The organism is Streptococcus sp. (genome assembly GCF_032481935.1).
Taxonomy (GTDB): domain Bacteria; phylum Bacillota; class Bacilli; order Lactobacillales; family Streptococcaceae; genus Streptococcus.
In genome coordinates this window covers 57672-106251 of sequence record NZ_JAWERU010000001.1, presented here as the reverse complement: position 1 = coordinate 106251, position 48580 = coordinate 57672, and the positions used below count along the sequence as shown (strand labels likewise).

Here is a 48580-nt window from a genome sequence, read left to right as displayed (position 1 = left end):
CCAAAACAACGATATTTGAAACTGAAAAATAAACATTTGTTAAAATAAGGGGCAAAACCCCAATAAATTGGAGGATCTAATGAAAAAATTAGGTACATTACTCGTTCTCTTTCTTTCCGTCATTGCTCTTGTAGCATGTGCTAGTGGAAAAAAAGATGCAGCTTCTGGTCAAAAACTAAAAGTTGTTGCCACAAACTCAATCATTGCTGATATTACTAAAAATATTGCTGGTGACAAGATTGATCTTCACAGTATCGTTCCTGTTGGTCAAGACCCACACGAATACGAACCACTACCTGAAGACGTCAAGAAAACTTCTCAAGCTGATTTGATTTTCTATAACGGTATCAACCTTGAAACAGGTGGCAATGCTTGGTTTACAAAATTGGTAGAAAATGCTAAGAAAACTGAAAACAAAGACTACTTTGCAGTCAGCGAAGGCGTTGATGTTATCTACCTTGAAGGTCAAAACGAAAAAGGAAAAGAAGACCCACACGCTTGGCTCAACCTTGAAAACGGGATCATCTATGCTCAAAATATTGCTAAGCAACTCATCGCTAAAGACCCTAGCAACAAGGAATTCTACGAAAAGAATCTCAAAGAATACACTGAAAAACTAGACAAGCTTGACAAGGAAGCCAAAGAGAAATTTAACGCTATTCCTGCTGACAAGAAACTCATCGTAACCAGCGAGGGATGCTTCAAATACTTCTCTAAAGCTTACGGTGTACCAAGTGCATACATTTGGGAAATCAACACTGAAGAAGAAGGAACACCTGACCAAATCAAGACTTTGGTTGAAAAACTTCGCCAAATGAAAGTTCCATCACTATTTGTTGAATCCAGTGTCGATGATCGTCCAATGAAGACTGTTTCAAAAGACACAAACATCCCAATCTATGCTCAAATCTTTACGGACTCAATCGCAGAACAAGGTAAAGAAGGCGATAGCTACTACAACATGATGAAATACAACCTTGACAAGATTGCTGAAGGTTTAGCTAAATAAATTTCTAAAAACGTCATTCTTTTTCCGAATTGGCGTTTTTTCTATGCCTACATTTCCAGTCAAATCATTGGAAAATTCTGACCGTTTCAGCTAAAATGAAAGAAAAAAGATTGGAGTAGCTTATGACTACATTCCTTGGAAACCCTGTTACGTTTACAGGAAAACAACTACAAGTAGGAGATAAAGCACTTGATTTCTCTCTCACAACGACTGACCTCTCTAAAAAAACACTGGCTGACTTTGAAGGCAAGAAAAAAATCTTGAGTGTCATCCCTTCTATCGATACAGGCATCTGCTCGCTACAGACTCGTCGCTTTAATCAAGAATTGGCTAGCTTAGACAACACTGTTGTCCTAACGGTATCTATGGACCTTCCTTTTGCCCAAAAACGTTGGTGTGGTGCTGAAGGTATTGAAAATGCCATCATGCTCTCAGACTATTTCGACCATTCCTTTGGACGTGATTATGCCCTCTTAATCAATGAATGGCATCTGCTCGCACGCGCAGTCTTTGTCCTTGATGCTGACAATATTATCCGTTATGTTGAGTATGTGGACAATATCAACAGCGAACCAAACTTTGAAGCAGCCATTGAGGTAGCAAAGTCGCTTGACTAAAAGAAAGCCCACTTGTAACAAGACAGAAAGCTAGAGAAATCTAGCTTTTTTTGGTATACTAGATGGAGATAATAAACAAGGAAATGCGAATGACACCAAATAAAGAAGACTACTTAAAATGTATTTATAAGATTGGCATGGAAGTTCCTAAAATTACCAACAAGGAAATCGCTGCTCGGATGCAGGTATCACCTCCTGCGGTAACTGAGATGATCAAGCGCATGCAATCCGAAAATCTTATATTAAAAAATAAAGAAAATGGCTATATACTAACGGATATTGGATTAAATCTGGTCTCTGAGCTTTATCGCAAGCATCGACTGATAGAAGTTTTTCTAGTTCACCATCTAGACTATACCAGCAATCAGATTCACGATGAGGCTGAGGTATTAGAGCATACAGTTTCAGATCTTTTTGTGGAGAGACTGGAGAGTATGTTAGGCTTTCCAAAGACCTGTCCCCATGGAGGAACCATTCCTGCTAAGGGTGAGCTTCTAGTTGAGGTTAATAACCTGCCACTTTCTGATATTAAAGAAGTAGGAAACTACCTTCTGACAAGAGTTCACGACAGCTTTGAAATCCTCCAATATTTGGATAAACATGCCATCCATATTGGAGAACAACTCCAAGTCAAGCAGTTCGATGGCTTCTCTAATACCTTTACCCTGATTCACAACAATGAAGAACTTCAAGTCAGCCTAGAAATCGCCAAACAACTCTATGTTGAAAAAATGAACTAATACTCAATGAAAATCAAAGAGCAAACTAGGAAACTAGCCACAGGCTGTACTTGAGTACGGCAAGGCGACGTTGACGCGGTTTGAATTTGATTTTCGAAGAGTATAAAATCTCTATCAGCAAAAAACCAGGCCCGCGAGCTTGGTTTTTCTTATCTGTTTTTGGTGTCAAGGATGATGGTTACTGGGCCATCATTGACCAGTTCTACCTGCATATCTGCTCCAAAGACTCCTGTCTCAACAGGAACTTCCTTGGCTAGTTCTTGGTTAAATTCTTGATAGAAAGCTTCCGCCATATCCGGTTTAGCTGCACCTGTAAAGGCTGGACGATTGCCTTTTTTGGTATCGGCAAACAAAGTAAACTGAGAGATGGAGAGGATTTCTCCTTGGATATCTTTAACAGAAAGGTTCATCTTGCCTTCAGCATCTGAGAAAATCCGCATATTGACAAGTTTTCTGACTGCATAATCCAAATCTTCTTTTTGATCCTCAGGGCCAACACCAACTAGGAGTAATAATCCCTGCTGGATTTTCCCATATACTTGACCCTCAATAGAAACTTGAGCTTTCTTGACACGCTGAACGATAATTCTCATTGCAATCCTTTCTGATTATATCAAACCAACTTAACCATTGGTCCGTTTAACAGAGTAGACTTCTGGTACACTCTTAATCTTATCAACTACAGTCGTCAGCATTGAAAGGTTAGAAATCCCAAATGAAACGTGAATATTCGCAAATTTCATATCTTTGGTAGGCTGGGCATTGACCGTTGAGATGTTTTTAGTTGTATTTGACAAGACCTGTAAAACATCGTTCAAAAGTCCAGTACGATTGAGACCGTAAATATCGATATGAGCCATATATTCCTTGCTTGAGAATTGGTCTTCCCATTCAACATCTAGTAGACGTTGTTCGTAGTTTTCCTGTGAACGAAGGTTCATACAGTCTACACGGTGGATGGCAACTCCGCGTCCTTTGGTAATATAGCCGACGATATCATCACCTGGAACAGGGTTACAACATTTGGCAATCCGGATCAAGAGCCCAGAAGCACCTTGGATGACTACTCCACCCTCATGCTTAACCTTAAGCGTGTCCTTGTTCTCCACCTTGACTTCGCCACCCTTAACCAATTCTTCAGCCTCTGCCTTAGCCTTGGCACGCTCTTCTTCACGACGTTCCTTCTCCGTCAAACGGTTAAAGACAGTGATGGCTCCGATTTCTCCAAAACCAATAGCCGCAAATAGCGCTTCTTCTGTCTTGTAGCTGGTTTTTTGAAGGACTTCATCCATGTGACGTTTGTCCATAAATTTATTAGCCACATAGCCGTTTTCTTGGAGCTGACTAATCAGCAATTCACGACCTTTATTGATGGACAATTCTTTGTCTTGGTTTTTAAAGAACTGACGAATTTTATTTCGAGCCTTGCTGGTCTTAACCATATTGAGCCAGTCACGGCTTGGTCCAAATGAATTTGGATTGGTGATGATTTCAACCTGGTCACCTGTTTTTAGCTTGGTAGTCAATGGTACCATGCGGCCATTAACCTTGGCACCTGTTGCTTTTTCCCCAATTTTAGTATGAATTTCATAAGCAAAATCAATCGGGCCAGAATCTTTTGGAAGTGAACGAACCGCGCCATCTGGAGTAAAGACATAAATCTCCTCAGCTAGATAGTTTTCTTTGACAGTATCTACAAATTCCTTGGCATCATCTGCTTGATCTTGGAGCTCCATCATCTCCTTGATCCAATTCATTCCAATGGTAGATTCCTTGCTATTAACCTGACCCTTGATTCCTTTTTTGTAGGCCCAGTGAGCCGCAACACCGTACTCAGCAACCTCATGCATTTCCTTGGTTCGAATCTGGAATTCAATCGGTCCCTTTGGCCCATAAACAGTTGTATGGATGGACTGGTAACCATTGGCCTTACGATTGGCAATATAATCTTTAAAACGTCCTGGCATTGGTTTCCATAGTTCATGAACGTAACCCAACATAGCATAGACATCACTCTGAGTGTCTAGGATACAACGAATGGCAATCAGATCGTAGATCTCCTCAAAGCGTTTTTTCTTGTCCTGCATCTTGCGATAAATAGAGTAGATATGCTTTGGACGGCCATAGATTTTCCCTGTAAGATGGCGCTCAGAAGAGTATTCCTCGAGTTTTGTCACAACTTCATCAACCAAGGCTTCGCGTTCTTGACGTTTTTCCTTCATCATGTGACTAATCTTGTAAAATTCAGTTGGATTCAGATAGCGGAAAGAGAGGTCTTCTAGTTCCCACTTAACACTTGAAATCCCCAAACGGTGAGCAAGTGGGGCATAGATTTCCATGGTTTCTCTAGAAATACGCTCCTGCTTGTCCTTACGAAGATGTTTGAGGGTGCGCATATTGTGCAGTCGGTCAGAAAGTTTGACCAAGATAACACGGATATCCTCTGACATGGCCATAAGCATCTTGCGATGATTTTCAGCCAGCTGCTCCTCGATAGACTTGTACTCAACCTTACCAAGTTTGGTAACACCGTCCACAATCACTCGAACATCATGGCCAAACTCACGCTCTAAGTCATCCAAGGTAGCTTCTGTGTCTTCTACCACGTCATGCAAAAAACCACAGGCAACTGTAACAGCATCTAGCTTAAGTTTAGCCAAAATTCCAGCTACCTGAATGGGATGAATAATGTAGGGCTCACCTGATTTACGATACTGGCCACTATGGCATTCAACAGCATAAACCAAGGCCTTATGGACAAAAGCCACATCTTCTTTCGATAAATATTTTTGCGTTAAAGCGACGACTTCATCGCCTGAATAAATTACTTCTTTCGGCATGCATACTCTCCAATTCTTCCTACCATTTTAACACTTTTTTGAGGATATGAAAACTAGTAAAGCCCATTATGTAAGAGTTTGCTAAACTTGATAAAAAAACACTACTAGAAAAACTCTAGTAGTGCTCATTGTTTAAAATCTATCTTAGTAAACTGTTCTTTCAGTTTCTACGTCGAAGAAGTGTGCTTTGTTCAAGTCAAATCCAAGTTCAACTGTTGCACCTGCTTGCAAGTAGTCACGAGCGTCAACTTTTGCAACGAATTCATCTTTACCAACTTGGCAGTATAGGTGAGATTCTGAACCAAGCAATTCTGATACAGAGATTGTTGCTTTCACAACTGATTCTGGGAATGTTTCAAGGAAAGCAGGTTCTGCATTTACGTCTTCTGGACGGATACCGAAGATCAATTCTTTTCCTTCGTAGCCTTTTTCACGAAGAACTTTCAAAGCACCTTCTGGAACTTTCAAAGTAAATCCGTCAGCAGCGATGTGGTCACCATTCAATTTAACGTTGATGAAGTTCATAGCTGGGCTTCCGATAAATCCTGCTACGAATTTGTTCACTGGGTTTTTGTAAACTTCTTGAGGAGTACCGATTTGTTCAACACGTCCGATAGTACCTGTACCAGCAGGGTTTTTAGTTGCTGACATGATAACGATACGGTCTGCAAGTGTCATCGCTTCTGTTTGGTCGTGAGTTACGTAGATAGTTGTAGCTCCGATACGACGGTGGATTTTAGCAATTTCAGCACGCATGGATACACGAAGTTTAGCATCCAAGTTTGACAAAGGTTCGTCCATCAAGAATACTTTTGCATCACGGACGATCGCACGACCCATGGCAACACGTTGACGTTGACCACCTGAAAGGTCAGCTGGTTTACGATCCAAGAATTCTTTCAAACCAAGAATTTCAGCTGCTTCTTGTACACGTTTGTCAATGTCTTCTTTGCTGTATTTACGCAATTTCAAACCAAAAGCCATGTTATCGTATACAGTCATGTGTGGGTAAAGAGCGTAGTTTTGGAATACCATGGCAATGTCACGGTCTTTTGGAGCCACGTCGTTGACAACCACGCCATCGATAGATGCAGTACCTTCTGTGATGTCTTCAAGACCTGCAATCATACGAAGTGTAGTTGATTTACCACATCCTGAAGGTCCTACGAAAACGATGAACTCTTTGTCTTTGATGTTCAAGTTGAAATCTTCAACTGAGTAGTGTTCGCTATTTGGATATTTTTTGTAAATATTTTTAAGATTTAATTCTACCATTTCGGTGAACTCCTTTTGTCATTTGATAGTTTTATTATAGATGAAAACGTTTTACTTTTCTATGGCAAGGTGACCAAAAAAATAAAAAAGTTCTGTGCAACTTGCACAAAACTTTAGATTATATCTGGTAAAATCAACTGATAACACAAGGTGAGGTCAGTCAATTCTTTCAACTGAAGACCGGTCAATTCTTCCCATTTATCAATCTTGTACTGGAGAGAATTGCGATGCAGATAGAGTTGTTGAGCTGTTTTTGTCAGGACTGCACTGTTTTCCCATAGTGAAAGGATGATTTCCTGAATCTGATCCTGGTCCACAATCATCCGATGCAGATACTCCTTGATCACTCGAAGATCCACAATTCTTTCACCCATACTCCACAGATAGAGTTGAGAAAAAGTATGGAAACCTTGATGCCCTTGTCGCCACCAGTTTTTGAACAAGTCACGTTCTGCTTTGATGAGATCTGACAGAACCTGATGTCCTGTCTGTGACCAGACCTGACCTAACATGATGGATAAACGTACTCCAAAGTCATATTCTACTGCTTCCAAGGTATCCATCAAAATAGAACGAACAGAGGTATATTTGTCCTGTTGGAGAACAAAAATGTAATCCTGCGCTCCCACCTGAAGCACTGTTTGACAATTTGGAAAAAGGGTTCCCATCATCTCTAACCAAGACGTCAAATTCTCCTGTTGGAAATAGGAGAGGTGGCAATAAACAAGCTGCAACTTTTTAAAGTTTTGCGGTGCCTGTCCCTTACCTTCGATCAGATAAGTATACCAAGGATTGAGGGAAATGGTTTGCTCCTGTTTGGTTAAGAGAGCTACCAGCTGTCTTTCACGCTCGCTAAGACTAGCTTCCTCAAGCAAAAGCCACTGATAATTTGACAGAGGTAGACTTAGATAACCCTCTTTATCAACTGGCTGATCTAAGATTTTACCATCAGGAAACCAATCCAGTAGTTCTTTTGCAATCATTTCTAGCCCTCCACTTTTTGGATGCACCAAGAAATCAAGGTTTCGAGGCGCTCCACATTTTCAGTCATATGAAGATAACCCATGACCGCTTCAAAACCCGTGGACATACGGTAGGTCACCACATCAGCATTTTTAGCCTTTGTGTGGCTATTGGTATTGCGACCACGTTTGTAGATTTCTTCCTCTTTTTCCGTTAGGACTTCTTCTTCCAGCATGAGGGAAATCAAGTGTGCCTGAGCCTTGGCTGACACATACTTGGTTGCCTCTTGGTGGAGTTTATTGGGCTTGGTCATGCCTTTGAGAATGAGATGGCGACGGATATACATAGAATAAACCGCATCTCCTTCAAAGGCTAGAGCAATCCCGTTAATGAGATTGACATCAATCACGTGTCCACCTCACTCCATCCTTGGTATCAAGCAATTTAATCCCTTGTGCAGCTAGTTGGTCACGGATTTGGTCAGCTGTTGTAAAGTCTTTATTTGCACGTGCTTCTTGACGTTTTTGGATCAAGGCTTCAATCTCTTCATCCAAAACTTCCTCAACAAAGACCACTCCAAAGACTTCTAACATAGCTGCAAGAGTCTCCTTGACAGCCGCATCATAGTTTCCTGAGTTGATCCACTTGGCCATTTCAAAGACAACGGTGATTCCGTTAGCTGTATTGAAATCTTCATCCATGGCAGCCACAAACTTGTCTTTGAAAGCCTGTAATTCTCCTTGATCAACAGTTCCAGTAAATGGTTGTTCATAGGTGTTCTTCAAATACTTGAGATTGGTCTCTGCATCACGCACTGCTTTTTCCGTAAAATTGATAGGCTTACGGTAGTGCTGAGTCGCAAAGAAGAATCGCAATACTTGACCGTCGATAGTTTTGAGAGCATCGTGTACCGTAATGAAGTTTCCTAAAGACTTAGACATCTTGACATTGTCGATATTGACAAATCCATTGTGCATCCAGTAGTTAGCGAAGGTCTTACCTGTTTTAGCTTCTGACTGGGCAATTTCGTTGGTATGGTGTGGAAACTCAAGGTCTGCTCCACCACCGTGAATATCGATGGTATCTCCTAAAATCTCAGTTGACATGACTGAACACTCGATGTGCCAGCCTGGGCGACCTGGTCCCCATGGACTATCCCAAGAAATCTCACCTGGTTTGGCAGATTTCCAGAGAGCAAAGTCCACAGGATTTTCCTTACGAGCAGTTTCTTCATCTGTACGACCTGAAGCACCGAGCTCCAAGTCTTCCAAGGTTTTATTGGCCAACTTAGCATAGTTATGAGATTTTTCTACACGAAAATAGACATCTCCTTGGCTCTCATAGGCATAGCCCTTTTCAATCAAGTCTTCTACAAAACGAATAATATCATCCATAAACTCGACTACACGAGGATGACGAGTTGCAGGTTTCACCCCCAAAGCCGTCACATCCTCACGAAAGGCAGCAATGTACTTGTCCGCTACTTCCTGAGGTGTGATGCCTTCTTCCTTGGCACGGTTGATAATCTTATCATCCACATCAGTGAAGTTGGAAATGTAGGCTACTTCATAGCCACGATATTCAAAATAGCGACGAATGGTATCGAAGGCTACTGTTGAGCGAGCATTCCCCACGTGGATATAGTTATAAACTGTCGGCCCACAGACATACATGAGAACCTCTCCCTTTGTAATCGGGACAAATTCTCGCAAATCACGAGACATGGTGTCATAGATTTTAATCATAAAATAATAGTCAGGAAAGCTAAAATTCATAAACAGATATTTTCATAACTAAACTGTTCAACTAAATTTTAGTCCGATTGCTAGTCACAAATCGGATTTCCTTGCTCCTTTCTAAACATAAAAGAAGAATACAGTAAAAAGATGAAGGGAGTCACTACGGAAGTTTTATTGCTATGTTTTCCGTTAGGCTCCCTTCCTTTCTTATTTCGAATTTATCGTAAAGACTAGTCTAAACTAACTCTTGAGCAATGACTAGGGCAATCTCAAAGAAAGTCATAGCATCCGCTTTTCTATCCTCGCGTCTAGCATCCCATTCATGATTGTGATGGTCGACATAGTCAGCTGTGTAGAAAAATTGATAGACATTGGCTTGTCGATATTGGGCCCAGGCCATGATAGCTGAAGCTTCCATATCTACAACTCTAGCTCCTGCTGCTAGTCTTCGTTTGACCTTAGCGGCTGTCTCACGATAGAAGGCATCTGTGGTCCAAGACTTTGTTCGAATATGCTCAATGCCAGCTTTATCCAAAGCTTTTTCCATAGTTAAGAGTAGAGATCGCTCATAAGCTATTTCATCACTTGCTGGAGCATAGTGATAACTAGTACCTTCATCACGTAAAGCCGAGCTTGGTAGGATAATCTTATCTGCTTGAATAGACTGGTCCAGAACTCCGCAAGATCCTAAAACGATAAAGTTTTTAAAACCTCTCGCTTTGAGTTCTTCTAATAGTCCAACAACCATTGGAGCACCTATCGTAGCCATAACAACTGCTACCTTACTCCCATCTTTTTCATAGATATACCATGGTAGTTTGCCATTTAGATTGGTAAGATAGCCACCTTCGTAGACACCATCTATCTGCTTTACTCGTTCAAGGATTTCTCCATTAAAAGACAAGATTATGGTATCACAGATTTCACCACCACTAAGAAGGCTTCGATCAGTTGGCTCGATAACAGCAGGTACATTTTCAAATTCATCTAATAGCATTTATTACTCTTTCGCATTCAGATAAACCACTTGGGTTTGTTTGACAAAGCCAATCTTTTCAAACGGACGAAATCAAATGTTAAAGCTCAGACGATCTATGACTGGCATCTCTCGCTTGCTCGAGTTTATTGACATAGTATTCCCGTTTTCCTTCAACTTCATGAATGGTTGGTTCATCCTTTTGCCCATGCACTCTGACAATCTTGGCTGGAATACCGACAACCGTTACATCGCTAGGAACATCTGCCACAACAACTGCTGCAGCACCGACCTTGGCATTTTCACCGATTTCTACAGGCCCGATAACTTGGGCATGTGCAGATATGAGAGCTCCCTTACGCACGGTCGGATGGCGTTTGCCAACATCCTTCCCTGTCCCACCAAGAGTTACCCCGTGGTAGAGAAGAACCCCTTTTTCAACGATAGCCGTCTCCCCAATCACAAGGCCAGAACCATGGTCGATAAAGACACCTGATTCGATCTGAGCTCCTGGGTGAATCTCAATCTGCGTCCAAAAACGCCAAAACTGGCTGTGCATACGAGCTAAGAGCTTAAAACCATGGTTCCAGAGAAAATGAGAGAGACGGTGGGCAGCCAAGGCTTTGACACCAGGATAGGTCAAAAGAACCTCCAAAGTGGTGCGAGCCGCTGGATCATTTTCTTTTACGATATCAATGGTTTCACGCCACCATCCCATACAATTCTCCTTTTCTTATTCTGAGTCTTTTGGTGTTTCAGTAAATTCTTTATTTGGTTTATGGTCCTTGTGGTGGTGACGAGGACGATCGCCATGACGATGCCCTTTATCCCCTTTTTCTTCTGAACGTTCAGGTTTTGGTGGACGTGGCAAGAGTGCCTTCATAGAAGCATCTACACGACCTTTTTCATCGATCTTAATAATCTTAACATCCACTTCATCACCAATGGCTACCAAGTCTTCGACACGGTTAGTACGAGTCCAAGCCATTTCAGAGATATGGACGAGGGCATCTGTCTTGTCAAAGAGGTTGACAAAGGCACCGAATTTTTCGATACGCACAACTTTGGCATGGTAAACTTCATCCACTTTAGCTTCACGAACCAAACCAGCAATGATTTCTTTAGCGCGGTTAATGGCAGCTTGGTCACTAGAGTAGATAGACACGTTACCTTCTTCGTCGATATCAATCTTAACGCCTGTTTCAGCGATGATCTTATCAATCGTTTCTCCACCTTTACCGATGACAATCTTAATCTTGTCCACATCAATCTTGATGGTATCAATTTTCGGAGCAGTTGGAGCCAATTCTGGACGAACTTCTGGAATGGTTGCTTCAATGACATCAAGGATTTCAAAACGAGCTTTCTTGGCTTGAGCAAGAGCCTCAGTCAAGATTTCAGCTGTAATCCCTTGGATCTTGATATCCATTTGAAGGGCTGTAATCCCATCGCGAGTACCTGCAACCTTAAAGTCCATATCCCCAAAGTGGTCTTCCAAACCTTGAATATCTGTCAATACTGTATAGTTGTTTCCATCAGAGATAAGTCCCATAGCAATACCAGCTACAGGTGCCTTGATTGGCACACCACCAGCCATAAGGGCAAGAGTACCCGCACAGATCGATGCTTGAGATGAAGAACCATTTGATTCCAAGACTTCTGCTACCAAACGGATAGCGTATGGGAATTCTTCCAAGCTTGGCAATACTTGAGCAAGAGCACGCTCACCGAGAGCACCGTGACCAATTTCACGACGACCTGGTGCACCGTAACGACCAGTTTCCCCTACAGAGTATTGTGGGAAGTTATAGTGGTGCATAAAGCGTTTCTTATACTCTGGATCCAAACCATCGATGATTTGCGTTTCACCCATTGGCGCCAAAGTCAAGATAGAAAGAGCCTGAGTTTGTCCACGAGTAAAGAGACCTGAACCATGTACGCGAGGAAGGAAGTCAACAACCGCATCCAAAGGACGAATTTCATCGACCTTACGACCGTCAGGACGAACCTTGTCTTCTGTGATCAAACGGCGCACTTCAGCATGTTCCATTTGTTCCAAGATTTCAGCCACATCACGCATAATACGGTCAAATTCTTCGTGGTCTGCATATTTTTCTTCGTAAACTGCTGTGACTTGGTCTTTAACTGCTTGAGTTGCAGCTTCACGCGCCAATTTTTCTTCAACTTGAACAGCTTTTTGAAGGTCGCTATTGTAGGCTGCGATGATTTCAGCTTGCAAGTCAGCATCTACATGAAGCAATTCTACTTCTGCTTTTTCCTTACCGACAGCAGCAACGATTTCTTCTTGGAAAGCAATCAATTCTTTGACTGCTTCGTGTCCTTTGAGAAGAGCTTCCAACATGATTTCTTCTGACAATTCTTTGGCACCAGATTCTACCATGTTGATAGCATGCTTAGTACCAGCTACTGTCAATTCAAGAAGAGAGCGCTCTGCTTGTTCTTGCGTTGGGTTGATGACGATTTCCCCGTCGACATAACCCACTTGTACCCCAGCGATTGGTCCGTCAAATGGAATATCTGAGATAGAAAGTGCCAATGATGAACCAAACATAGCTGCCATTGGTGCAGATGCATTTTCATCGTAAGAAAGAACTGTGTTGATGACTTGCACTTCGTTACGGAAACCTTCCGCAAACATCGGACGGATTGGACGGTCAATCAAACGTGCTGTCAAGGTCGCATCTGTTGAAGGACGTCCTTCACGTTTCATAAAGCCACCAGGAAATTTCCCAGCCGCATACATTTTTTCTTCGTAGTTGACTTGAAGTGGGAAGAAATCCCCAGTTGCCATCTTCTTAGACATAACGGCAGCAGTCAAGACAGTTGACTCACCATAACGCACGACAACAGAGCCATTTGCTTGCTTAGCAACTTGACCAGTCTCTACGATCAACTCACGACCCGCAAAAGTAGTTTGAAACACTTGTTTTGTCATTTTAATCCCCTTTGGATTGATAAAATTATACGCCTTGCCTACAAAAATCAGGATACAAAGGGCGTTAAGAATCCCGTATGAAAATAGGAGATTGACGCAGTGTGCGATGCACACCAGGAAATCTATCTTTTTCACTAGGGATTTAGCCCGTGTTCAACTCCGAAATTACTTTAGTTCTGATTCTTTAACTTACATCTCTTTGACATAAGATTAAGACTGCTTAAATATCGTTTATACCCTCATCTTTGTATCAAGTACGTACAGAGTCTATTTTATCATATTTTTCTTAAAAAGTGCTGGCTTTTCTATTAAAAAGGAACCATTCCTCCATGAAAAGAAGAATGGTTTGCTTTTTATTATCCTAAAGACTGGTGATTGAACAAGGCATGAGTTGCTTGGTGGATATATTGGGCAGTTTCTGCATTATTCATAGTGTAAAGATGCACACCTGCTACGTCTTGCGTTACCAAGTCCACGATTTGGTCTACAGCATAGGCAAGTCCTGCTGCTCTGAGTGACTCAGGGTCATTCTCATACTTGTCTAAGATAGCCTTAAACTTACGCGGGAGATGGATATTCTCACAAGTCTTCAAAAGACGAAGAGCTTGGTTACGGTTGAGGATTGGCATGATACCCGCATGAATAGGCACATCAATTCCAGCTAAGATACACTTGTCTTGGAAATCATAGAAACGCTCATTGTCAAAGAAGAGTTGCGTTACTAGACTAGAGCATCCTGCATCCACTTTTTTCTTAAGATTTTGGATATCTGAGATTTGGTTTGGCGAATCAGGGTGTCCTTCAGGATAACAAGCACCAATGATATCAAAGTGTGGGGCCTGTTCCTTGATGAACTCAATCAAGTCTGTCGCATAACGGAAGGCCTTTTGCGGTTCAACATCTGGAATGATATCTCCACGAAGGGCCAAGATTTTCTGTACTCCCACCTTATCCAAATCTACAATTGTCTCAGCCACCTTATCCTTAGTCAGATAAATAGCTGGCAAGTGAGCAATGGTTGGAATCGCCAAGTCATTTTGGATAAAATCAGCCAAACGAACCGTCGTTTCCTTGATATTAAATTTATTATTGCTGGCAGTCACACTGATAAAGTGTGGCGCCAAGTCCTGCATATCTTTCAGGGCCGCAATAATTTTGTCATTGCCTACTGCTGGGTTTGGAGGGAAAACTTCAAATGAGAGGGACGGTGTTTGACGTGACATAATGTATAAACCTTTTTCTAGTTGATTTCTTACTGATCAACCATGTATGGAGAACTGTCTTTTCTTACAATTTCTCACGCGCAGCTTTCGCAGCTTCTACAAGGCGGATCAAGCTTTCTTTCGTTTCTGGAATACCACGTGTTTTCAAACCACAGTCAGGGTTGATCCAAACTTTTCTGCTTGGTACTTTCGCAAGGATAGCTTCGATTGTGTGGTCGATTTCGCCTTCGTTAGGCACACGAGGTGAGTGGATATCGTAAACCCCAGGTCCCACTTCTGTTTGGAAGTTTTTCGCTTTGAGTTCGTCCAAGATTTCAAGGTTTGAACGGCTAGCCTCAAATGAGATAACGTCTGCATCCAAATTGTCGATAGCTGGGATGATATCTGTAAATTCTGAGTAACACATGTGAGTGTGGATTTGTGTGTCTGGTGCTACTGTTGAGTGTACCAAACGGAAGGCTGGGATAGCCCAATCAAGGTAGTCTTCGTACCAGTCGCTACGACGAAGTGGCAATTTCTCACGAAGAGCAGCCTCGTCGATTTGGATGATTTTCACGCCTGCAGCTTCAAGGTCAAGAACTTCATCCTTGATTGCAAGAGCGATTTGAAGAGTAGAATCCTTGATAGAGATGTCTTCACGTGGGAATGACCAGTTAAGGATGGTAACAGGTCCAGTCAACATACCTTTAACAGGTTTGTCCGTACGGCTTTGTGCGTAGCTAGACCATTTAACAGTGATTGGGTTGAGACGAGTCACATCACCCCAGATGATTGGTGGTTTAACCCCACGCATACCGTATGATTGTACCCAACCATTCTTAGAGAAGAGGTAACCTGACAAGTTTTGACCGAAGTACTCAACCATGTCATTACGCTCGAATTCACCGTGTACAAGCACGTCAAATCCTACTTCTTCTTGCCACTTGATCCATTCATCGATGGTTTCAGCAAGGAAGGCATCGTATTCTTCTTGTGACAATTCACCCTTACGGAAGGCCAAACGTTTAGCACGAACTTCCTTAGTTTGAGGGAATGAACCGATGGTTGTTGTTGGAAGAGCTGGAAGTTTGAAGGCATCTTCTTGGATAGCTTCACGTTCTGCAAAGGCTGGCAAACGAGTGTAGTCTGCATCTGTCAATCCTGCGATACGAGCACGAAGTTCCGCATTTTCACCAACACGTTCAGTCGCAAAGAGTTCTTTATTTGCTGCAAGTGCCTCTGCCCCTTGACCGTTGCGGATAGCATCCAAGTCACGGATCTCATCCAATTTTTCAACTGCAAAAGCAAAGTGGTTCAAGATAGCTGGTTCAAATTCTTCGTTAGCAGTTGTAAATGGCACATGAAGAAGTGAACATGAGCTAGTCAAAACGATATTATCAGCTGGGATTTGCTCAAGAACAGCCAAGCTCTTTTCGTAATTGTTGCGCCAGATGTTCTTACCATTAACAATACCTGCATAAAGAGTCTTGTCAGCTGGGAAGCCACCTTTAACGAGTTCAAGAGTTTTCTTACCTTCAACGAAGTCAAGACCGATCGCATCTACTGGCAATTTGACAAGGTCAGCGTAGACGTCACGAACGTCACCGAAGTAAGTTTGAAGCAAGACTTCAAGACCTTTTTTGTCAGCCAAGAGTTTGTTGTAGATGTTCAAGAAGAGGGCTTTTTCTTCTTCTGTCAAGTCTTTGACAAGAGCAGCTTCGTCGAGTTGAATACGAGTTGCACCAAGTTCAGCTAATTTTGCAAAAACATCTTGGTAAGCAGCTACTAAGCTATCTACGAAGTCTTCTGCTTTCACACCTTCTTCAAAGTCTGACAATTGAAGGAAAGTGAATGGACCTACAAGGACAGGACGAGTGTTGAGACCAAGTTCTTTAGCTTCTTGGAACTCATCAAAAATCTTGTGACCTGCAAGTTTCACTTGAGTGTCTTTTTCAAATTTAGGCACGATGTAGTGGTAGTTTGTGTTAAACCATTTCTTCATCGGAAGAGCACGAACATCCCCTTTTTCTCCTTGGTAACCACGTCCCAAAGCAAAGTAGCGTTCAAGGTCAGACAAGTCCAAGTTTTGTACTGAAGCAGGAACTACGTTGAAAAGGAAAGCTGCATCTAGGAAGTTGTCATAGTGAGAAAAGTCATTTGATGGAATTTCAGTGATGCCTTTTTCTTTGACGATGTTCCAGTGTTTTGCACGCAATTCTTTCGCAGCAGCCAAGAGTTCTTCTTCTGAGATTTCTTTTCTAAAGTATTTTTCAGTTGTAAATTTTAATTCGCGGAATTCACCCAAACGAGGGAAACCGATAATTGTAGTTGACATGTTTTGTCCTCCAAAAATTGTTGTTGAAACTATCTTAACAGAAAAGAAAGCGTCTGTATAATTGTAAAAAATTAGGCTTTGATATAGTTTGAAACTATATCGTTTCTCAAAGAACAAAAAAAGATTTGGAGAAGATTCCCCAAATCCTTTGATAGAAAACGATTCATAGACTTTTTAAATAGCTAGATTCAGAACAAAATATCAACAAATTGAAAGCTGACTATGGCTTGTTATTAGAAAAGACTATAAGTTGGTTTTCTTTTGTAATTCTGATATTTCCCTGATAAAGTGCGGACGGGAGGTAATATTATCCAGTGGATGATTTTAGCAAACCAAGTCATTCCATCCCTATCAACCTTTTTCCTGTTCAAGCGGGACTACTGCGAGTGTCTTGCCTAAACTGGCTAGAACTTTTAAGACGGTATCTAACTGAGGACTCGTCTTTCCTGTTTCCATCCTAGCTATGACAGGCTGGCTCACTCCACTGAGTTCTTCTAGTTTTTTCTGACTGATACCTTGATCATGTCTAGCTTCAATTAACTCACTCATGATAGCTACTCGCATATCACTTTCAAGGATTTCCTCCTTGGTAAAGAGTTGAGACCGAACATCCTTCCAGTTACTCCCAATGGCACTATTTTTCATCACTTACTCCTCTTTCTTTTAAGTCCTTCAGTTCACGCTTGGCCTTTTCAATCTCTCTCCTAGGAGTTTTCTGAGTCTTTTTAACAAAATGATGTAAAAGAACAAAACTCCCATCAAGCCAAGCTACAAATAAAATCCTATCCCTAAGAGGTCTTAATTCCCATATCTCATCTTCCAAATGTTTCATATAGGGTTCACCAGCTCTAGTCCCATGCTGACTAAGCAACTCAATATAGTCGTTTAGTTTATTCAGTTTAATGCGACTATCTTTACTTTTACGACTAGCCAATTCTCTCATATAATCCAAGACTGGCTCATTTCCATTTTTGTCCTTATAGAAGTAAATTGTGTGCACCAAGCAACCTCTTTTCAATTTAATTATAACTTAAAAGTTATTAAAAGTAAATCCAAATACTTACAAAAAGAAGACCTTAGAATCATTCTAAAGGTCTCATTTTTATTATTCGAAAAAATTACGAAAAGAGTTTTGAATTGGAGCAAATCCTTGCTATTACTCCAGCTCTACCCCCTTGTCACGGAGATTAGCCAGACACTCCTCATAGTAGGCAGCGTCATGCTCGCTATAGATAGGACTATTCAGCTTTTCCTCTGCTAAGTTTTCATAGGAAGGACAGGTCTTACCTCGGTAGTTCTTGTCCAGCCACTCTGGACTGACATTGTAGCCACGGTCAGCCATCTCCTCCATGATCAAACGATGATAGGCATAGAGACGATAGGGCGAGTGGGTAAAGACATAGTCAACCGTCGCATGCTTTTTGCCCCAGCCATTGCCACGAAGGGCGCAGCACTCTCGATGTTGTCCCAAGAGCTGAGGTCGGGGAAGTTGTGGTATCAAATCCTCATGCCAAAGTCTCATGAGAGTCTCCTTTCAGCAAGGTAGAATGTTGCAGATAAGCATTTGGGTAACGTTCAAGCAAATCTCGAGTCCTAGCAATCAAGTCTTGCTTGGAAGCCTGACCAAAGCGATAGCGATCCAGCAAGAGCATATAGTCTTTGCGCTCGTCAAGGCTGGCTTGCTTTTTAAAATAGCCCCAAATATGCTGAAAGGCATTGCAAACCTGACCTCTATGTTCTGGAATCTGGCAGGCACGGTCAATCATCTCTTGAACCTGACTCAGCTCCACCACTTCTTGCTTGAGATACTCGCGAATGTCCTTGTAAATATTGCTGGAATGGCTCAAAACAAGGTATTTATTTTCCGCCCAGAGTTGCTGACAAAGGGCACGTTGGTTGTTGTTTTCCATATTTCTCCTAACTTTCTACTAGTTCCCAGGAAATATGGAAACAAAGTTATATCTATAAAATGAGCGAATTAATTACTCCATCACCCTTTAAAGTTTTTCAAAAATTCTTTGAGCTCAGCATCGGCTTCTGGTGTGGTACCGTGGAGTTGGTTGAGCATTTCAAGTAGAGAAGCTGTTTGGCTTTCTATTGCTTGATTTGTCTCGTTAATCTTGCTGACGATGTCTGTCAATGGCTCTACTTCTTCTTCCTCAAAGGTATCTACATAGCGAGAGATATTGAGGTTATAGTCATTTTCGAAAATTTCTTCATAGCTTGCTAGGTGGGCAAACTTATCAATCTCCTCACGTGACTTGTAGGCTTCCAGAATCTTCTCGATATGGGCATCCGTCATGATATTTTGATTTTTCCCCTTATCAAACTCCTTAGAAGCATCGATAAAGTAAACATCACGGTTGGTACGGTTCTTTTTAAGAATGATAACCGTCGTAGGAATGCTGGTATTAAAGAAGATATTGGCAGGTAGACCGATAACCGTATCAATAGTTCCTTCTTCTAACAAGGCCTTACGAATGGTTCCTTCCGCATTTCCACGGAAGAGAACACCGTGAGGAAGGACGATAGCCATGACCCCATTATCCTGCTTGAGGTGGTAATACCCATGCAAGAGAAAGGCAAAGTCAGCCTTGGACTGGGGCGCCAGTTTCCCAAAAGGAGAGAAACGAGGGTCGTTCAGAAATCCAGAGCTTGCTGACCACTTAGCAGAGTATGGAGGGTTCATGAGAACACCGTCAAAGTTGGTCGGCTCTTGAGTCGGCCAGTCTTCATCCAGTGTATCCGCATTGTGTAGGAATTGATTCTCAACTGGAACACCGTGTAGGATCATGTTCATCCGAGCTAGATTATAGGTCGAGGTATTGAGCTCCTGACCAAAGTAGACAACTGTCTGCGGTTTATGAGAGTATTTCTTGGCATTGAGCAAGAGAGAGCCAGACCCCATGGTCGCATCATAGATGGTAAAGCCTTCCTGGTCTTCACGACCCAAAAATGCAATCTGAGTCATGAGCTTGGCAACAGGCTGAGGCGTATAGAACTCACCAGCCTTCTTACCCGAGTCGGTCGCAAACTGACCGATCAGATACTCATAGGCATCCCCCAGCATATCACCAGCATGACCAGCCACATCTAGCACGGCCAACTCTTTCATAACTGCTGCTACCGTTTGGTTTTGCTTTTGTGGAGTTGCCCCTAGCTTTTTAGAGTAGAGGTCGATATCTTCAAAGAGATTTTCATAGAGGTCGTCACTCTGCTCGATATCACGAAAACCTTGAGCCAGATCTTCCAGCTGGAAAGTCCCCTCATTGACACGTGCTACCAAAGCCGTAAAGGTCAAGTCTGGCTTGATGATATAGTTGAGTTCATTGTTCATGACAGAGACCAGATCCTCATGGGTCTCCGCATCCTCGTAGTAGTTGCGATAGACCTCAAGGGCATCTTCAAGACTATCTGTCCCCTCTTCCATGGTCTCAGCCACGAAAAATAGCATCTTGTCTGACAGATACTTATAAAAGACCATGCCCAAAAGATAGGATTTGTAGTCGTTGGCATCCATCTTAGAGCGGAGAACATCCGCTGAGTTCCACAGGGCTTGGTAGAGCGACTGGGAAGTTTGTGTTGTTTCCATAATGTTTCTTTCTAATTTTTGCAATTATTTTTAAACAGGCAATCATTTATAACCAATCACTTCTCTTTCTACCGTTTGAATCAAGTCCAAAGGAATATCAGAAATAGGAAGTTGATAAACGATATTTATTCGAGGGTTATAAAATCCAGACTTTCGATAGAAAGGAAATCAGAGCCTTTTGAAACAATTACCTTAGTTTTGGCTTTCTTTTGGGCTTTCTGAAGCTTGCTTCAATTTTATCAGCATTTTTCTTGTTTTCTAACAGTTCATTATAAGCCGTTTTATCAATTATTGTCTTGATTAAATTATCAAGTTCTGTATTTTCTGAGTAGTCAGCTGGAACAAAATAATCAATACGATTATCCTGAGTCATTTTGTGAACTTTCTTCCTGTCATTCGTTTTTGGATTGAATACACCGATAGAGTAGCCACCTCTTGTTTTGACAAGCTTCATACATGGAATATCGGTATCACTATCCCCTAAATAAACCATATTTCTAAAAGGAACTCGTAAATCACTTTCAGCAAAAAAATCATTCACTGCATCGTCATTGACATCTAAAATACCTTTGGTAATTCTAAAAAGAAATTGAGTCTTATTTGTATAGTTAACAACTTGAGCAGGCCAGACCGCAACACCATTTTCATCACAATAAAAAGAAGTTGCATAAATTTTCTTAAAAGCACCATTTTTAGCTATTGAGGTCCCCTCTATCATTTCTTTCAAACCAGATGAAATGATATAATGCTCTACAATAACCCCTTTATCTTCCCCATACTTTCGAATACGTTCGAACCACTCTTCGACTCCTGGGAATAGTTCTACCTCTGAACCAAACTTGGCTAACTCTGTCTTTGTAAATAAAACCTTTCCTGCAGATTCTGTTTTCATCGTAAACATATAGGCAAGATTCTTGTCCATATTATTTTCCTTGGCAAACCCATTGGATTTTTTCCAAAATTCACTGATTTCATACCCAAGTTTCTGTATAAATCCTTGGGCTTGCATATCATCCGGAGACAGCGTTTTATCAAAATCATAGCAGATAGCTACTACAGGTTTTTCTTCTTTCTTTAGAGTTTCTGATTTTACTTTTGACATTTTACTGCACTCCTTTTATATAAACATATCCTGCAAGAGTTTCTTTTTCAGTGTTTCAAGCTGAGAAATTTTTTCTTGGTGTGAGTTGATGAGGTTATCGAGGTTTGAGAAATAAGAGCCGATAGCTTGTTGTTCTTCGTATTTTGGGATATACAACTCATATTCCCCATATTCCTTACCATTAACTCCTGGTTGCCCCGATCTTTGAGAAGTTACTTTTACATACTGTGTGAATCTATCAGTCAATGTATTTTGAAAAATAAATTTTGAATCAAATTTTTCTTTTATTCGAGCACGAATCAAGAAACCGGCAAAATAAACTTTGCCATCTTTTATGTCATAAAGATACGTTTTCCCAACACTTGCACCAGTACGAGCAAATAATATATCTTTCTCGCACAATAGGTAGTTGTCGCATTCACTCACGTTAATATCTGGAGAGGTTATACTATCTTCTTTAAATTTACGAGAAACATCATCTATATCAGTTATACGAATATATTTATTTTCTCCATCAAATTCCTTAGCTGAGGCATTTAATCCGTATTCAATACTCTCAGTTACATCTTTCAGCTTCACTTTTTCCCACTCACCTTCAAATCCATCCAAACGAATCTCAGGAACTGTCTGTCCAGCTTTTGGAAACATCTTGGAAAGCATGGTCGCCTTGAGAGATTGGTAGTTGGCAAGATTCTCCTTGTAACTCACCATAAGGTCGTCGATAGTGTGGAAGAGGGAGCCGATGGCGGATTGTTCGTCCAATGATTCTGGAATATAAAAAACAAAAGAATCAATTTCTTTAGAAGATATATTTGGTTGTGCACCTGCTACCAATACAGAATTTAGCTGATTTGTAAACTCTTTAGTCTGTAAAACAGAAGAGAGAAAATCATAGTTTACTGCCCCAGTATTTTGGAAATAACCTACCCGTTGATTTTGATAATATTCTTCCTCAGAATCTAACATAGCTATTTTCCCGGTAGTTGCACCTGACATAGCCAATAGAATTGAACGCCCTCTAAGAACAAATTTTTCATCCGAATTTATCTTAGAGTAATATTCAAACTCCCCTCCAACAGTCCCGTCAAATTTGATATTTGATATTCTAACAATTGGAATTCCAGAATCTAGAAATTTTTCACTTTTAAAAGCAAATCCTCCACGCAGAGGAGCAATACTTTGTAATTTTTTTCTATTCCATTTTTCATAAAAATTTTTGAATTTTATTTTAGGTAGTATAGCTTTCAAACTCTTTCCCTTACCTCATTAATCATTTTTTATATTATATCATGAAAAATAAATATGAACGCTAATAACAAAGTAAAAAGAGAAGAAAATACTTCTTCTCTACTAGCACTATTCAATTATTTATGGAGTTATAAAAGACTAACTAACTCATCATCAAGCATCGATTTGTTGTCTTTGTATTTTTCTGAATGCTCCATGAAATTTATAAAATACTCTGGAGAAGAAGTTGTTGAATCTAGAATATAGTTCTTCTGTTTATCTTCATTGTATGGTTTATTGATTTTAAGTTCTCTCAGAGTTTTTTTAGAGTAAGGTTTCCCTTTTGCATCCTGATACATCGGTAAAAGCTGTAAACGACTAAAGATATCAGAAACATATTTTGCAGGGGATATAATATATCTCTTACTAACTATTGTTTTGGGAATCAGTATCAATAATCTATCTTTTTTATTTTCCTCTGGATCCAACACATAAAGACTCTCAAATTTTGCCCATTCATGATTCATGTGATCCCAATATTCAAAAGTTTTGGTATCACTGCTAATTTGAAGTCCATGTATTTTAGCTTGCTCTAACGAAAAAATAATAAGCTCTTTTTTCAGCAAACTGACAATCAAATCTGACATTCTGTCTTCAGAAAACCTCTTAATAAATAAAGGCACAGCTACTGAAGTTAATGCTTTTTCTTGGACAGCTAAAACAGATGATTTTACATAACTAAAAAATTGGTCAAGCATCTGCATTGAGACACCTTTCCCTTTTGAGTTATTTGAAGAATATCCTAAGTGAGTCGCATTACATTCTTTAGAATGTGAAAAAAGATTAAATGAATCTTTCTTATTCCCTTCGCGATAAATCTCATAAGATTGCTTAATAAAATCATCCACAATTATTTTAAATTTTTCTGGCAATAATAAAGGATCTACAAATAACATAACATCTTCATTTGTATCGAAATCTAAGAAGTCTAATCCTTTTTGTATTTGTTCTCTATTTAAATATTTTGATAATCGAATACCGATCACCCACTTTCTATAATATTTTGTAGAATGTAGGTTAGAAAATTTTCGCTTTGATTTACAATCTATCAAATAAATGATACACTAGAAATGGAATTTTTGAATAGTGCTTTCCTGAACTAGCTAAAAATTCATCACCCTATCAAGACGTCAGCGGCAACTGACGTCTTTTTCTACAATTCATATTATACCATACAAAAAACCAAAATCAATATCTTGTGTATTTTTTTAAAAATAAATTAGAATTACACAAGATATTGATAAAAAGCATAATAAATTCTATCTTTCTTTCATTTCCTATATCTAGTATGTTTCATTTATAAATGATATAGCCAAAATATCCCCTAGAATAGTTATTCCAGAGGATATTTCATGATTAATGGTTGATATTTACTTCCTAATTTACTGTCTCAACTATTTTCTCGGACTTGGCTTTCTTAACATTTGTTGCCAATCGTCGTTTGCTGTCTCGGACTGTATTCAAGTCCTTGAGGAGTTGAGTCAGATGTTCTTTTTCAGGGAAGGCTTCTGCACTTGCTGCGGTATAGCGCATAAAGAGGTCGTAACTAGCTGAAAGCTCTGTACGTATCTGTTTAGTCTTACCTACTTCCTTTGTGGACTTATGCGCACGCGCCTTACTTTCCACTTGGTCGTATTCCTCTTGAGCACTAGTCACTGCCAGTAGCATTGGATTTAGCCCTAGACTTGTAACAGCTCCATAATAAGGTTCTGCACTCAATGTTTTCAGAAGACTCTTGATTTCTGCCGTTTCAACATCGTTACTGTGTTTGGTAATATCCTTGTACTTAGTAAAGACTGGCTTTAGGGTCTCATAGGCTTCCTTGAGTCTGCTTTCCTTGATCTTAGCAAAGCCTCTATGAATGGTAAAGAGACCTACTAAAGCACTATCTCTTTCCTTATCCACTGCTGTCAAACTAGTAGACTCTTTCTTCTCCACACTAGCCAGCTGGTGTTGAAATTCCTCTAACTTTATTTTAAAGCTTCCTAGGTGTTTAGCATACATATCTTCATCTTTTTGTACCTCAGCAAAGGTCTCAAGAATCTTATAATTGTCAATCATCAAGCTTTCAAACTCACGGTTGGTAAAGTTGCTGTAAGTAAGCGGGCGAATGGTATAATTTTTTGTCATAGGTATTGCCTTTCTAGTTAATCATTTATTTTTTCGTATGGTTCAAAATATACTTAATCAGTCCTGGAAGTCCTTCCTGCTTTTCATCTGATTGTACAAAAATTCTTTGCCACTGAGGGGAAAACCAAATTCCATCCTTTATTACACTAGTTTGAAATAAACTAGCGATTAGAATTAAAAGACCAATCATCACAATCGAAGAGAAAAAATCTTCCTCTTTTTCTTTATCTTTTTTCATCATTTTTTCCTTTAAGTTGATAGCTAAATTCTATCAAATAAGTTAATGTTTTGGTCTCCCATCCTCTCAACTGTTTATTTTTTACACTCAACTGTTCAATTGAGGTATTTTAGGTGATATTAAGAAAAAAGTCTCTATCCAACTGGGAAATGATTTCCCGAGCAGATAGAGACTATATATTTTTAAAAAATTGAGGATTGTAAGAGTATAAACCTACGAAATTTTAGGGAAGAACTGTATTCGAAGGTTAGAAGTCTTCAAAAATTCCTCAAACAAACTTTTCGAAGTCTAGAATACTTATAAATTTATGTAAATTTCGCAATTATCTGTTGATAATACACATAAATCATAAGAGTTCAAGATATTCGACTTTTTTGATAACTACCTCCCAACCCTCAATGGCTCAATCCCCTCTTCGATCAGTTGGGTATAGGCTTCTTTGATGTGTTTTTTATAGAGGAGTGGGTTGAGGGCATCTGCCACCTCAACTTTATAGTCCTTGTAGCGCTGACTCTTGGTCAGTTGGCTTTCTCCTAGTTGCTTTTTAGCGCCCTTGCGGTAGTGATTGACATAGTAGCGGAGTTCATCTTCACCGACATACCAGGTCTTACTAAAGTCTTGGATCTGCTGCTGGATGACTGCCTCAATCATCTGATCAAGGATATTGGCGATGGATTGACCTCTGTAGCGGTCAGGATTTGCCTGTACTTCTTGCCAAAGCTCTGAGATGATCTGTGCCAGATTTGGATTAGTCTTTTCCAGACTTTGGATATAGGTATCCACTGCTTCTCTATCTTGCGCACTGAGACTCTTTTCCGGACTCTGCTCTTGCTCAATCAGGCTTTGGATCAAGGTCAGGATATAGGCGTAGTTAATCTCATCTACTTGGATGGACTCTAGTTCATAGTGGATATCAAGTGGTTCGCCATCGTCGTTATCATCTTCGATTCGGCTTTTCAACTCTGCTAGGATATTCTGATAAAAGCCAAGATAAACTTCCAACTCTTCTGAACTGAGTCCCGTTTGAGCGTAAATTTCGTCCTCATCATACTCTTTATACACGCGGATAGAGGCCAGGTACTTATCAAATCCTTGATAAGCTTTGGCGATTTTTCTCAACTGTGGAGTAGAGATTTGTTCGAGTTGGAGTCCTTCTACAGGGTCATCTGTGATGAGATTTTGGAAGTCGCTACAACTTCTCAAAAAGTTTCTCTTTTCCTCTTCCCAGCTAGGGGCTAGGACATCATTTTCACCACCATTTGAGTAAAGCTTGAGGGCATTATCGACTGATTCCTTAAAGGCTAGAGGCTTTTGGAAGGTGATGATATGGCCATAGTTCTTACTAGAATCAAAGATACGATTGGTTCGGCTAAAGGCCTGAATCAGATCCTGCGGTTTCATGGGCTTTCTGTCGATAAAAAGAGTCGATAGACAAGGGGCATCAAATCCCGTTAGGAGACGATTGACCACGATGACCAAGTCCAACTGTTCATTGCGATAGAGATACTTATCCTGTTTTCGGGCTAGGCGGTTATTGACATCGGTATTGAAGCCACGAAGATCCGCCATGGTAAAGTGAGTATCAAATTCTTGGTTATAGTCCTCTAAGACCTGCTTCATGTGATCTTGGTTGGCTCTTGAGTCTTCTTCATTCTCCGTAACGGAGTAGGTGATGGTCGCCTTTGGAAAGTCTGGAAGGACCATCTTGACTCTCTCAGATACCTCGACTCGTGTTTGTCCCGCTTTGACTTTTTTGAGAAGGTCATAGTAGGCTTGGGCTTGAGGGATAGACTTTACAGTGAGGATGGCATTGTAGGTATTGCCGACTCCTTTTTGTAAACCCAGTTGTTGGCGGGATTTATTGATAATGGCGTCCAAGACTTCCAGCATGTGCTCCTCGTTTTCATAGACGGTATCTGGTATGTCATTTTCAGCCTGGTCTGTGATGAGGGTATTGCGATAGTCTACCTTAAAGCCTAAAACAGCTCCGTCATGAATAGCTTCCTTGACCGTATACTCATGGAGACGGTCTCCATACTGTTGCTGGGTGGTTTGGGCTAGGTCGCCGACTTGCTGGCGTTTATTTTCCTTAAAGATGGGTGTACCCGTAAATCCATACCAGAGGGACTGAGGGAAAAAGGCTTTAATGTCTTTTTGTGTTTGTGGTGTCACGGCACGGTGGCATTCATCCACGACAAAGGCTACTCGGAGACCCTTGATTTTGTCCGCATCACGTTGGTAAAGACCTTGGTCAAACTTACGCATCATGGTGGTGATTTTCTGGATGGTAGTCACCACGACACGTTTATCATTACTTCCTAAGCGCTTGACCAAATCATGTGTATTGTCCGTCTCATCGATATCGATGACGTCATTGGTCGCATAAGAGAGAAAGGATGAAGTGGTTTGTTGGTCCAAGTCCCTACGGTCAACGACAAAAATAGTCTTTTGGATGGACGGTATTTGGAGGAGATTGCGAGCCACCTTATAAGAGGTCAAGGTCTTTCCTGAACCTGTCGTATGCCAAACATAGCCTGATGCTTGCTGACGTGATGCTTCCTGCACCGCTTCGATGGCATGGATCTGATAGGGGCGCAAGAGGATGAGAGATTTCTTACTATCGTCAATAACAGAATACTGCATAACCATCTGATGGGCACGAGGGATAGAAAGAACTTCATGAGCAAAACTGGTCAGATTTGTCACAGGATGATTGTCCTTATCCACCCACTTGGTTAGAAATTGCTTGTTGAGTTTATTTTCGCGAGCTGCAGCGATATAGCGTGTGTCAACTTTATTGGTCACAACAAACATCTGTAAGCTAGAGTAGATACCACGGAATTTCCCTTCTCGATCATATTTTTTAATCTGGTGAAAGGCATCGATAAATGCTGCTTGGGAACTCTTGAGCTCGATTTGAATCATGGGCAAACCATTGATGAGAAGAGTAACATCCAGTCTTCGGTCTTGGTCCATAGGATTTACTTTTTCTCGTTGGACTTGATTGACAACTTCGTAGCTAGACTTTCCTGCTGCGATATTGTCACGCCAAATGACTGACAAACGAATGGTACCTAGACTTGCATCTTCTCTTTGAACCTCGACTTTAGCAATGCCGTTTTCACCGACCAACCACTTGGCAGCATCATAGTAGCTGACAAAGTTGAGTTGGTTCTGAATCTGGCGTTTTTCCTGTTCAGTCAAGGGATGGTCTGCCAGCAGAGCAACGTTGTTTTGAGCTAGTTTCTCAAAGAAATTGTCCCATAGTTGTTCTTCTGTTTTTAGGTCTTCTCTATAAGTCCATTGACTTTCACCAGTTACCAGCTGGTTAATCAGTTGTTTTTCTATTTCCAGTTCTGGTTTTACCTGCATCTATATTTCTCCTTCAGAGGTTGACATTCTAGTTATTATTATATCATAGTCCTATCAGAAAAACTTCCGCTCCCTCCCTACTTCAACGCACTTTTGACCTTCTTCTTGGTGAGGAGGCGGTCGTTTTTGTTGGCTAGGGATTTGAGTCTGGCTTCGAGTAGGATTTTTCGGCCTGCTTCGTTGCGGGTGTAAACGAGTTGGTAGTTGCCTATGTGTGGTGCGACGGCATTTTGGAAGAGCTGGGCATCTTCCTTGCGTTTTTCAAAGAGGCTAGGAACTACGAAATACTTGGATTGGCCGGCTGGTGCTTTTTGAGCTACTAAGAGGTAGCGTTGATTGTCCACTGGCGCAAAGAATTCTCCTAAAACCTTTGAAAAGAGTTCCTTGTCTCGCATGCTTCCACCTTTTAGATAGGCAAAGACGTTAAAGCTTTCCTTGTCCTCATCGACCTGCACGCGCGACTGGTCATCTGACAAATGCCCTGCAGTCACCATGACCTTACGAATAGCTTCTCCAATCTGGCGCAAGCGTTTATAAGGACTCTTGTAAAAGAAATAGCGAATCACAGTGTAGGCTAGAAAGAGGATGCTCAGTCCAAACAACCAGCGAATACTAGTTCCACGGACCCTAAAGATATAAAAGAGGAGATTGAGGGCCGTTAGCATAAAGGAATAACGGAGCCATTTTTCAGCATCAACAAGAGTGAGCAGAGGGATCTGCTTGCGATCTGTTGCTACCTCATTGACAATCTCTAGCTTATCCGCAACTACCAACGCCTCCTGCCATTTTTTGCGAAGGGTGGTACGGTCCTTGGACAATTCCTTGATTTTCTGATTATAGGCTTGAATCTTATTTTTCTTAAAGGGTGGTTTAGGGAAGTCCAAGCGATCCAGACCTGTCTCGATGGTATCCTCCTTATAGGATAAACCTAGAAAATGCTCCATACGACGAATTAGACTCAGTAAATCTTGATAGGGATTATCCTTCTCTACTTCCTCTTCATTTTCCTTTTCCCGCAAGAAAAGATTTTTTGTATAGGGTTTGATAGCGACCAGATGCCAGATATTGCTGGTCTTATCTGGATGTCCTGACCAGATACGGATAGCACGGCCTCGCATCTGATTACTGAGCATAAAGCTTCCGACAAAACTTCCTAGGATGAGAGAGTTGACACAAGGCGCATCCCACCCTTCTCCCAAGAGAGACTTGGTTCCGACCAAGACCTGGATAGAACCACGTTGGAAGAGCTCGGTCACTGCTGCGACCATCCCCTTAAAGCTAGATGGAAATCCTACTTGGAGATAGGCGCCTTGGTCGAGTTTTCCGATGGATGAGAAGGTCAAAGCGACTCTTGGCAAGAGTGCTTGGAGTTCTTCCTTGACACTAGCCGGTATGATAACGACACTACCTGAAAGGACTGCTATGTGGACAGAAAGGCCTTGTTTTTGCGCACTTCGGCGAATAGTTTCAAAGTATGGGAGGACACCTAATTGCGTGATTGGTGCTTGGTCATCTCCCAGATAACTAGCAAAATCCTTGCGGATATAGTCCGCCAAGACTAACTGTCTCAAGTCCTGACCTAGACTAGCATACTCGGTTTCAAAGATAGATGCGATGCCAGCCAGTTTTCCTAGAGATTGATTGAGGATTTGGTCATTGGCCTTGGATTTGACCAAGAAGACCTGACGTTTTTCAACCAGCCCTCTTAATTTCAATTCGGCTTCTATCTTTTTCTTTGTCTCATGCGGGTCCTCATACCAGTCAGGTGTCTGATAGAGAAGGCCTTGCAAGAGGACTTCTAGCCAGTAGTAATTAAGAGCAGGTAAGCCTTCAGCACCTAATAAATCTCGTAAGTGCTTAGGAATTTCTAGCTTTTGAGCCTGTAGATAAATGAGTAGCGCTGAGAGATACTTGGGATCTTCAAGGAGCATATCCGCAGCGATTTCCCCTTTGAGAACCTTGGAAGTCCTAATCAACTCTTGAAAGTCACGATCAACGACTAATTGGCTGACATATTGCCACTTGGTGTCCTCAAATTCTTCCAGGCGTTTGTCTTCTTCCTTGGTCGGAAAACAGATATAGACAAAGTCCTGATGAGGGCAGAGAGTGTCTTCTTTGACTAGCTCTGGCACTGTGATTTCTTGGTCAATCTCGCCACACATCTGGAGATAGCGATCCCAGAGTTCTGGCTCACTATCATAGGGAGGGGTTGCGGTTAGAGAAATGACCTGCAGTTGCGGGTAGTTTTTACGGAAGTCTTCTAGGCTTTTCCACCATTCATTTCTCAAGTGATGGCATTCGTCCAGACAGAGGGTTTCGACACCCTTTTCCTTGAGTCTAGCAAGCAGGTCAAAGCCGACAAAGTCTTCAACCTCGCCATTATCCTCTTGAGATTGTACCTGTTGCATAGCGCTGTGAAAGGCTTGGTAGGTGGCGATGGTGATTTGCTTCATGTCCTTGAGATTTTGAGAAACGAGACTTGTGATCTGGTCCTCATCCTCTAAAAAGGCCTGGCGAATCCTATCTACCCATTGTTCCCGAATGGTAACAGTCGGCACCAAAACCAGAGCTGGCTTATCAAAGCGGGCAATTAACTCGATACCAATGGTTGTTTTCCCAGAACCTGGTGCTGCCACTAAGTGGACATGGCCATCTGATTGATATTCCTGAAAGTTATCCAAGACCTGTCTTTGGTAGTTGCGCCAAGTGCCATTAAACTTCAATCCTAACATGATTTTCCTCATTCTAAGCTGCCATTTTCTTATTCCCATTTTACCATACTTGAGGCAAAGTCACATGAAGTACCCCATATAGTCTTTCTCCTTAAAATATGGTATAGTAGAATCATACTACTCAAGAGGAGTTTACATGTCACACGATAAACAAATGAAAGCTGTTTCTCCCCTTCTACAGCAAGCAATTAATATTTCTTCCATCATCGGTGGAGTTGGTACTTTGATTTTCTGTATCTGGGCCTACCAGGCTGGAGTCTTGCATTCCAAGGAAACCTTGTCTGCCTTTATCCAACAGGCCGGTATCTGGGGGCCACCACTCTTTATCTTTTTACAGATATTGCAGACGGTTGTTCCTATCATTCCTGGTGCTCTAACCTCCGTTGCAGGTGTCTTTATCTACGGGCACATTATTGGGACAATCTACAACTATATCGGCATTGTCATTGGTTGCGCCATTATCTTTTACCTGGTTCGTCTCTACGGAGCCCCCTTTGTTCAGTCTGTCGTCAGCAAACGTACCTATGATAAGTACATCGGTTGGTTAGATAAGGGAAATCGCTTTGATCGATTCTTTATCTTTATGATGATTTGGCCGGTTAGTCCAGCGGACTTTCTCTGTATGCTGGCAGCTCTAACCAAGATGAGCTTCAAGCGTTACATGACCATTATCATCCTGACCAAGCCCTTTACCCTGGTCGTTTACACATACGGCTTGACCTACATCATTGATTACTTTTGGCAAATGTTCGCCTGATCACTAAAAAAAGTTGATCAAAAACTCAATTTTATACTCAATGAAAATCAAAGAGCAAACTAGGAAACTAGCCGCAGGTTGCTCAAAACACCGTTTTGAGGTTGTGGATAGAACTGACGAAGTCAGTAACACATATACGGCAAGGCGACGTTGACGCAGTTTGAAGAGATTTTCGAAGAGTATTATCAGAAAATGAAAAAAAATAAAACGCATAGTATCAAGGCTTTTCAACACCTGATATTATGCGTTTTTCTGATTGTAATGATTTTTTCTCAGCCTCTTTTTATTAACCTTCTTTTTTCAATAGGAGAGAAACAAGGACTGATGTCGCAATCATCCATGCTCCTAGAATGATAAAGGTCATTCGACCATTCGTTGTTACCAAGCCAATTCCTGAAAGAACAAAAGGTGTTAAGGAGGCACCAAAACTACATCCCAAAACAGCATAGGAAGTTGCTTTGTTGAGGAGCTTTGCTGGGATTCTCTCAGAAATTAACTGAAAGACCGTCGTAAGGGCAATGCTATAGGCAAATCCTCCTAAGACAGAACCTGCAACGACAACCCAAAGAGAAGGTGAAAGAGCGATGATGATTTGCCCAATACCAAAGGTTACACCCGCAATCAATAACAATTTTTCCTTAAAGGCAGAGATGAGGAAAGAAAAGCTAATTCCCGCCAGAATCCCAATCAACTGCATGGCACTGAGTACCAGACTAGACAATTGAGCATCTCCAAAGCCTGCCTCAATCATGAGACTAGGAATACGGAAGGTAATGGCTGTATTGGTACATACAATGACTGCAGCTCCGACAGCTAGGAAGAAAATCAGCTGTAGCATGGAGCGAGTTAGTTTCGCTACTTCTTCTGTCTTTTGCTTGGACTCATGAGCTTCTGCTTTTCCATAAGGGACAAAGAGAAGGAAAAGTACAAGAACCACTAAACCTGCAGCATAGGCTAGGAAGGTTGCGGTCCAGCCAAAGGCTAAAAGTTGACCAACTGCCAGAGTCAAGATAGAGGCTCCCACTACCTCAGCTGACCCACGAAAACCAAGCATCTGGATACGAGTCTTACCATGGTATCGTTCACTGATGATAGAGATAGCCTTAGCATTTAGCATCCCCACTCCAATCCCAAAGAGAAGACGAGTGGCAAAGACAAAGTAGTATCCCTGATACCAGAAGGGAGCTGTTCCACTGATTGATAAAATCAAAAGTCCCAAAGTCAACTGGAGACGTTCAGGAAAAATCCGTTCTAAAACTCCATTTAAGAGGAGCATGGCCATAATCCCAAAGGATGGAAGGCTGACCAAGAGCTCGACCTGGCCAGTCGAATAGCCCTGATAATAGTCAAACATGGCTGGTAGGGCACTTGATATTGAAAATGATGTGATCAATACTAACGACAGGGAAAGTATACTCACTTTTTCCAAAAATTGTTTCATTTTATCCTCATTCATTATTTATGTTAAGTCAAAAGAGCTAGATATTACTGTAGAAATAAAAGTTATCTTTCATCTAGTCCCTATCACTCTTTTAGCAAAAAGGTCCTTTCCTATCATACACTGTTTCCCAAAAATTGGCAAGCAACTGATACTCAATGAAAATCAATGAGCAAACTAGGAAGCGAGCCGCAGGTTGCTCAAAACACTGTTTTGAGGTTGTGGATAGAACTGACGAAGTCAGTAACAAATATACGCCAAGACGAAGCTGACGTGATTTGAAGAGATTTTTGAAGAGTATGATTTATAAGTTCAACATAAAAAGTAGGACCATCAGACTCGGAGAAGCCTCGATGGTATCCTACTTTTATAGATTTTAGTAAACTATCTTACTTAGATTTTCAAGAATCGACGCATTGAGATTCCTGAACCAAGTGAACCGATACAAATTCCGATGAGGAACAAAAGACCGATCATCAATGGAATAAAGGTATCTGGGGTAATCAAGGATAGGTTTTGTCCAATCAAGGATGGGTTGACAGATTGGAATACTCGGTTATAGATAAAGTAAACCAGAACTGATGGAAGAGCTGCTCCCAACAAACCAATAAAGGCACCTTCTAGCAAGAATGGGCCACGGATGTAGCTGTTTTTAGCACCAACCAAACGCATGATTTGGATTTCACGACTACGTGAAATGATAGTAATACGAATGGTATTTGAGATCAAGAAGACCGCGATGAAAATCAAGAGTCCTGCAATGAACAATCCCCAAACACGGATGAAGGAAGCCAACTTGAAGAGACGCTCCGTATTGGCACCACCGTCTTGAACCTCAGAAACTCCTTCGATTTTCTTAGCTTCTTCAGCGACTGGTTTCACATCACTTGGTGAATTGGTATCGACGATGTAGGCATCATGAAGAGGATTGGCATCTCCTTCAAAAACCTTCCACTCGTCACCCATGGTTTCAGTCAGCTTTTGGTACTGCTCTTCTTTACTTGAGAAAGTTACACTTTTAACAGCTGGCATAGCCTTGAGGGCATCATAAACCTTGTGGTAATCATTGTTTGTAACTGTTTGGCCCTCTTTGACAATGGTTTCACTATTGTCTTCAACGTCTTTACGGACATAAACCATGACGCGAACGTTGTTTTCGATATCCGTTGCCAATTTTGCAGTATTAAAGATAACTGAGGCAAAAATTGCAACCAAGGTTAAGGTAATCATTACTGAACTGACAGCAGCAATGGTCATCCACCCATTACGCTTTAAACTCTTTAAAGCTTCGAATAGGTGGCGGAAAAATCTACTAATCATCGTATCCGTACTCTCCTTTCGCTTCGTCACGAACCACACGACCATTCTCGATGGCAATGACACGGTGGCGCAAGGTATTTACGATTTGGCTGTTGTGGGTTGCCATCAAAACAGTCGTACCTTGGAGATTGATGCGCTCCAAGAGGTTCATGATTTCCCATGAGTTATCCGGGTCCAAGTTACCTGTTGGTTCGTCAGCAATCAATACCTTAGGATTGTTTACGATAGCGCGAGCAATGGCGATACGTTGTTGCTCACCACCTGATAATTCATTAGGGAATGAACGAACTTTGTGTTTCAAACCAACAAGATCCAAAACTTCCATAACACGTTTTTTGATATTACGACGGCTTTCACCGACAACCTCCATTGCGTAAGCAATGTTCTCATAAACAGTTTTCTTTGGCAAGAGTTTGTAATCCTGAAAGACGACTCCTACGTTTCTACGCAAAAGCGGAATATCTCTCTTTTTAATCTTAACAAGATTAAAACCTGCAACCTGCAAACTGCCTTTTTCAACTTTAACTTCACGGTACAAGGCACGGATAAAAGTTGACTTACCTGCACCTGAAGGACCTACGATATAGGCAAACTCTCCTGGTTCAATGTTCACAGAGACGCCACGTAGGGCTGTTGTCCCGTTGTCATACTTTTTGACAACATCTCTCATTTCAATGATCGACATGTGACTTCCTTTCTTTTAACTAATACGCCATTTTAGATAGGCATCGATGAAACCATCTAAGTCCCCATCCATAACCTTATCTACCTGCGCAACCTCAAAACTGGTACGGTGATCTTTCACCATTGTATAAGGAGTAAATACATAGGAGCGAATCTGGCTTCCCCATGTGATTTCTTTCTTATCCCCCTTAAGAGCATCTACCTCAGCAGCTTTCTTTTCCTGCTCCATTTGATAGAGTTTTGCCTGGAGCATCTTCATCGCACGATCACGGTTTCCGTACTGAGTACGGTCAACAGTTGATGCAACGACAATCCCAGTCGGAATGTGGGTCAAACGGACACCTGTTGAAACCTTGTTGACGTTTTGTCCACCTGCCCCACCTGAGCGGAAAGTATCCATCTTGATATCATCTTCTCGAATATCAACTTCAATAGTATCATCCAACTCTGGCATAACTTCTACAGAAGTAAAGGAGGTGTGACGACGCTTAGCTGAGTCAAATGGCGAGATTCGGACCAAACGGTGAACTCCCATCTCTGACTTGAGAAGACCATAAGCATTTGGTCCTTCAAAAGACAAGGTTACTGACTTGATTCCTGCCTCATCACCTGCTTGATAATCCAAGACTTCAACCTTGAAACCTTTGGCGTTACCATAACGAGTATACATACGAAGAAGCATATCGCCCCAGTCTTGGGCTTCTGTTCCACCAGAACCTGGGTGAATCTCCAAAATAGCATTATTATGATCATAGGGCTCTGACAAGAGCAGAGTCATCTCGTAGCTAGTCATCATCTGATCTAGCTCAGCTAACTTCTCCACCAACTCATCTTTAACAGACTCATCCTCTGCTAAAAAGTCTAGTAAGATTTCAGCTTCATCCTGCAACTCCTCCATCTTGTGGAAAGTATTGTAGGTATTTTTTAGTTCATTTAATTCTTGCGACGTTTTTTGGGCCGCAATATTATCGTTCCAAAAATCAGGTTCTGTCATTTTGTTTTCCAAAATGGCAATTTCTTCTTCTAACCCTTCGAGGTCAAAGAGACCCCCTAAAAGAAGCTAATTTTTCACGATTGGCGTCAATTTTTTGACGAATTTCTGAAATGTCCATATATACTCCTTTTTTGCATCGTTTTATTATACCATAATTTTTCTTATTTATCTAATCAGTCGGTTTTAAAATTTCTTATCAAAATATTTCGATTTGAAGACTAAGAGAATGTTTTCAACAATTTAGGGGATAAAGAATCAAAAAACATCCCAAAGCTGATCAATATTCTCATCCTAAAAACATTGATAAATTCTTTGAGATGTATATAAATACTATTTCATAAGAAACCTAGGTTGTGAGTGAAACACTAGCACAGAGGAAATTTTCTCGAAGACATAGTAAGAGGTAGAAAGCACTTATTCTTTATCTGCCTTCAAAGTCTGTCTTGTTTCTGTAGCTTCCTATTTTTCAATCGCTTCTGCTGATTTTTCTTCCTTATCTACTGGCTTATCAGAATCCTTCTTAGGATCTTCTTGATTTCCCTGAACTTCTTCCTCTTTTACAGGATTTAAGCTCCAAATACCATCTTGATTGACCTTGTAGCCGTCAGGTGTTGTCCCATTTCTTAGGAGCGAACCATCAGCTTGGAAATAGTACCAATTGCCATTCAACTGTTTCCAACCAGTCTCCATTGCGCCACTAGTATTGAGATAATAACGAGAGCCATCAATCTCTTGAAGACCTGTTAGCATGATGCCTTCCTTGTCTAGATAGTACCAGGTGTCCTTATCTTTGAACCAACCTGTCTTCATTGCTCCACTGCTTGTGAAGTAATAATAATGATTATCAAACCATTTCCAACCGGTTTGCATGGCTCCACTTGCATTTAGATAATAGCGAGTACCTTCGATTTCTTGAAGGCCAGTTTGCATGATACCTTCTTTATCTAGATAATACCAAAGATCGTTTTCTTTGAGCCAGCCTGTCTTCATTGCTCCACTACTTGTGAAGTAACTATAATGATTATCAAACCATTTCCAACCGGTCTGCATAGCACCACTTGCATTTAGATAATAGCGAGCACCTTCAATTTCTTGTAGGCCAGTTTGCATGATACCTTCTTTATCTAAATAGTACCAAAGACCCTTATCTTTGAGCCAACCTGTCTTCATTGCTCCACTGCTTGTGAAGTAGCTATAATGATTATCGAACCACTTCCAACCTGTTTGCATGGCTCCACTTGCATTTAGATAATAGTGAGTACCTTCGATCTCTTGAAGGCCTGTCAGCATCATTCCTTCTTTATCTAAGTAATACCAAGTGTTACCATCCTTGATCCAACCTATTTTCATTGCTCCGGAACTTGCAAAATAGCTCCAATGCCCTTCAATCGAGACCCAACCGGTTTGCATAACTCCCTTATTATCAAAGTAGTAGTTTACTCCATTGATTTCCTTTTTACCAACTATTTGTTTTCCTTCTTCATCAAAGTAGTACCAGTTTGATTCAATTTTTTGCCATCCAGAGCCTGTCTCATCTGACTGTAATGCCCCACTACTTGCAAAGAACATTTTCTTACCATTAAAGACTTGTGATCCAGTAAGCATTTTACCATCTTTATCAAATAGGTACTTTTTGCCACCTATTTCAGCTAGCTGATCATATCTTCTTGCACCATCAGATTGAATATAATACCAAGCATTATCATGATAGAACCATCCACCTGTTTGCATTTTACCATCATCGTTAAGGTAATACCAGTTACCTTCAAGATTTACACCATTATTTTTTAAATGGAGCCATCGACTCGTTTGTTTTTGACCTTTTCCATTAAAGAAATAGTAACTACCATCAATTTCTTGCCAACCAATAGCCATTTGTCCATCTGAAAGACGATATTTCCAATATCCACCTTCCTGATACCAGTTCGCATCAACTTTAGGAATATCAGGGAAAGCATTTGAGACATTAGTGAATCCTTGATTACTAATATCAAATACCGTTGCGTCTTGAGTATTGCTAGAAGCACGGACAACCTGAATATTTTTCTCTTGAAGATAATCCCTTGTCGAAGCAAGGTTGATCTCTCCTCCAGTAGTTTGGATAATCATGCTTGGTGAAAGATTGTCGATAAAAGCTTTAGTATTTGATATTTTTGCATCATAGTGGTGATTCCATTTCATCATGTCCACTTTTCCAATAACTGGACCTAGCTTATCCTCAGCTCCCTCAGCGTTGTCTAGGTCGCCACCAAGATATATCTTTTTACCTGCCACAGTCACAACAGCTACAATTGAGTTGGAATTATCATCAAGTACCCTTTTGAGTTTCCCGTCTGAACCATACTCATTCTTATAATTATAGAGTTGTATATCCATCTCTCCCAATGTGAAATGGCTGTCTTCGTCCTTTATATCTTGGACAACTGTAACCCCGCGATTTTGAGCAGCACGAAGAGCATTATCATAATTGAAAAGGTTATCCCACAGTCCCCAATTACTAGTAATTCTTTCATCTGAATATTTTTTCAAATAAAATTTGTCTACTTGATAACGATTAAGTATTTCATCCGCACCACCTATATGGTCGCTATGAACATGAGTTCCTAGGACAAAATCTAATTTCTTCACTCCAACCTGATCTAGATGTCGCATTAAACGATCTTCCAAAACTTGATAATTTCGCATGGAAATTCCCCAGCGATCTGGATATCTCGGATCAGTTCCGTCAGGGAAATCATAATCTTCGCCCATGTCAATAAGGGCATAATGACCATTACTCTCTAGAAGAATAGCATCGCTTCCAGATTTAGCTTTTGTATTGATAAAATGTATGCGATTCCCTGCACCTGCTGAGATAGTATCTGCATTTACTGTTTGCGCTTGAATTATTGTGGCTGATAGAAACAAGGCACTAAGTAATATTGATTTTTTAAAACTTTTCATAAGGCATTCAGCTTTCTTAATTAATTTTATACTCTTTCGTTAATCAATCCAGTAATTTTTCTCATTTCCTGGAATTTGTTTGTCAACAGGAGGCGGAGTCATATACTCTTCACCAAACTCATAGACAAGAATCTCATGATATCTTCTCGGTACTTTTAGGATTAAATTTTCATATGGCATATCAATTGTATCATACAACCATTCTGTTTTAATACCAGCTGGATAGTAAGAGTCATAAGTCGAACAAACTAAATCTGAAGAATTTTCAATACTGTATTTTAAAGCAAGTTGTTCAAGTTTTTGATTCCAGAATTGAGGAGATGTAAATCTGAATATTGCTGACGCAATATAACGAGGAAGATTTTTAATCCCTCCGTTTTCGTATTTAATTCCCTTAAAGTTTAACGACGATAGACGAATTAGTTGTTTGTAGAGTTTCATTTTCTTACGATCTTGTTCATCTGTAACAAGACCATCGTACGGGAAGATATCTACACAAGTTCCAAGAACAACACTTGGATCTAAAAGATTCGAGTCTCTCCTTGTTCGAATATCGTAAACACGCATATAACTATATGGATATCCCTTCGTTTCTCTAAAAGAAATCAACTTATAGTATGGGTGGTTATCGTTTTTTAGAACAGCGTATAACTTTTCAAATTCATCTCTAGCTAACGAAATGTCTGTATCATCATCCCAAGGAATAAAACCCTTATGACGAACAGCTCCTAATAAGGTTCCAAAATCGATAAAATATTTGATATCGTGTTTTTCACATATCTCATGTAAGTACTCTAGGATACCAAGCTCAACTTGCTTGATTTCTTCTAGACTTAAAATTCTCTCAGACATCTTTGTCACTCCTATTTTTTACTCTTTCCTAAGATGAAAAAATATTATCCATTCTCTACAATTTTCCACAGTTTGAAGTCATGATGGGAAACTTGTTGCTCCACTGGTGGCAACTGCATATAGTTCCCATAATCTGAAATAAGAATTTCATGGTAGTGTTTTGGTATCATGAATTCCTTATCTTCAAAATTGCCAATTTCAACATCTTCTAACCATTCGCGTTTCCAAACAGGTTTATTCATATCTTTATAGATAAGGTAGTCTACTTGTTCATAATCTTCCACTTTTCTAGATTTTGCTAATTCATCGATTTGAGAAACGTACTTATTTGTGTTTGTGAAATAAAAGATAATAACAGAAATATATCGGATAATTGAATTTACTACACTTTTAGTATTCGTAATTCCTTTGAAAGTATAACAACTTAACTGGCGTTTCTTGATGATTTTAGTCATTTTATCCTTAAACGCCTGATCATCTTCATAACCATCTACAGGGAAAATATCTACATAGATACCCATATTTGAATCAATTCGCACATCTTCCTCAAGTAGGTAGGTACGATTATCTTGAACCTTCATGAAAGGATAAACATAATTGATATTATTTTTATAAGACATGACTTCGTATCGTTCATCTGGATGGGCAATCAAATAATCTTGTAACTTTTCATAATCATCTCGAAGCATACAAATATCCATATCATCATCCCATGGAATAAAACCTTGATGACGAACTGCGCCAATTAAGCTACCATAAGCTAAGAAATACTTAACACCAATTTTCTGACAAACTTCATGAATATACTCCATGATTCCTAATTCCATCTGTTGGATTTCAGAAATATCTGTCACTTCCTCATAACGGATATTTTTTTCTTTCGAACAGACCGTTAAACCATAGCCAATCACTAACCAGAAAATAATATTGATAAAGTTTGTAGAATACATAATCTGACTTTCAAACAATTGTCCAAATAAAATACCAAAAAATAGAATCATAATAAATTTTTCGCTATTCTTCTTAGACACAATTAAATAAGTAACAAATCTTCCAGCGATATAAATTATTAAAATGATGAAAGAAAGTAAACCTAATAATCCTGAACTTACAAAAATTGTTACAAATATATTGTGGAAGTTCCCACCAATCAGCGAATTCTGAATTTCAAATTTACTAAAGTACTCTGTATAGTAATCGGTAACATTTCGAACACCATAGCCAAATAACGGTTTTGCACTTCCCATTTTAATAGCATTTTTCCAGATATAAGTACGTCCACTTGGTGTCGTCTCGATTAGGTGAAGTTCTCCGTTTTTCTTGGCTACGTCCGAATCTGTCTCTGAATATGATTTGCCTTTATTTAAGTCAATTACAGTTGCCTTGGCTGCTGAAATGTATATAGAAGTTACATAACTAATACCAATATTACTACCTGTGAGTAAGATACTAGCTACTAGAAAAGTAAGCCATTTTTTGAGTAATTTTCCTCTAGAAATAAAAAGACAATAAATTCCAAGCATCAAAATGACTGATAAGAGTGCTCCTCTACTCTGCATGGTTGCAAAATAGATTAACTGAATCAGATTGTTTATCTTTAGATAAACTGAGTATTTACTTCCTTTATGAATAAGGTACAAAGCAAAAACAATGCTGATATAAGAAAAAATAGCACTTGCATTTGGGTTAACAATTCCCCACAAGCGTCCATTCATAACACCATAATAATAGGATTGTTCTCCAATTTTAAATAATATTAAGACTCTAAATATTAAAAGAACAAAAGCAAATATGGCTGAGAAAAAAGAAACAATTTGAACCGTTCCTGCAATCAAGCGAATCAACTTCTTAAGATACTCTAAATTCACCATGGTAAATAGTAAAATATAAGTTATCATAAAGAAGATTTCAACCATATTTCCAAGTAAGTGGCCTGAACGGTTAACAAGTGTTGCTACTAGATGACTCCCCGTCAAAAGCCCAAATAAACCTAGGAATTTCTTATCGATTTCTATTCGTTTCCAATTTAACAATAAGGTTAAACAAATACAAAGAACAACAACTGCTGATAATCCCTTGTAAACAGGATTTGTTACTTTATAGACTAGTGAACTCATGCTTAAAATCGAAATAAAAACAAACAGATATGAAATCCAAAATTTTGATTTTTCAAAGCATTCATTCGTTTTTGAAAAATTCATCTTCAACTCCTTTAAATGACATTATTAATTCAAGCCGACAATTTGTCTATAGATCCATGGAGAAACAAGGAGCGACAAAACGGCTATTTTTCGAAAATGAGTAAAATAAGGGTCTTTTAATATCTCAGATAAATGATTAATAATCCACTTTCTCAACTTAACTTTTTCTGTTCGATATTGACTAGGATCCGTAAAGATTATTTTATCGTATACCGTAATATATGACCAACATTTTCTGTTCACTAATTCAGTTTTTAGTTGTGGGAAAATTTGAAAAACTTCAGAAATAATAATCTTATAGACCTCTATGGTATCAAATACATGATTATTGACAGAAGTTGTCGCACTCCCCTGTCGATGATCATAATAGTAGATTGGTTTATCAATAAATACGCTTGTACATTTGGTTTTTAATAAAACTTCTGTTAAAAACAATGCATCCTCAGCCAAATGATAGTCTGTATTGAATATAAAACCTGAAATAACCTCTCTTTTAAACAATTTTGCAACAGGAAAAAAAGAAGTCTGAGTTGTCATCAATAATTCTCTCATCGTCTGCTCTGTCGACCACTTCTCTGCTTTTCCTGAAAAAACTGGTAGTTCTGTAATTTGACCATTTTTTATATGATGGAGACGTGCTATACTAAATCCGATAGAATCGTCACTATCAATTACACTTATTAAAGTTTCCAAATAATCTGGTGTAATAAAATCATCACTATCAATAAAAGTAATCCATTCTCCTCTTGAATGTTGAATACCTATATTTCTAGCATTCGAGACTCCTGCATTCTTAATATGAAAAACTTTGATATTTTCATTTTTAGATACCAACTGATCGCACAAGGCACCACTCTTATCAGTTGAACCATCATTTATAAGGAGCAATTCAAAATTCGTATATGTCTGTTTTAAAATAGACTCCACGCAGCGTTCCAAATAAGCTTCTACATTATAGACAGGAACAATGATACTAATTTTTTCTTGCATTGTATTCCCCCTTATATTCAGTGTAACTCTTATCCATATCTGCTATCAGGGCATCGTGGTGAGGCACTTGCTTGTCAGCTGGTGGTGGTGTCATGTAGTCACCAAAAGCTGTGCTGAGATAGGCATCATAACCAACTGGAATAGGCATTTCTGTTCCTTCGAAAGGTAAGAAAATGTTGTCTTCAAAGGCTTGAATTGGGTATTTCTTCTTCATGTAACCTGGACCTGAGCATAACTCTGTGATGCCATCACTTTCAGCTGGTCCATACTTGGTCATTTCTTTCTCAGCCTTTTTCCAGATACGATAGCGAAGGGCTTTAGGAGTCAATCCTAGTAAAATGGTACTACCCCACTTCATGAGAGCTCCGTGCTTTTCTGGAATGGTTTGTGCACAAAAGAGAGAATAAATCAAAGCCCAACGTACCTGTTTCTTACGTTCAGCTGGGTTTTTAGGGTAGTAATCCAAGGGAAGAACATCCAAGGCCAAGCCGTGTGGTAGATCCAAATCTTGTTGATAAGGCTTGATACAAGTCGTCTCCTTGTCTCGAATAGTGATAAAGAGATTGCGGTCAACAAAGTCTCTATCACTTTTTGATAGGAAGTAACGCTCATCCGCATAACGAGGCCATAGCTCTGCTAATTTTTCATAATCCTTGCGGGGCATAAAGAAGTCTAAATCATCATCCCAAGGAATAAAACCTTTATTTCGTAGAGCTCCAATAGCTCCTCCACCACACAAATAACAGAGTAAATCGTGTTCTTTACAAAAGGCGACAAAATATTCAGCCATCTCTAGGCTACGAGCTTGAATTGCCTTTAAATCACTCATCTTATTTTCTTCCTCTTCTATAGAATACATCATTCTATTATACCATAAAAATAGTTTATAAATCCATCTGACCATGTGAAAAATCAAAGCCCAAGATATCCATTTTCATAGGTACCTCAAGCTCTGATTCATTTTACATTTTATCTAAATCCCATTTTGGCCAATTTATTTTGGTAAGCTTTTTGGTCCACTCGAAGGGATTGACCGCCGTATACGTCAAAGTCGTCTACCCAGTCTCCAAGTTCTGGGACTGTCAATCTTTCAATACCATTCTGCGCTCCTTCAAGGACTGATAAACCGTTGGTCAATAAGAAGGTATATGGAAGATTTGTAGAGGTCATGGCGAAAACTTTCCCAAGTGCTTCTGAGCCTGTGAAAAGTTTTGTAGGATCCTTAATCTGCTGCAAGACAGCTGTCATGACCTGCTGTTGTCTACGAGTACGGCCATAATCCCCTTCATCATCATCACGAAAACGTGCATAGTTGAGAAGAGTCGAACCATTCATCTGTTGTTTTCCAACTCGAATAGTTTGAGTCGGTGACTCAGTTTCCGTTGCATGCAAGTCATCTCCTACAGTCGCTTCTGTAACTGGAACCCCATTTAGAGTTGAAAACTGAGCATCAATGGTCACACCATCAGGGAAAAGCGTATCAATGGCTGTCGCAAAGGCTTGGAAATCGACAAGGGCATAATATTTGATGTCTAGATCAAAATTATCCTTGAGCACCTTGCGGACCATTTCAGCTCCTTGTTTACCTTCTTGTTCCCCTAATTCATAGGCCAAGTTTAATTTATGGTCGGTCTGTTTTTGACCATTGATGACTTGGCTATACCCATCAATATAGACTAGGTTATCACGCATAAAGCTAACGAGCTTCAATTTTTTATCTTTGCCACTTACATTCAAAACCATAATGGAATCTGTCCGTGTTTCTGCACTATTCTGTCCGATACGGCCATCCGTACCCAAAATAAGAATATTAACCCCATCACGCGTATCTTGTCCATTGAAGACTTCAACCTGAGCAGCTTTGGCATCTTTGGGCCCATTTGAACTATTAGGGTTCGCCGATTGGAAGCCTTTTAAGAACATGACGATCATTCCTACTGCTACACAAAGCAATATCATCCCTAACCAAGCAAATAAGCGTTTAAAACGAAAACCTCTTTTTTTCTTTTGCTTCTTAGCTTTTGGAATCTTCGTTTCCAGTTGATCTCCACTACTACGGCGACTAGAACGACTACGATTAGCATAGGTTGGCAGGTCGATACCAGAGTCGGACAGAAGTTGTTCTTTGGCTTCTGGATTGAAAACTTCTGCTGAATCTTTTTGACCTTCTAACTTGGCTTGTAAAAAGGCAAATTCTCTCTTTTCTTTTTCATTCAAATAATGAATGTTTTTCAAAAGATAGTCATATCTCAGTTTTTCATGATGTGTGAAAGGATTCTCTCTAGTCATTCCTTCTCCTTCCCTTTATCCTGTATGGTATAGATAGGGTAAGCTCCTAGTATTTTATAGTGGATCCCAATCGTTTCTAGTTCTTTTTGAGCAAAATGGACCAGTTCTTTATCAGCATAGTCCACATCAATGATAAAAAAGTATTCGCCCAAGGCTGTTTTTAGGGGACGACTTTCTATCTTGGTTAAGTCAATCCCTCGCCAAGCAAAGGTCGAGAGTGCCTTGTAAAGTGCACCAGGTAAATTGTCTGGCAAGGTTACTGCTAGGCTCATTTTTTCAGTTGCATCTTGTAAAGGAATCTGTGGCAACTCTGCACCCAAAACCCAAAAGCGAGTGAAATTAGCTTCCATCTCTTGAATATCTTGAGCGATTAGCTCCAGCCCGTATTCTCCAGCAGAACTTTTGGGGGCAATGGCAGCAAAAGGCTGATCTGGATGCTCGGAAACATAGCGCGCAGCGTAGGCTGTACTGGCAGTGACCTCCAGTTGAGCGTCTGGATAATGCTCATCAATAAATTTCTTCCCCTGTGCCAAGGCCTGTGGGTGAGAAAAGATTTTCTCAATTTTAACTTGCCCTGACACCGCCATCAATTGTTGGTGGATTGGCTGAACAATCTCTGCCACAGCTTGAATTCGAGCCTGGTGGAAAAGATAGTCTAATGTCTCATGAACACTACCTTCAATAGAATTTTCAACTGGCACTACTGAAAAGTCTACTAAGCCCTGTTCGTAAGCCTTGATAACGTCCGTAATATTTGAAAAAGGCTCTAGTTCCTCATGAGGAAAAGCCGTTTGCACCACATGGTGCGAAAAAGATCCTTTAGGACCTAGATAGGCAATTTTCATGTCAATTCCTCTATAATTTCCTCTGGACTTAGCTTGGACACATCGATAACTTTACTAGCCACTTCCTCATACCAAGCCTGTCTTTCTTTAAAAATCGCAGCCAAATCTTCCTTGCTATTCTTTAAAAATAGTGGGCGTTGATTGTCCTCATCTGCTGAAATTCGCTGGTACAGGGTCTCAAAATCTGCTTTTAGGTAGATGTTGTCTGGATTTTGCTTGAGCAAGGCACGATTACGCGGAGAAATGACTACTCCTCCCCCAGTTGACACGACTTGGTCTGTTTTTAATAAATCAGCTAAAATTTCTGATTCTACCTGACGGAAGGCTGCTTCTCCTTTTTCTTCAAAGAAAAGAGCAATCGGCATCCCCAGTCGGTCTTCCAGCAAGGCATCCATGTCTACAAAGTCAGAATCTAATCCTCTAGCAATAGTAGATTTTCCTGCACCCATAAAACCTAGTAAAACCTTAGCCATGAATCAAAGTCTCCAAATCATCAAAGAAGCTTGGGTAGCTAGTATTAATAGCTTCAGCACGATCTAATTCGACCTCTCCATCCGCAACTAAAAGAGCTGCAATGGCTGTCATCATGCCGATACGGTGGTCACCAAAGGTATTTACTCTGGCTCCATGGAGGGCAGATTTCCCTTTGATAATCATTCCGTCTACCGTAGGAGTAATAGTTGCTCCCATGCTATTTAAAGCATCTGCGACAACTTGAATGCGATCCGTTTCTTTGACCTTGAGTTCTTCTGCATCTTTGATAACTGTTTGACCTTGAGCTTGGGTAGCAAGGAGCGCGATAATCGGCAATTCATCAATTAAACGTGGAATCAAGACTCCACCAATTTCTGTCCCGTTTAGTTCTGAAGTCTCGACAGTCAAGGTTGCAGATTTGGTAATTGGATCCATATCAGTAATCTCTAATTTGCCACCCATAGCACGGATGACATCGATAATACCTGTACGTGTTTCATTAATACCGACATTCTTAAGCACCACACGAGAGTTTGGAACAATCAAACCTGCTACTAACCAAAAGGCTGCACTAGAAATATCTCCTGGCACGACAACCTTTTGTCCAATTAGCTTCTGTGGCCCCTGGATAGTGATTTTCTTACCATCGACACTCAAATCACCTCCGAATTGTTGGAGCATATCTTCTGTATGGTTACGAGTGCACTCCTTCTCGACAATGATTGACTGGCCCTGAGCCTGCAAAGCCGCAAAAATCAAGGCAGACTTGACTTGGGCAGAAGCGATTGGCAATTCGTATTGAATAGGTCTTAAGTTTTTCGTTCCCTTTAAGTGTAACGGTGGCAAGTCTCGCTCTGTTTGACCAGAAATACTAACTCCCATTTTTTTCAAGGGAAGGGTCACACGATCCATAGGGCGTTTAGAAAGACTATCATCTCCAAACATCTCTACTTCAAAGTCTGCACCAGCAAGGACGCCTGAAATTAAACGAATAGATGTCCCAGAATTCCCCATATCCAGGGCTTTCTGAGGGGCTTTCAATCCATCCATTCCAACACCTTGAATGGTAACGACACCGTCTTTGTCCTCAATCTCTACGCCGAGGTCACGAAATACCTGCATGGTTGACAAGACATCTTCACCACGCAAGATATCGTAAACCTTCGTTTCACCCTCAGCCAAGCTTCCAAAAATAATCGAGCGATGACTGATGGACTTATCCCCAGGTACGCGAATACTACCATTTAAGTGCTTAATGTTTGTTTTTAATTTCATACTGGTCCTCATACTGACAATACTTTTTCTTATTTTATCATAAAAAGTCAGAAATTTCTTAAAAATTCCTGACTTTATGAGGTAAATTCTTATTTTAAAAGTTCTGAAATTGGTTCAAAGACAATTTTTTCAATATCAGATAGATAAATAGAAAGTTGTTGCTGTTTGGCAAAGAATTCTGACAAGAGAGAGTTTCCTTGAATCTGCTTGCCAAAACTTTCCATTTTTTCTTGGAAAGAAGCATCTGGCATTTGACCAGTTTGTGCCATGATTTGGATTTCATGTTGAAAAGCAATATAATCTGCAAAAATTTTGCTTGCTTCTGCATCCGCTTGGATGGCATCTCTAGCTTCTTTAACTGCCTTGTATTCAGGCAATTCGCGTAGTCCACGACTAAGTTCGTTTGCACTATC

Annotated in this window: 40 protein-coding genes and 1 pseudogene (1 of these 41 running past the window's edge); 4 read left to right on the top strand and 37 right to left on the bottom strand. The window is 40.3% G+C overall.

What is annotated here, in order from left to right; genetic code table 11:
* Positions 1-79: 79 nt before the first annotated feature.
* The 3 genes from E7C97_RS00470 (at position 80) to E7C97_RS00460 (ending at position 2366) form a co-directional block, all read left to right on the top strand.
* Positions 80-1009, top strand: coding sequence for a metal ABC transporter substrate-binding protein (locus E7C97_RS00470; protein WP_316107561.1), 930 nt, complete (start codon positions 80-82; stop codon positions 1007-1009).
* Between the two features lie 122 nt (positions 1010-1131).
* A complete protein-coding gene (gene tpx, locus E7C97_RS00465; RefSeq protein WP_316107558.1) occupies positions 1132-1626 on the top strand; it encodes a thiol peroxidase in 495 nt (164 codons plus the stop codon).
* An 89-nt stretch (positions 1627-1715) separates the two neighbouring features.
* On the top strand, positions 1716-2366 hold the full coding sequence (locus E7C97_RS00460) for a metal-dependent transcriptional regulator (RefSeq protein ID WP_316107557.1): 651 nt from the start codon (positions 1716-1718) through the stop codon (positions 2364-2366).
* Positions 2367-2515: 149 nt separating this feature from the next.
* On the opposite strand, the gene dtd is transcribed toward E7C97_RS00460, so the two are convergent.
* The 23 genes and pseudogenes from dtd to E7C97_RS00345 form a co-directional block, all read right to left on the bottom strand.
* Entirely contained in the window at positions 2516-2959 is a 444-nt protein-coding gene (gene dtd, locus E7C97_RS00455) for a D-aminoacyl-tRNA deacylase (protein ID WP_316107556.1), read from the bottom strand.
* A gap of 30 nt (positions 2960-2989) precedes the next feature.
* Positions 2990-5206, bottom strand: a complete 2217-nt coding sequence (locus E7C97_RS00450) for a bifunctional (p)ppGpp synthetase/guanosine-3',5'-bis(diphosphate) 3'-pyrophosphohydrolase (RefSeq protein ID WP_316107555.1) — start codon at positions 5204-5206, stop codon at positions 2990-2992.
* 144 nt (positions 5207-5350) lie between these two features.
* Positions 5351-6481, bottom strand: coding sequence for an ABC transporter ATP-binding protein (locus E7C97_RS00445; protein ID WP_000229955.1), 1131 nt, complete (start codon positions 6479-6481; stop codon positions 5351-5353).
* 113 nt (positions 6482-6594) lie between these two features.
* The gene (locus E7C97_RS00440; protein WP_316107553.1) at positions 6595-7464 is read right to left on the bottom strand and encodes a PucR family transcriptional regulator; all 870 of its coding nucleotides are present in this window, start codon (positions 7462-7464) and stop codon (positions 6595-6597) included.
* 2 nt (positions 7465-7466) lie between these two features.
* On the bottom strand, positions 7467-7853 hold the full coding sequence (locus tag E7C97_RS00435) for a Mini-ribonuclease 3 (RefSeq protein ID WP_045763483.1): 387 nt from the start codon (positions 7851-7853) through the stop codon (positions 7467-7469).
* Positions 7846-9189, bottom strand: a complete 1344-nt coding sequence (cysS, locus tag E7C97_RS00430; protein WP_316107566.1) for a cysteine--tRNA ligase — start codon at positions 9187-9189, stop codon at positions 7846-7848. The genes E7C97_RS00435 and cysS overlap by 8 nt, the downstream gene beginning before the upstream one ends.
* Before the next feature lie 229 nt (positions 9190-9418).
* Positions 9419-10180 carry a nucleoside phosphorylase gene (locus tag E7C97_RS00425; RefSeq protein ID WP_316107552.1) on the bottom strand — a complete coding sequence of 254 codons (762 nt, stop codon included), beginning with the start codon at positions 10178-10180 and terminating at the stop codon, positions 9419-9421.
* Positions 10181-10259: 79 nt separating this feature from the next.
* Positions 10260-10877, bottom strand: a complete 618-nt coding sequence (gene cysE / locus E7C97_RS00420) for a serine O-acetyltransferase (RefSeq protein ID WP_316107551.1) — start codon at positions 10875-10877, stop codon at positions 10260-10262.
* Between the two features lie 15 nt (positions 10878-10892).
* Positions 10893-13115 carry a polyribonucleotide nucleotidyltransferase gene (gene pnp / locus E7C97_RS00415; RefSeq protein WP_316107550.1) on the bottom strand — a complete coding sequence of 741 codons (2223 nt, stop codon included), beginning with the start codon at positions 13113-13115 and terminating at the stop codon, positions 10893-10895.
* Between the two features lie 356 nt (positions 13116-13471).
* Positions 13472-14338 carry a methylenetetrahydrofolate reductase [NAD(P)H] gene (metF, locus tag E7C97_RS00410; protein ID WP_316107549.1) on the bottom strand — a complete coding sequence of 289 codons (867 nt, stop codon included), beginning with the start codon at positions 14336-14338 and terminating at the stop codon, positions 13472-13474.
* Positions 14339-14402: 64 nt separating this feature from the next.
* Positions 14403-16652: a 5-methyltetrahydropteroyltriglutamate--homocysteine S-methyltransferase gene (gene metE / locus E7C97_RS00405; protein WP_316107547.1), complete on the bottom strand. Its 2250-nt coding sequence runs from the start codon at positions 16650-16652 to the stop codon at positions 14403-14405.
* Positions 16653-17003: 351 nt separating this feature from the next.
* A complete protein-coding gene (locus tag E7C97_RS00400; protein ID WP_316107546.1) occupies positions 17004-17297 on the bottom strand; it encodes a helix-turn-helix transcriptional regulator in 294 nt (97 codons plus the stop codon).
* A complete protein-coding gene (locus E7C97_RS00395; RefSeq protein WP_000556946.1) occupies positions 17287-17652 on the bottom strand; it encodes a type II toxin-antitoxin system RelE/ParE family toxin in 366 nt (121 codons plus the stop codon). Before E7C97_RS00395 ends, E7C97_RS00400 begins: the two co-directional genes overlap by 11 nt.
* 156 nt (positions 17653-17808) lie before the next feature.
* Positions 17809-18174 carry a TIGR02328 family protein gene (locus tag E7C97_RS00390; protein ID WP_075228062.1) on the bottom strand — a complete coding sequence of 122 codons (366 nt, stop codon included), beginning with the start codon at positions 18172-18174 and terminating at the stop codon, positions 17809-17811.
* Positions 18158-18562 (bottom strand): YbgA family protein, encoded by a 405-nt coding sequence (locus E7C97_RS00385; protein ID WP_316107545.1) that lies wholly within the window; start codon positions 18560-18562, stop codon positions 18158-18160. The genes E7C97_RS00390 and E7C97_RS00385 overlap by 17 nt, the downstream gene beginning before the upstream one ends.
* Before the next feature lie 80 nt (positions 18563-18642).
* Entirely contained in the window at positions 18643-20244 is a 1602-nt protein-coding gene (locus E7C97_RS00380) for a type I restriction-modification system subunit M (RefSeq protein WP_316107544.1), read from the bottom strand.
* A gap of 226 nt (positions 20245-20470) precedes the next feature.
* A pseudogene (locus tag E7C97_RS00375) lies at positions 20471-21346 on the bottom strand (HAD family hydrolase); the annotation flags it as partial.
* A 15-nt stretch (positions 21347-21361) separates the two neighbouring features.
* Positions 21362-22594: a restriction endonuclease subunit S gene (locus E7C97_RS00370; protein WP_316107543.1), complete on the bottom strand. Its 1233-nt coding sequence runs from the start codon at positions 22592-22594 to the stop codon at positions 21362-21364.
* Positions 22595-22722: 128 nt separating this feature from the next.
* The gene (locus tag E7C97_RS00365) at positions 22723-23619 is read right to left on the bottom strand and encodes a hypothetical protein (protein WP_316107542.1); all 897 of its coding nucleotides are present in this window, start codon (positions 23617-23619) and stop codon (positions 22723-22725) included.
* Positions 23620-24010: 391 nt separating this feature from the next.
* Positions 24011-24763 carry a DUF6261 family protein gene (locus E7C97_RS00360; protein WP_316107540.1) on the bottom strand — a complete coding sequence of 251 codons (753 nt, stop codon included), beginning with the start codon at positions 24761-24763 and terminating at the stop codon, positions 24011-24013.
* Positions 24764-24788: 25 nt separating this feature from the next.
* Positions 24789-25001 carry a hypothetical protein gene (locus E7C97_RS00355; protein WP_316107539.1) on the bottom strand — a complete coding sequence of 71 codons (213 nt, stop codon included), beginning with the start codon at positions 24999-25001 and terminating at the stop codon, positions 24789-24791.
* 381 nt (positions 25002-25382) lie between these two features.
* Positions 25383-28373, bottom strand: a complete 2991-nt coding sequence (locus tag E7C97_RS00350; RefSeq protein WP_316107538.1) for a type I restriction endonuclease subunit R — start codon at positions 28371-28373, stop codon at positions 25383-25385.
* Positions 28374-28450: 77 nt separating this feature from the next.
* Positions 28451-31105: a DEAD/DEAH box helicase family protein gene (locus E7C97_RS00345; RefSeq protein WP_316107537.1), complete on the bottom strand. Its 2655-nt coding sequence runs from the start codon at positions 31103-31105 to the stop codon at positions 28451-28453.
* 136 nt (positions 31106-31241) lie between these two features.
* On the opposite strand from E7C97_RS00345, the gene E7C97_RS00340 reads away from it, so the two are divergent.
* Positions 31242-31862: a TVP38/TMEM64 family protein gene (locus E7C97_RS00340; RefSeq protein ID WP_049527636.1), complete on the top strand. Its 621-nt coding sequence runs from the start codon at positions 31242-31244 to the stop codon at positions 31860-31862.
* Between the two features lie 286 nt (positions 31863-32148).
* On the opposite strand, the gene E7C97_RS00335 is transcribed toward E7C97_RS00340, so the two are convergent.
* The 14 genes from E7C97_RS00335 to E7C97_RS00270 form a co-directional block, all read right to left on the bottom strand.
* Positions 32149-33303 (bottom strand): MFS transporter, encoded by a 1155-nt coding sequence (locus E7C97_RS00335; protein ID WP_316107534.1) that lies wholly within the window; start codon positions 33301-33303, stop codon positions 32149-32151.
* A gap of 390 nt (positions 33304-33693) precedes the next feature.
* Positions 33694-34620: a permease-like cell division protein FtsX gene (ftsX, locus tag E7C97_RS00330; RefSeq protein ID WP_316107532.1), complete on the bottom strand. Its 927-nt coding sequence runs from the start codon at positions 34618-34620 to the stop codon at positions 33694-33696.
* Positions 34613-35305, bottom strand: coding sequence for a cell division ATP-binding protein FtsE (gene ftsE / locus E7C97_RS00325; protein ID WP_000022259.1), 693 nt, complete (start codon positions 35303-35305; stop codon positions 34613-34615). The genes ftsX and ftsE overlap by 8 nt, the downstream gene beginning before the upstream one ends.
* A gap of 15 nt (positions 35306-35320) precedes the next feature.
* A protein-coding gene (gene prfB / locus E7C97_RS00320; RefSeq protein ID WP_148131633.1) for a peptide chain release factor 2 occupies positions 35321-36416 on the bottom strand; the annotation gives its coding sequence in 2 pieces (ribosomal slippage) (positions 35321-36343 and positions 36345-36416; 1095 coding nt in all).
* Between the two features lie 341 nt (positions 36417-36757).
* Positions 36758-39241, bottom strand: a complete 2484-nt coding sequence (locus E7C97_RS00315; RefSeq protein ID WP_316107530.1) for an MBL fold metallo-hydrolase — start codon at positions 39239-39241, stop codon at positions 36758-36760.
* A gap of 39 nt (positions 39242-39280) precedes the next feature.
* Positions 39281-40093: a LicD family protein gene (locus E7C97_RS00310; RefSeq protein WP_316107529.1), complete on the bottom strand. Its 813-nt coding sequence runs from the start codon at positions 40091-40093 to the stop codon at positions 39281-39283.
* Positions 40094-40137: 44 nt separating this feature from the next.
* Positions 40138-42294 carry a LicD family protein gene (locus tag E7C97_RS00305; RefSeq protein WP_316107528.1) on the bottom strand — a complete coding sequence of 719 codons (2157 nt, stop codon included), beginning with the start codon at positions 42292-42294 and terminating at the stop codon, positions 40138-40140.
* Between the two features lie 24 nt (positions 42295-42318).
* The gene (locus tag E7C97_RS00300; protein ID WP_316107526.1) at positions 42319-43284 is read right to left on the bottom strand and encodes a glycosyltransferase family 2 protein; all 966 of its coding nucleotides are present in this window, start codon (positions 43282-43284) and stop codon (positions 42319-42321) included.
* The gene (locus tag E7C97_RS00295; protein ID WP_316107565.1) at positions 43268-44113 is read right to left on the bottom strand and encodes a phosphorylcholine transferase LicD; all 846 of its coding nucleotides are present in this window, start codon (positions 44111-44113) and stop codon (positions 43268-43270) included. The genes E7C97_RS00300 and E7C97_RS00295 overlap by 17 nt, the downstream gene beginning before the upstream one ends.
* Positions 44114-44253: 140 nt before the next feature.
* On the bottom strand, positions 44254-45573 hold the full coding sequence (locus E7C97_RS00290) for an LCP family protein (protein ID WP_316107524.1): 1320 nt from the start codon (positions 45571-45573) through the stop codon (positions 44254-44256).
* Positions 45570-46418 (bottom strand): prephenate dehydratase, encoded by an 849-nt coding sequence (gene pheA / locus E7C97_RS00285; RefSeq protein ID WP_316107523.1) that lies wholly within the window; start codon positions 46416-46418, stop codon positions 45570-45572. Before pheA ends, E7C97_RS00290 begins: the two co-directional genes overlap by 4 nt.
* Complete coding sequence (locus E7C97_RS00280) at positions 46415-46891, bottom strand: shikimate kinase (RefSeq protein WP_316107520.1); 477 nt, start codon at positions 46889-46891, stop codon at positions 46415-46417. The genes pheA and E7C97_RS00280 overlap by 4 nt, the downstream gene beginning before the upstream one ends.
* Positions 46884-48167: a 3-phosphoshikimate 1-carboxyvinyltransferase gene (gene aroA / locus E7C97_RS00275; protein WP_316107518.1), complete on the bottom strand. Its 1284-nt coding sequence runs from the start codon at positions 48165-48167 to the stop codon at positions 46884-46886. Before aroA ends, E7C97_RS00280 begins: the two co-directional genes overlap by 8 nt.
* Before the next feature lie 89 nt (positions 48168-48256).
* Positions 48257-48580, bottom strand: partial view of a YlbF/YmcA family competence regulator gene (locus tag E7C97_RS00270; RefSeq protein WP_316107516.1) — the 3' portion only. 15 nt of this gene lie beyond the right edge of the window; 324 of the gene's 339 nt are visible here — the last part of the coding sequence; its start codon lies beyond the right edge, outside the window — the gene reads right to left on this strand; its stop codon occupies positions 48257-48259.

Excerpts from the sequence above, each read along its gene's own strand:
- E7C97_RS00470 (WP_316107561.1), top strand. The coding sequence starts at position 80 with ATGAAAAAATTAGGTACATTACTCGTTCTCTTTCTTTCCGTCATTGCT.
- tpx (WP_316107558.1), top strand. The coding sequence starts at position 1,132 with ATGACTACATTCCTTGGAAACCCTGTTACGTTTACAGGAAAACAACTA.
- E7C97_RS00460 (WP_316107557.1), top strand. The coding sequence starts at position 1,716 with ATGACACCAAATAAAGAAGACTACTTAAAATGTATTTATAAGATTGGC.
- dtd (WP_316107556.1), bottom strand. The coding sequence starts at position 2,959 with ATGAGAATTATCGTTCAGCGTGTCAAGAAAGCTCAAGTTTCTATTGAG.
- E7C97_RS00450 (WP_316107555.1), bottom strand. The coding sequence starts at position 5,206 with ATGCCGAAAGAAGTAATTTATTCAGGCGATGAAGTCGTCGCTTTAACG.
- E7C97_RS00445 (WP_000229955.1), bottom strand. The coding sequence starts at position 6,481 with ATGGTAGAATTAAATCTTAAAAATATTTACAAAAAATATCCAAATAGC.
- E7C97_RS00440 (WP_316107553.1), bottom strand. The coding sequence starts at position 7,464 with ATGATTGCAAAAGAACTACTGGATTGGTTTCCTGATGGTAAAATCTTA.
- cysS (WP_316107566.1), bottom strand. The coding sequence starts at position 9,189 with ATGATTAAAATCTATGACACCATGTCTCGTGATTTGCGAGAATTTGTC.
- E7C97_RS00425 (WP_316107552.1), bottom strand. The coding sequence starts at position 10,180 with ATGCTATTAGATGAATTTGAAAATGTACCTGCTGTTATCGAGCCAACT.
- cysE (WP_316107551.1), bottom strand. The coding sequence starts at position 10,877 with ATGGGATGGTGGCGTGAAACCATTGATATCGTAAAAGAAAATGATCCA.
- pnp (WP_316107550.1), bottom strand. The coding sequence starts at position 13,115 with ATGACAAAACAAGTGTTTCAAACTACTTTTGCGGGTCGTGAGTTGATC.
- metF (WP_316107549.1), bottom strand. The coding sequence starts at position 14,338 with ATGTCACGTCAAACACCGTCCCTCTCATTTGAAGTTTTCCCTCCAAAC.
- metE (WP_316107547.1), bottom strand. The coding sequence starts at position 16,652 with ATGTCAACTACAATTATCGGTTTCCCTCGTTTGGGTGAATTCCGCGAA.
- E7C97_RS00400 (WP_316107546.1), bottom strand. The coding sequence starts at position 17,297 with ATGAAAAATAGTGCCATTGGGAGTAACTGGAAGGATGTTCGGTCTCAA.
- E7C97_RS00390 (WP_075228062.1), bottom strand. The coding sequence starts at position 18,174 with ATGAGACTTTGGCATGAGGATTTGATACCACAACTTCCCCGACCTCAG.
- E7C97_RS00385 (WP_316107545.1), bottom strand. The coding sequence starts at position 18,562 with ATGGAAAACAACAACCAACGTGCCCTTTGTCAGCAACTCTGGGCGGAA.
- E7C97_RS00380 (WP_316107544.1), bottom strand. The coding sequence starts at position 20,244 with ATGGAAACAACACAAACTTCCCAGTCGCTCTACCAAGCCCTGTGGAAC.
- E7C97_RS00360 (WP_316107540.1), bottom strand. The coding sequence starts at position 24,763 with ATGACAAAAAATTATACCATTCGCCCGCTTACTTACAGCAACTTTACC.
- E7C97_RS00355 (WP_316107539.1), bottom strand. The coding sequence starts at position 25,001 with ATGAAAAAAGATAAAGAAAAAGAGGAAGATTTTTTCTCTTCGATTGTG.
- E7C97_RS00350 (WP_316107538.1), bottom strand. The coding sequence starts at position 28,373 with ATGCAGGTAAAACCAGAACTGGAAATAGAAAAACAACTGATTAACCAG.
- E7C97_RS00345 (WP_316107537.1), bottom strand. The coding sequence starts at position 31,105 with ATGTTAGGATTGAAGTTTAATGGCACTTGGCGCAACTACCAAAGACAG.
- E7C97_RS00340 (WP_049527636.1), top strand. The coding sequence starts at position 31,242 with ATGTCACACGATAAACAAATGAAAGCTGTTTCTCCCCTTCTACAGCAA.
- E7C97_RS00335 (WP_316107534.1), bottom strand. The coding sequence starts at position 33,303 with ATGAAACAATTTTTGGAAAAAGTGAGTATACTTTCCCTGTCGTTAGTA.
- ftsX (WP_316107532.1), bottom strand. The coding sequence starts at position 34,620 with ATGATTAGTAGATTTTTCCGCCACCTATTCGAAGCTTTAAAGAGTTTA.
- ftsE (WP_000022259.1), bottom strand. The coding sequence starts at position 35,305 with ATGTCGATCATTGAAATGAGAGATGTTGTCAAAAAGTATGACAACGGG.
- E7C97_RS00315 (WP_316107530.1), bottom strand. The coding sequence starts at position 39,241 with ATGAAAAGTTTTAAAAAATCAATATTACTTAGTGCCTTGTTTCTATCA.
- E7C97_RS00310 (WP_316107529.1), bottom strand. The coding sequence starts at position 40,093 with ATGTCTGAGAGAATTTTAAGTCTAGAAGAAATCAAGCAAGTTGAGCTT.
- E7C97_RS00305 (WP_316107528.1), bottom strand. The coding sequence starts at position 42,294 with ATGAATTTTTCAAAAACGAATGAATGCTTTGAAAAATCAAAATTTTGG.
- E7C97_RS00300 (WP_316107526.1), bottom strand. The coding sequence starts at position 43,284 with ATGCAAGAAAAAATTAGTATCATTGTTCCTGTCTATAATGTAGAAGCT.
- E7C97_RS00295 (WP_316107565.1), bottom strand. The coding sequence starts at position 44,113 with ATGAGTGATTTAAAGGCAATTCAAGCTCGTAGCCTAGAGATGGCTGAA.
- E7C97_RS00290 (WP_316107524.1), bottom strand. The coding sequence starts at position 45,573 with ATGACTAGAGAGAATCCTTTCACACATCATGAAAAACTGAGATATGAC.
- pheA (WP_316107523.1), bottom strand. The coding sequence starts at position 46,418 with ATGAAAATTGCCTATCTAGGTCCTAAAGGATCTTTTTCGCACCATGTG.
- E7C97_RS00280 (WP_316107520.1), bottom strand. The coding sequence starts at position 46,891 with ATGGCTAAGGTTTTACTAGGTTTTATGGGTGCAGGAAAATCTACTATT.
- aroA (WP_316107518.1), bottom strand. The coding sequence starts at position 48,167 with ATGAAATTAAAAACAAACATTAAGCACTTAAATGGTAGTATTCGCGTA.